This is a genomic window from Pararhizobium qamdonense (assembly GCF_029277445.1).
Lineage (GTDB): Bacteria > Pseudomonadota > Alphaproteobacteria > Rhizobiales > Rhizobiaceae > Pararhizobium > Pararhizobium qamdonense.
In genome coordinates this window covers 2,683,469-2,739,044 of record NZ_CP119566.1, presented here as the reverse complement: position 1 = coordinate 2,739,044, position 55,576 = coordinate 2,683,469, and the positions used below count along the sequence as shown (strand labels likewise).

At 54.2% G+C, this 55,576-nt stretch carries 64 protein-coding genes and 1 tRNA gene (2 of these 65 cut by a window edge); 44 read left to right on the top strand and 21 right to left on the bottom strand.

The window, feature by feature from the left end:
- Nucleotides 1-2,440 carry the 3' portion of a DNA gyrase subunit A gene (gene gyrA, locus PYR65_RS13260; protein WP_276118334.1) on the top strand. It extends 356 nt beyond the left edge of the window, so the window shows 2,440 of its 2,796 coding nt (coding positions 357-2,796); the start codon falls outside the window, past its left edge; the stop codon is at nt 2,438-2,440.
- 170 nt (nt 2,441-2,610) lie between these two features.
- Here the strand turns inward: gyrA and PYR65_RS13255 are convergent, their stop codons facing one another.
- Entirely contained in the window at nt 2,611-2,751 is a 141-nt protein-coding gene (locus PYR65_RS13255) for a hypothetical protein (protein ID WP_156383383.1), read from the bottom strand.
- A 356-nt stretch (nt 2,752-3,107) separates the two neighbouring features.
- Between PYR65_RS13255 and coaD the strand changes: the two genes are divergently transcribed.
- The 5 genes from coaD to tgt all read left to right on the top strand — a co-directional run bounded on the left by coaD (nt 3,108) and on the right by tgt (nt 7,072).
- Nucleotides 3,108-3,602, top strand: coding sequence for a pantetheine-phosphate adenylyltransferase (coaD, locus tag PYR65_RS13250; RefSeq protein WP_276118333.1), 495 nt, complete (start codon nt 3,108-3,110; stop codon nt 3,600-3,602).
- Nucleotides 3,603-3,633: 31 nt separating this feature from the next.
- The gene (locus tag PYR65_RS13245; protein WP_276118332.1) at nt 3,634-4,203 is read left to right on the top strand and encodes a peptidylprolyl isomerase; all 570 of its coding nucleotides are present in this window, start codon (nt 3,634-3,636) and stop codon (nt 4,201-4,203) included.
- 56 nt (nt 4,204-4,259) lie between these two features.
- Entirely contained in the window at nt 4,260-4,769 is a 510-nt protein-coding gene (locus PYR65_RS13240) for a peptidylprolyl isomerase (RefSeq protein WP_276118331.1), read from the top strand.
- Between the two features lie 75 nt (nt 4,770-4,844).
- The gene (gene queA, locus PYR65_RS13235) at nt 4,845-5,945 is read left to right on the top strand and encodes a tRNA preQ1(34) S-adenosylmethionine ribosyltransferase-isomerase QueA (protein WP_276118330.1); all 1,101 of its coding nucleotides are present in this window, start codon (nt 4,845-4,847) and stop codon (nt 5,943-5,945) included.
- Complete coding sequence (gene tgt / locus PYR65_RS13230) at nt 5,942-7,072, top strand: tRNA guanosine(34) transglycosylase Tgt (RefSeq protein WP_276118329.1); 1,131 nt, start codon at nt 5,942-5,944, stop codon at nt 7,070-7,072. Before queA ends, tgt begins: the two co-directional genes overlap by 4 nt.
- Nucleotides 7,073-7,083: 11 nt before the next feature.
- Here the strand turns inward: tgt and PYR65_RS13225 are convergent, their stop codons facing one another.
- Together PYR65_RS13225 and PYR65_RS13220 are read right to left on the bottom strand one after the other, a co-directional pair.
- On the bottom strand, nt 7,084-8,172 hold the full coding sequence (locus PYR65_RS13225; RefSeq protein WP_276118328.1) for a class I SAM-dependent methyltransferase: 1,089 nt from the start codon (nt 8,170-8,172) through the stop codon (nt 7,084-7,086).
- Between the two features lie 219 nt (nt 8,173-8,391).
- On the bottom strand, nt 8,392-8,766 hold the full coding sequence (locus PYR65_RS13220) for a DUF4864 domain-containing protein (RefSeq protein ID WP_276121057.1): 375 nt from the start codon (nt 8,764-8,766) through the stop codon (nt 8,392-8,394).
- A 338-nt stretch (nt 8,767-9,104) separates the two neighbouring features.
- Here PYR65_RS13220 and PYR65_RS13215 point away from each other — a divergent pair, with 338 nt between their 5' ends.
- Entirely contained in the window at nt 9,105-9,575 is a 471-nt protein-coding gene (locus PYR65_RS13215) for a hypothetical protein (RefSeq protein WP_276118327.1), read from the top strand.
- Between the two features lie 320 nt (nt 9,576-9,895).
- Here PYR65_RS13215 and PYR65_RS13210 read toward each other — a convergent pair whose 3' ends face one another.
- The gene (locus PYR65_RS13210; RefSeq protein WP_276118326.1) at nt 9,896-11,269 is read right to left on the bottom strand and encodes an ISNCY family transposase; all 1,374 of its coding nucleotides are present in this window, start codon (nt 11,267-11,269) and stop codon (nt 9,896-9,898) included.
- Between the two features lie 238 nt (nt 11,270-11,507).
- On the opposite strand from PYR65_RS13210, the gene PYR65_RS13205 reads away from it, so the two are divergent.
- Nucleotides 11,508-12,452 (top strand): phosphoribosylaminoimidazolesuccinocarboxamide synthase, encoded by a 945-nt coding sequence (locus PYR65_RS13205; RefSeq protein WP_276121056.1) that lies wholly within the window; start codon nt 11,508-11,510, stop codon nt 12,450-12,452.
- A 10-nt stretch (nt 12,453-12,462) separates the two neighbouring features.
- Here the strand turns inward: PYR65_RS13205 and PYR65_RS13200 are convergent, their stop codons facing one another.
- The 8 genes from PYR65_RS13200 to PYR65_RS13165 all read right to left on the bottom strand — a co-directional run bounded on the left by PYR65_RS13200 (nt 12,463) and on the right by PYR65_RS13165 (nt 20,459).
- Entirely contained in the window at nt 12,463-13,302 is an 840-nt protein-coding gene (locus PYR65_RS13200) for an MBL fold metallo-hydrolase (protein WP_276118325.1), read from the bottom strand.
- Between the two features lies 1 nt (nt 13,303).
- The gene (locus tag PYR65_RS13195; RefSeq protein ID WP_276118324.1) at nt 13,304-14,083 is read right to left on the bottom strand and encodes a TatD family hydrolase; all 780 of its coding nucleotides are present in this window, start codon (nt 14,081-14,083) and stop codon (nt 13,304-13,306) included.
- 12 nt (nt 14,084-14,095) lie between these two features.
- Nucleotides 14,096-15,646 carry a methionine--tRNA ligase gene (metG, locus tag PYR65_RS13190; protein ID WP_276118323.1) on the bottom strand — a complete coding sequence of 517 codons (1,551 nt, stop codon included), beginning with the start codon at nt 15,644-15,646 and terminating at the stop codon, nt 14,096-14,098.
- Between the two features lie 136 nt (nt 15,647-15,782).
- On the bottom strand, nt 15,783-16,826 hold the full coding sequence (locus PYR65_RS13185; protein ID WP_276118322.1) for a DNA polymerase III subunit delta': 1,044 nt from the start codon (nt 16,824-16,826) through the stop codon (nt 15,783-15,785).
- Nucleotides 16,823-17,524: a dTMP kinase gene (gene tmk, locus PYR65_RS13180; RefSeq protein WP_276118321.1), complete on the bottom strand. Its 702-nt coding sequence runs from the start codon at nt 17,522-17,524 to the stop codon at nt 16,823-16,825. The genes PYR65_RS13185 and tmk overlap by 4 nt, the downstream gene beginning before the upstream one ends.
- A gap of 153 nt (nt 17,525-17,677) precedes the next feature.
- Nucleotides 17,678-18,832, bottom strand: coding sequence for a D-alanyl-D-alanine carboxypeptidase family protein (locus PYR65_RS13175; RefSeq protein ID WP_276118320.1), 1,155 nt, complete (start codon nt 18,830-18,832; stop codon nt 17,678-17,680).
- A gap of 101 nt (nt 18,833-18,933) precedes the next feature.
- Complete coding sequence (locus tag PYR65_RS13170) at nt 18,934-19,968, bottom strand: septal ring lytic transglycosylase RlpA family protein (RefSeq protein ID WP_276118319.1); 1,035 nt, start codon at nt 19,966-19,968, stop codon at nt 18,934-18,936.
- A 257-nt stretch (nt 19,969-20,225) separates the two neighbouring features.
- Complete coding sequence (locus tag PYR65_RS13165) at nt 20,226-20,459, bottom strand: hypothetical protein (RefSeq protein WP_276118318.1); 234 nt, start codon at nt 20,457-20,459, stop codon at nt 20,226-20,228.
- Between the two features lie 222 nt (nt 20,460-20,681).
- On the opposite strand from PYR65_RS13165, the gene PYR65_RS13160 reads away from it, so the two are divergent.
- The 8 genes from PYR65_RS13160 (at nt 20,682) to PYR65_RS13125 (ending at nt 25,337) form a co-directional block, all read left to right on the top strand.
- A tRNA-Ser gene (locus PYR65_RS13160) sits at nt 20,682-20,771 on the top strand.
- A 384-nt stretch (nt 20,772-21,155) separates the two neighbouring features.
- Nucleotides 21,156-22,508, top strand: coding sequence for a site-specific integrase (locus PYR65_RS13155; RefSeq protein ID WP_276118317.1), 1,353 nt, complete (start codon nt 21,156-21,158; stop codon nt 22,506-22,508).
- Nucleotides 22,509-22,581: 73 nt separating this feature from the next.
- A complete protein-coding gene (locus PYR65_RS13150; RefSeq protein ID WP_276118316.1) occupies nt 22,582-23,001 on the top strand; it encodes a hypothetical protein in 420 nt (139 codons plus the stop codon).
- A gap of 81 nt (nt 23,002-23,082) precedes the next feature.
- On the top strand, nt 23,083-23,391 hold the full coding sequence (locus PYR65_RS13145) for a hypothetical protein (RefSeq protein WP_276118315.1): 309 nt from the start codon (nt 23,083-23,085) through the stop codon (nt 23,389-23,391).
- 79 nt (nt 23,392-23,470) lie between these two features.
- Nucleotides 23,471-23,617: a hypothetical protein gene (locus tag PYR65_RS13140; RefSeq protein WP_276118314.1), complete on the top strand. Its 147-nt coding sequence runs from the start codon at nt 23,471-23,473 to the stop codon at nt 23,615-23,617.
- 4 nt (nt 23,618-23,621) lie between these two features.
- Entirely contained in the window at nt 23,622-23,807 is a 186-nt protein-coding gene (locus PYR65_RS13135) for a hypothetical protein (protein WP_276118313.1), read from the top strand.
- Nucleotides 23,808-24,720: 913 nt separating this feature from the next.
- Nucleotides 24,721-24,954 carry a DUF6894 family protein gene (locus PYR65_RS13130; RefSeq protein WP_276118312.1) on the top strand — a complete coding sequence of 78 codons (234 nt, stop codon included), beginning with the start codon at nt 24,721-24,723 and terminating at the stop codon, nt 24,952-24,954.
- Nucleotides 24,955-25,025: 71 nt separating this feature from the next.
- Nucleotides 25,026-25,337 carry a hypothetical protein gene (locus PYR65_RS13125; RefSeq protein ID WP_276118311.1) on the top strand — a complete coding sequence of 104 codons (312 nt, stop codon included), beginning with the start codon at nt 25,026-25,028 and terminating at the stop codon, nt 25,335-25,337.
- Nucleotides 25,338-25,339: 2 nt separating this feature from the next.
- On the opposite strand, the gene PYR65_RS13120 is transcribed toward PYR65_RS13125, so the two are convergent.
- The 3 genes from PYR65_RS13120 to PYR65_RS13110 form a co-directional block, all read right to left on the bottom strand.
- The gene (locus PYR65_RS13120) at nt 25,340-25,525 is read right to left on the bottom strand and encodes a hypothetical protein (RefSeq protein WP_276118310.1); all 186 of its coding nucleotides are present in this window, start codon (nt 25,523-25,525) and stop codon (nt 25,340-25,342) included.
- A 114-nt stretch (nt 25,526-25,639) separates the two neighbouring features.
- A complete protein-coding gene (locus tag PYR65_RS13115) occupies nt 25,640-25,915 on the bottom strand; it encodes a hypothetical protein (RefSeq protein WP_276118309.1) in 276 nt (91 codons plus the stop codon).
- A 362-nt stretch (nt 25,916-26,277) separates the two neighbouring features.
- Complete coding sequence (locus PYR65_RS13110) at nt 26,278-26,523, bottom strand: hypothetical protein (protein ID WP_276118308.1); 246 nt, start codon at nt 26,521-26,523, stop codon at nt 26,278-26,280.
- 149 nt (nt 26,524-26,672) lie between these two features.
- On the opposite strand from PYR65_RS13110, the gene PYR65_RS13105 reads away from it, so the two are divergent.
- Nucleotides 26,673-26,912 carry a hypothetical protein gene (locus PYR65_RS13105; RefSeq protein ID WP_276118307.1) on the top strand — a complete coding sequence of 80 codons (240 nt, stop codon included), beginning with the start codon at nt 26,673-26,675 and terminating at the stop codon, nt 26,910-26,912.
- Nucleotides 26,913-26,935: 23 nt separating this feature from the next.
- On the opposite strand, the gene PYR65_RS13100 is transcribed toward PYR65_RS13105, so the two are convergent.
- Nucleotides 26,936-27,163 carry a hypothetical protein gene (locus PYR65_RS13100; protein WP_276118306.1) on the bottom strand — a complete coding sequence of 76 codons (228 nt, stop codon included), beginning with the start codon at nt 27,161-27,163 and terminating at the stop codon, nt 26,936-26,938.
- 309 nt (nt 27,164-27,472) lie between these two features.
- Between PYR65_RS13100 and PYR65_RS13095 the strand changes: the two genes are divergently transcribed.
- From PYR65_RS13095 to PYR65_RS13075, 5 genes are all read left to right on the top strand, one after another.
- Nucleotides 27,473-28,126: a recombinase family protein gene (locus PYR65_RS13095; protein WP_276118305.1), complete on the top strand. Its 654-nt coding sequence runs from the start codon at nt 27,473-27,475 to the stop codon at nt 28,124-28,126.
- Nucleotides 28,127-28,695: 569 nt separating this feature from the next.
- Nucleotides 28,696-28,875: a hypothetical protein gene (locus PYR65_RS13090; protein WP_276118304.1), complete on the top strand. Its 180-nt coding sequence runs from the start codon at nt 28,696-28,698 to the stop codon at nt 28,873-28,875.
- 873 nt (nt 28,876-29,748) lie between these two features.
- A complete protein-coding gene (locus tag PYR65_RS13085; RefSeq protein ID WP_276118303.1) occupies nt 29,749-31,212 on the top strand; it encodes a hypothetical protein in 1,464 nt (487 codons plus the stop codon).
- 32 nt (nt 31,213-31,244) lie between these two features.
- Entirely contained in the window at nt 31,245-31,592 is a 348-nt protein-coding gene (locus PYR65_RS13080; RefSeq protein ID WP_276118302.1) for a hypothetical protein, read from the top strand.
- A gap of 17 nt (nt 31,593-31,609) precedes the next feature.
- Nucleotides 31,610-32,278 (top strand): GIY-YIG nuclease family protein, encoded by a 669-nt coding sequence (locus tag PYR65_RS13075; protein WP_276118301.1) that lies wholly within the window; start codon nt 31,610-31,612, stop codon nt 32,276-32,278.
- A gap of 78 nt (nt 32,279-32,356) precedes the next feature.
- Here PYR65_RS13075 and PYR65_RS13070 read toward each other — a convergent pair whose 3' ends face one another.
- Both PYR65_RS13070 and PYR65_RS13065 read right to left on the bottom strand, forming a co-directional pair.
- Nucleotides 32,357-32,566 carry a hypothetical protein gene (locus PYR65_RS13070; RefSeq protein ID WP_276118300.1) on the bottom strand — a complete coding sequence of 70 codons (210 nt, stop codon included), beginning with the start codon at nt 32,564-32,566 and terminating at the stop codon, nt 32,357-32,359.
- A 118-nt stretch (nt 32,567-32,684) separates the two neighbouring features.
- Nucleotides 32,685-33,041: a hypothetical protein gene (locus PYR65_RS13065; RefSeq protein ID WP_276118299.1), complete on the bottom strand. Its 357-nt coding sequence runs from the start codon at nt 33,039-33,041 to the stop codon at nt 32,685-32,687.
- Nucleotides 33,042-33,120: 79 nt separating this feature from the next.
- On the opposite strand from PYR65_RS13065, the gene PYR65_RS13060 reads away from it, so the two are divergent.
- From PYR65_RS13060 to PYR65_RS12970, 19 genes are all read left to right on the top strand, one after another.
- On the top strand, nt 33,121-33,351 hold the full coding sequence (locus tag PYR65_RS13060; RefSeq protein ID WP_276118298.1) for a hypothetical protein: 231 nt from the start codon (nt 33,121-33,123) through the stop codon (nt 33,349-33,351).
- The gene (locus PYR65_RS13055; protein WP_276118297.1) at nt 33,344-33,775 is read left to right on the top strand and encodes a hypothetical protein; all 432 of its coding nucleotides are present in this window, start codon (nt 33,344-33,346) and stop codon (nt 33,773-33,775) included. The genes PYR65_RS13060 and PYR65_RS13055 overlap by 8 nt, the downstream gene beginning before the upstream one ends.
- A complete protein-coding gene (locus PYR65_RS13050) occupies nt 33,768-34,151 on the top strand; it encodes a hypothetical protein (RefSeq protein ID WP_276118296.1) in 384 nt (127 codons plus the stop codon). Before PYR65_RS13055 ends, PYR65_RS13050 begins: the two co-directional genes overlap by 8 nt.
- 40 nt (nt 34,152-34,191) lie before the next feature.
- Nucleotides 34,192-35,622, top strand: a complete 1,431-nt coding sequence (locus PYR65_RS13045; protein ID WP_276118295.1) for a hypothetical protein — start codon at nt 34,192-34,194, stop codon at nt 35,620-35,622.
- Nucleotides 35,623-35,651: 29 nt separating this feature from the next.
- The gene (locus tag PYR65_RS13040; RefSeq protein WP_276118294.1) at nt 35,652-37,775 is read left to right on the top strand and encodes a portal protein; all 2,124 of its coding nucleotides are present in this window, start codon (nt 35,652-35,654) and stop codon (nt 37,773-37,775) included.
- Nucleotides 37,762-38,001 carry a hypothetical protein gene (locus PYR65_RS13035; protein ID WP_276118293.1) on the top strand — a complete coding sequence of 80 codons (240 nt, stop codon included), beginning with the start codon at nt 37,762-37,764 and terminating at the stop codon, nt 37,999-38,001. Before PYR65_RS13040 ends, PYR65_RS13035 begins: the two co-directional genes overlap by 14 nt.
- 38 nt (nt 38,002-38,039) lie before the next feature.
- Nucleotides 38,040-38,936, top strand: coding sequence for a hypothetical protein (locus PYR65_RS13030; RefSeq protein ID WP_276118292.1), 897 nt, complete (start codon nt 38,040-38,042; stop codon nt 38,934-38,936).
- A 13-nt stretch (nt 38,937-38,949) separates the two neighbouring features.
- On the top strand, nt 38,950-39,876 hold the full coding sequence (locus PYR65_RS13025; RefSeq protein WP_276118291.1) for a DUF5309 domain-containing protein: 927 nt from the start codon (nt 38,950-38,952) through the stop codon (nt 39,874-39,876).
- Between the two features lie 98 nt (nt 39,877-39,974).
- Entirely contained in the window at nt 39,975-40,313 is a 339-nt protein-coding gene (locus PYR65_RS13020; protein ID WP_276118290.1) for a hypothetical protein, read from the top strand.
- Between the two features lies 1 nt (nt 40,314).
- A complete protein-coding gene (locus PYR65_RS13015; protein ID WP_276118289.1) occupies nt 40,315-40,878 on the top strand; it encodes a phage adaptor protein in 564 nt (187 codons plus the stop codon).
- Nucleotides 40,872-42,383: a hypothetical protein gene (locus PYR65_RS13010; protein ID WP_276118288.1), complete on the top strand. Its 1,512-nt coding sequence runs from the start codon at nt 40,872-40,874 to the stop codon at nt 42,381-42,383. The genes PYR65_RS13015 and PYR65_RS13010 overlap by 7 nt, the downstream gene beginning before the upstream one ends.
- A gap of 31 nt (nt 42,384-42,414) precedes the next feature.
- Nucleotides 42,415-42,702, top strand: a complete 288-nt coding sequence (locus PYR65_RS13005; RefSeq protein ID WP_276118287.1) for a hypothetical protein — start codon at nt 42,415-42,417, stop codon at nt 42,700-42,702.
- Nucleotides 42,703-42,773: 71 nt separating this feature from the next.
- Entirely contained in the window at nt 42,774-43,094 is a 321-nt protein-coding gene (locus PYR65_RS13000) for a hypothetical protein (RefSeq protein WP_276118286.1), read from the top strand.
- On the top strand, nt 43,094-45,106 hold the full coding sequence (locus PYR65_RS12995) for a hypothetical protein (protein ID WP_276118285.1): 2,013 nt from the start codon (nt 43,094-43,096) through the stop codon (nt 45,104-45,106). Before PYR65_RS13000 ends, PYR65_RS12995 begins: the two co-directional genes overlap by 1 nt.
- Nucleotides 45,106-46,506 (top strand): hypothetical protein, encoded by a 1,401-nt coding sequence (locus PYR65_RS12990; RefSeq protein WP_276118284.1) that lies wholly within the window; start codon nt 45,106-45,108, stop codon nt 46,504-46,506. The genes PYR65_RS12995 and PYR65_RS12990 overlap by 1 nt, the downstream gene beginning before the upstream one ends.
- Nucleotides 46,506-47,381 (top strand): hypothetical protein, encoded by an 876-nt coding sequence (locus PYR65_RS12985; protein WP_276118283.1) that lies wholly within the window; start codon nt 46,506-46,508, stop codon nt 47,379-47,381. The genes PYR65_RS12990 and PYR65_RS12985 overlap by 1 nt, the downstream gene beginning before the upstream one ends.
- Nucleotides 47,382-47,395: 14 nt before the next feature.
- A complete protein-coding gene (locus tag PYR65_RS12980; RefSeq protein WP_276118282.1) occupies nt 47,396-49,609 on the top strand; it encodes a hypothetical protein in 2,214 nt (737 codons plus the stop codon).
- A 55-nt stretch (nt 49,610-49,664) separates the two neighbouring features.
- Nucleotides 49,665-51,773 carry a hypothetical protein gene (locus tag PYR65_RS12975; protein WP_276118281.1) on the top strand — a complete coding sequence of 703 codons (2,109 nt, stop codon included), beginning with the start codon at nt 49,665-49,667 and terminating at the stop codon, nt 51,771-51,773.
- Entirely contained in the window at nt 51,773-52,309 is a 537-nt protein-coding gene (locus PYR65_RS12970; protein ID WP_276118280.1) for a hypothetical protein, read from the top strand. Before PYR65_RS12975 ends, PYR65_RS12970 begins: the two co-directional genes overlap by 1 nt.
- On the opposite strand, the gene PYR65_RS12965 is transcribed toward PYR65_RS12970, so the two are convergent.
- The 3 genes from PYR65_RS12965 to PYR65_RS12955 all read right to left on the bottom strand — a co-directional run bounded on the left by PYR65_RS12965 (nt 52,306) and on the right by PYR65_RS12955 (nt 54,198).
- A complete protein-coding gene (locus PYR65_RS12965; protein ID WP_276118279.1) occupies nt 52,306-52,470 on the bottom strand; it encodes a hypothetical protein in 165 nt (54 codons plus the stop codon). The two genes, PYR65_RS12970 and PYR65_RS12965, sit on opposite strands and share 4 nt — an antisense overlap.
- 417 nt (nt 52,471-52,887) lie before the next feature.
- Nucleotides 52,888-53,364: a lysozyme gene (locus PYR65_RS12960; RefSeq protein ID WP_276118278.1), complete on the bottom strand. Its 477-nt coding sequence runs from the start codon at nt 53,362-53,364 to the stop codon at nt 52,888-52,890.
- A 54-nt stretch (nt 53,365-53,418) separates the two neighbouring features.
- A complete protein-coding gene (locus PYR65_RS12955; protein ID WP_276118277.1) occupies nt 53,419-54,198 on the bottom strand; it encodes a GIY-YIG nuclease family protein in 780 nt (259 codons plus the stop codon).
- Nucleotides 54,199-54,378: 180 nt separating this feature from the next.
- On the opposite strand from PYR65_RS12955, the gene PYR65_RS12950 reads away from it, so the two are divergent.
- The 3 genes from PYR65_RS12950 to PYR65_RS12940 all read left to right on the top strand — a co-directional run.
- Entirely contained in the window at nt 54,379-54,573 is a 195-nt protein-coding gene (locus PYR65_RS12950) for a hypothetical protein (protein ID WP_276118276.1), read from the top strand.
- Nucleotides 54,570-54,899 carry a hypothetical protein gene (locus PYR65_RS12945; protein WP_276118275.1) on the top strand — a complete coding sequence of 110 codons (330 nt, stop codon included), beginning with the start codon at nt 54,570-54,572 and terminating at the stop codon, nt 54,897-54,899. The genes PYR65_RS12950 and PYR65_RS12945 overlap by 4 nt, the downstream gene beginning before the upstream one ends.
- Before the next feature lie 87 nt (nt 54,900-54,986).
- Nucleotides 54,987-55,576: the 5' portion of a hypothetical protein gene (locus PYR65_RS12940; protein ID WP_276118274.1), read on the top strand. Its footprint extends 220 nt past the window's final position; the window shows 590 of its 810 coding nt (coding positions 1-590); it begins with the start codon at nt 54,987-54,989; its stop codon lies off the right edge, out of view.

The window sequence follows — 55,576 nt, the reverse complement described above, 5'->3', positions numbered from 1 at the left end:
CATCGACGGCGACCCGCCGGCGGCCGAACGCTATACCGAGTGCCGCCTGCAGAAGGCAGCCCATGCGCTGCTCGACGACCTCGACAAGGAAACGGTCGATTTTCGCGACAACTATGACGGCACGCTGAGCGAACCGTCGGTTGTTCCGGCGAAATTCCCGAACCTTCTGGTCAATGGCGCCGGCGGCATCGCCGTCGGCATGGCGACCAATATCCCGCCGCACAACCTGATCGAAGTCATCAATGGCTGTATCGCCCTGATCGACGAGCCGGGACTGGAACTGCCGCAGCTGATGGAGATCATCCCGGGTCCGGACTTCCCGACCGGCGCGTTCATCCTCGGCCGGTCCGGCATCCGCTCCGCCTACGAGACAGGCCGCGGCTCGGTCATCATGCGCGGACGCGCCACCATCGAGCCGATGCGTGGCGACCGCGAGCAGATCATCATCACCGAAGTTCCCTTCCAGGTGAATAAGGCGACGATGATCGAGAAGATGGCCGAACTGGTCAAGGACAAGCGCATCGAGGGTATTTCGGACCTTCGCGACGAATCCGACCGCCAGGGTTACCGCGTCGTTGTCGAGCTCAAGCGCGACGCCAATGCCGAGGTCATCCTCAACCAGCTCTATCGCTACACGCCGCTGCAGACCTCGTTTGGCTGCAACATGGTGGCGCTGAACGGCGGCAAGCCGGAGCAGATGACGCTGCTCGACATGCTGCGTGCGTTCGTGTCCTTCCGCGAGGAAGTCATCAGCCGCCGCACCAAATATCTGCTGCGCAAGGCACGCGACCGCGCGCATGTCTTGGTCGGCCTGGCGATCGCTGTCGCCAATATCGACGAGATCATCAAGCTGATCCGCAACGCGCCAGATCCAGCCACCGCGCGCGAACAGTTGATGACGCGCCGCTGGCCTGCATCGGATGTCGAAAGCCTGATCCGTCTCATCGACGATCCGCGCCACCGCATCAACGAGGACCTCACCTACAACCTGTCGGAAGAGCAGGCGCGCGCCATCCTCGAACTGCGCCTTGCCCGCCTGACGGCCCTTGGCCGCGATGAAATTGGCGACGAACTGAACAAGATCGGCGCCGAGATCAGCGACTATCTCGATATTCTGTCGTCGCGCATCCGCATCATGACGATCGTCAAGGACGAACTCATCGCCGTGCGGGAAGAGTTTGGCACGCCGCGCCGCACTGTGATCGTCGAAGGCGGTCCGGACATGGACGACGAGGACTTGATTGCCCAGGAAGACATGGTCATCACCGTGTCCCATCTCGGCTATATCAAGCGCGTGCCGCTGGCGACTTACCGCGCACAGCGCCGCGGCGGCAAGGGCCGCTCCGGCATGGCGACGCGCGACGAGGATTTCGTCACGCGCCTGTTCGTGGCCAATACCCATACGCCGATGCTGTTCTTCTCCTCGCGCGGCATCGTCTACAAGGAAAAGGTCTGGCGCCTGCCGGTCGGCACGCCGCAATCGCGCGGCAAGGCCCTGATCAACATGCTGCCGCTGGAACCCGGTGAACGCATCACCACGATCATGCCGCTGCCCGAAGACGAGACGACGTGGGAAAATCTCGACGTGATGTTCTCGACGACGCGCGGAACCGTGCGCCGCAACAAGCTGTCGGATTTCGTCCAGGTCAACCGCAACGGCAAGATCGCCATGAAACTCGACGAAGAGGGCGATGAAATCCTCTCGGTCGAAACCTGCACGGAGAATGATGACGTTCTTCTGACGACGGCGCTTGGCCAGTGCATCCGCTTCTGTGTCGATGATGTCCGCGTCTTTGCCGGCCGCAATTCGATCGGCGTTCGCGGCATCACGCTTGGCGACGGCGACCGGATCATCTCGATGACCATCGTCGGCCATGTCGATGCCGAGCCCTGGGAGCGGGCTGCCTATCTCAAGCGTGCTGCCGCCGAGCGGCGTGCGGCAACCGGCGAGGACGAGGAAATCGCGCTGGTTGGCGAAGAGGTCGCCGAGGAGGGTCAGCTCGAGGATGCCCGGTACGAGGAACTCAAGGCACGCGAACAATTCGTGCTGACGGTCTCGGTCAAGGGCTTTGGCAAGCGCTCCTCCACCTATGACTTCCGCACCTCCGGGCGTGGCGGCAAGGGTATTCGCGCAACGGATACGTCGAAAACAGGCGAAATCGGCGAACTGGTCGCGGCCTTCCCGGTCGAGGACACCGACCAGATCATGCTGGTCTCTGATGGCGGCCAGTTGATCCGCGTGCCCGTCGGCGGTATCCGGCTTGCCAGCCGCGCCACAAAGGGTGTGACGATCTTCTCGACCGCCAAGGACGAAAAGGTCGTGTCCGTCGAGCGCATCAGCGAGCCGGAACCCGAAGAGGACGAGGATGGCACCGGCCAAACGGATGCATTGGATGACGATGCACCGGCCACCGAGCCGCCGGCTGCAACGGAAGAATAAAACCTGCCGTTACCTTATCGAAAGGCCGGGCGATCTCATCGCCCGGCCTTTTTTGCTTCAAAAACTGTCTTCGGACATGCAATAGGCAAAGAAAAACCGGACTGGCAGGGGAACCGTCCGGTTTTTTATGTCAGCGGGACTGGAGGTTACCGCTGGAAGAAATTTTAAAATCAGACGCTGAACCCACCGGCGTCGCGGCTCATAGCTTTCATCGCAGTTCTGTCGCGCTGAAGCTCGAAAATGGTTTTGGCGAAATCGACCAGGAACACGATACTAATCACTGCCGACATGAGCATCATTGTGATGGCCATTGCAGATCGTCCTCTAGTTAAACAGGTGAGTGTTGTTTGGACCAGACCGGTCCATGCGCGCTTCTTTTCTGATTGCGTTTGCCGTTGCAAAAAGCATGACAAAGAACATGGTCATCGACAGAAGAATAAGTGCCATAGCGGTGATCCTTTCAGCCAATAAACGGCCGTGATGGAAAAAGGTTCCGTTCTTTACTTGCCGGATGAGCAACGTGCCCAGGAACAACTTCGAACGGCTTATTCAGTAACGGTCCTATCGTCGTGGTGATGTTCCTGCGGGAACACGGGGAGCGGCGAGCGAGTTCCCTTGCGAATGGCCGCAGACCATGACAAAAGGCTTCGAAACGGAAACAGGCGCGATGATCACTGCTTTTTATCCCGGCTCCTTCGACCCGATGACGAACGGTCACCTCGACGTGCTGGTGCAGGCGCTGAACGTGGCGCCGGCCGTCATCGTCGCGATCGGTGTCCATCCCGGCAAGACGCCTCTCTTCTCCTTTGACGAACGCGCAGCGCTGATTGCCCAGTCGCTCCAGGAGTTTCTTCCGGAAAGGGCCGCCGATATTTCCGTCGTTTCGTTTGATAATCTGGTTGTCGATGCTGCGCGAAAACACGGAGCATCGCTTCTGGTGCGTGGTCTGCGCGACGGCACGGACCTCGATTATGAGATGCAGATGGCGGGCATGAACCGGCAGATGGCGCCGGATATACAGACCCTGTTTCTTCCGGCCGGCACAGCATCGCGGCCCATTACCGCCACATTGGTTCGCCAGATCGCTGCCATGGGCGGTGATGTCAGCGCCTTCGTACCCAAGGCCGTCTATCAGGCCCTGAACGCAAAACGCAAATCCTGACGTTTTCCTTTTTATTTCCACGGGAGTTCATATGAAAATTCTCCAACTCGCTTTCGCAGGCGCCGTTGTCCTTGCATCCCTGACCAGCACCGCTTTTGCGCAGGCCAAGGAGTACATCACCATCACCCTGAAGGACGGCCCGGTCGTTATCGAACTGATGCCGGATGTGGCGCCCAAGCACGTAGCGCGCATCAAGGAACTGGCAGCTGCCGGCGATTACAACAATGTCGCATTCCACCGCGTCATTCCCGGCTTCATGGCCCAGACCGGCGACGTTCAGTACGGCAATATGGAAAAGGACTTCAAGGCCGACATGGCCGGCATGGGCGGTTCCTCCAAGCCGAATGTCGAGGCTGAATTTTCCAAGGTTCCGTTTGAGCGCGGCACGGTCGGCATGGCCCGCAGCCAGGACCCGAACTCCGCCAATTCCCAGTTCTTCATCATGTTCGCCCCCGGTGATTTCCTCAACGGCCAGTATACGGTCGTCGGCAAGGTCGTCGAAGGCATGGACAATGTCGACAAGATCAAGAAGGGCGACGAAGCCAATAACGGCTCCGTCAGCGATCCCGACCGCATGATCAGCGTCAAGGTCGGCAAGTAACACCGGCTTCAATTCAGCCATTTTAAGCAGACGAAAATAACACAAAGGAGAAGACCATGACCGAGATCAAGGATCCGGAAAACACCATCATCATGGAAACCACCAAGGGGCAGGTGATCATCCAGCTTCTGCCGGACCTGGCGCCGGGCCACGTTGCCCGCATCAAGGAACTGTGCGCCGAAGGTGCCTATGATGGCGTCGTGTTCCACCGCGTCATCGACGACTTCATGGCGCAGACTGGCGACGTGCAGTACGGCAAGACCGGCGGCAAGGATTTCAATCCGGCCCGCGCCGGCATGGGCGGCTCGTCCAAGCCGGACCTCAAGGCTGAATTCTCCAACATGAGCCACGTCCGCGGCACCTGCTCGATGGCCCGCAGCCAGATGCCGAACTCGGCCAACTCGCAGTTCTTCATCTGCTTTACTGACAGCCCATGGCTGAACAAGCAGTACTCGGTCTGGGGTCAGGTCATTTCCGGCATGGACAATGTCGACAAGATCAAGAAGGGCGAGCCGGTCAAGGATCCCGACAGCATCGTTTCGATGAAACTTGCCGCCAACGCCTAATTCAGGCTATTGCCAAAACCCGTCCCGTTGCCTTGAAGGGCGCCGGGGCGGGTTTGCCGTTTAAAGAGAGTTTTGATGCGCGTCGATCTGTTCGATTTCGATCTTCCCGAAGACAATATTGCGCTGCGGCCCGCAAGTCCGCGCGACAGCGCGCGCCTGCTCGTCGTTCAGCCGCAAGACGATTCCGGGCTGAGCGATCGCAGCGTGATGGACCTGCCGAAGTTCCTGCGTCCCGGCGATGCCCTCGTTTTCAATGATACCAAAGTCATTCCCGCGCAGCTGGAAGGGGTCAGGCGGCGTGGCGCGGATGTGGTGACTGAGGTCTCCCTGACGCTGCACATGCGCGTCGCAGCCGACCGCTGGAAGGCGTTTGCCCGCCCGGCCAAGCGCCTGAAGCCCGGCGACCGTATCGAATTCGGCCACGGGTCCAATACCTGCCTGATGGGTGCGCTGGACGCGACCGTCGCGGAGAAGGGCGAGGCCGGCGAAGTGACCCTTCAGTTTGACCTGTCCGGCCCGGCGCTCGACGACGCCATTCTTGCCGTCGGCCATATTCCATTGCCGCCCTATATCGCCTCCAAGCGCGCCGAGGACGAGCAGGACCGCACAGATTACCAGACGGTCTATGCCCGAGAACAAGGCGCAGTAGCGGCCCCAACCGCCGGTCTTCATTTCACCGATAGGCTGTTCAACGCCCTGGATGCGCTTGGCGTCGAGCGCCATTTCGTGACCTTGCACGTGGGCGCCGGAACCTTCCTGCCGATGAAGGTGGACGATACCGACGATCACGTCATGCACCAGGAGATCGGCCATGTCAGTGCCGAGGTTGCCGAACGCCTGAATGCTGTCCGGGCGAGGGGCGGGCGCATCGTCTGCGTCGGTACCACGTCGCTGCGGCTGATCGAGAGTGCGGCCGAAGAGAATGGCGATATCCGCCCCTGGTCCGGCCCGACCGGCATCTTCATCACGCCCGGCTATCGCTTTCGCGCGGTGGATATGCTGATGACCAATTTTCACCTGCCGAAATCGACTTTGTTCATGCTGGTTTCGGCGTTCAGTGGCCTGGAAACCATGCGGCGGGCCTATGCCCATGCAATCAAAACCGGCTACCGCTTTTATTCCTACGGCGATTCCAGCCTGCTTTTCCGGGATAATCCCAGGATCGAGACACCATGACCGAGACATTCCAGTTCAACATTCAGGCAACTGACGGCAAGGCCCGGCGCGGCATGGTATCGATGCCGCGCGGCGAGATCCGCACGCCGGCTTTCATGCCGGTTGGAACCGTCGGCACGGTCAAGGCGATGTATCTCGATCAGGTGCGCGATCTCGGCGCCGACATCATTTTGGGCAACACCTATCACCTGATGCTGCGCCCCGGTCCTGAGCGCGTGGCGCGTCTTGGCGGCCTGCATGAGCTGATCCGCTGGCCCTATCCGATCCTGACCGACAGCGGCGGCTTCCAGGTCATGTCGCTCGCCGGCCTGCGCAAGCTCGATGAAAAGGGCGTGACCTTCAAGAGTCATGTCGATGGCGCGCTCCATCATATGTCGCCGGAACGTTCGATCGAGATCCAGGGGATGCTCGATAGCGATATCCAGATGCAGCTCGACGAATGTGTGAGACTTCCGGCCGAAGCACTTGATATTGAACGAGCAATGGAAATGTCTCTGCGCTGGGCAGATCGCTGCAAGACTGCTTTCGGCGACCAGCCTGGCAAGGCGATGTTCGGCATCGTCCAGGGTGGCGATGTGCCTGCACTGCGCGTCCGCTCGGCAAAGGCACTATCAGGGCTCGATCTGAAGGGCTACGCGATCGGCGGCCTTGCCGTCGGCGAACCGCAGGCGGTGATGCTGGATATGCTCGACATTACCTGCCCGGAACTGCCCGCCGAAAAGCCACGCTATCTGATGGGGGTCGGCACACCCGACGATATCCTGAAATCCGTGGCGCGCGGTATCGACATGTTCGACTGCGTCATGCCGACCCGCGCCGGCCGTCACGGCCTGGCCTTCACCCGGCGCGGCCGCGTCAACCTGCGCAATGCCCGCCATGCGGAAGATATCAGGCCGCTCGACGATCAGTCCTCATGCCCAGCAGCACGCGACTATTCGCGCGCCTACCTGCATCATCTCGTGCGCGCCGACGAAAGCCTGGGCGGCATGCTGCTCACCTGGAACAACCTTGCCTATTACCAGGACCTGATGGCCGGTATCCGCAAGGCAATCGAGGAAGGCCGCTATGCCGCCTTCATGGAGGAAACACAGGAAGAATGGCGCCAAGGCGACTTGGCGCCCTTGTGAAATGGTAGCACTCAGACGACTTTCGCCTTGACGACGACGCGGCTCAGATCTTTGGCCGCGCCCGACATTTTGGCGGACAAAGGGATTGACAGCTTGACGGAATAAAGACGGTCGCGCTTGGTCTCGAAGCGAAAGCTGCTATCGAGGGCTGTCAGCTTGCCTGATTGCAACGGCTCCCAGGTAATGCTCCCGGAAATCGGCCGGGGCTTGACGGTCCATTTCAGTGTCTCAGGGCCACCATGCGGAATGATGACGTCGATTACCGCCGTGCCGTCGCCGAAGACCTGCGGCTGGATGGTCAGGCTGCCTTTCTCCACTTCTGGCTGAAGATACTGGAAGTCGGACCAAAGCGCGCTCAGATGGCCATCTGCCTGGATCGTCAACCGCTTGCGTGATTCCTCAAGTCCACACACCTGCGGCCGCACTTTGGTGCGTCCGGAATCCTTTGTCAGCACCATCACGTTGGCCGCCAGAATGATGCCGCGGCGAAACGAGACGATCGGCTTGGAAAATTTGCGGGCGGCATCGCACCCGTAATCCTGCAGCCGTTCCGGGTGAGGGCGGTTGAAAATATGATCGCGCACGAAGCAATCGAATTCCGGCTCGGCATGCAGCGGCGAGGCATGGATCAGGTCGATCAGATGGTTGGGATCGAAATAGTAGTTGTGCGGAATCGGCTCGGTGGCGCCGCCGAACGTAATGGCCGTGGTAAAGGCATAGACGCCGCCGGGCTTCAGGACGCGTTCGACCTCTTTGAAGTGCTGCAGGAAATCCGTGTCGCGCCCGATATGCTCGAATGATCCTGTCGACCAGCAGAAGTCGAAGCTCTCATCGGGAAAATCGAGTTTGCGCATGTCCATCGCCATCGCATCGACCTTGTTCGCGTCGATCGGCCAGGGCGCCTTTTGCAGGATGAGATCACGGGGATTGTCGGTACGCACCCCGACCCAGCCGCTATTGGGCAAATAAAGATCGGTGACCATCGTCTTTGCGACGCGCGGTACGACCGCATAGATGAGCTTTTCAGTACCGGCGCCCATGGCAAGACCCTGGGCTGCAGGGTGAAGCTTTCCCTTGATCGAAAGCGCCCGGAAGATCATGGCGAATTCCCAGGCACGCCGGGATCCGAAAGGAATAGATCTCAAATCGTCTCTAAGAATATTGTCGATCTCTGGATGGAAGAGATCATGGATGTCACAAACTTTCTGCAGCGGCAAATTCACGATGAACGCTCCCGGGCTTAATTAGCACGTCATGTCTAAGGGAGCGCGTGTCTCAACGTCAATGCGTTGTCCCGCAGAGGGTGTACTTTCCGCTCTTTAAATCTCAGGCCCCGGCGCCTGTTGCAGCATCTGCACGCCGTTGATCCTGTAGCTGCCGTCGGGTTGCTTGACGAGGAAGTACAGTGCCGTCCAGTCCTTGCCGCCTGGCCCTGAAATCAGAACCTCCTGCACGATGGTATCGCCATCGATCTTGCTGCGTCCAAAGGCGAAGTTGCCGGGGCGGTAGACCGGCGTATAGCCGCGCTTGACCATCTCGAAAAAGATGCTTTTGTCCGGAAATTTCTGCCGGATCTGCGGCGAGGCAAAGGAATAAGCCGTTTCGGCGTCATCGTTGAGAAAGGCCTGGATCTGGTTTTGAATGATCGATTGGGCGGTATCGACAGGCTCCGCCGCAAGCGCCAGCGGCTGCATGGCGAAGAGGACGGCAATACATGCGCAGGCTCTGAACGTCCGGATCATTCCCCGTCTCCTTGCTGGCTATCAGAAGAATTAGATACGTGTGCCGGTCGCAAATGGTTTCGGAAAGAAAAATCGGTGGATAGAATTTTAAATTTATATAACAAAAACAAATAAATGCATTAATTTATTCGTGTAGAAATCAGGATATAAGACTGTAGAAACTTATTGCGTCGTGGTTCTGGATGCCCAAATGCCCCACCGGTCCTTCATTCTGCCCTATATCATGGCAGAATGCACGCCGATCGGCCAGAGCGCATGTTGGCACCAATAGGCCGAGCGGAGTGTGGCCCATGAACTCAAAACCGATTGAAATCTATCATCCACGCACAGTGTCACATTTGGGCCTTTGGGATATGGCCAGTCTGCAGTTTAAAATCTATGGCCTCGTTGCGGATAATCGCCGCATCGACCAAGCCATGCTCAGCCTCGCACAATCTTTCGTCCAAGCCGAGGTTCTGCCGCGTGTGGCAGACGAGGGCGATGACAATGGCATGGGCTTCGTAATCATTCACCCCGGAGAATCGGGCGTGACGGTTTCAGCGCACTGGTGGATACTGGGATCGGTTCTGTGTCAGCACAACTATCGAAAACCCTATGCTGCCGCCCAACCCCTGGATACGTTGAAAAGACCGGTGATCGGCTGCGTTTGGGAACTGGCTTTGATCCATGCGGAGCAAGAGGCTTGGCGGCGGACGATGATGAAGGCCGAGCCCAATCCATCCGGCTACATGACGAGCCGCGCTGATTTCGACGCTGCGTAGTGGCAGACGCTCACAATCCCAGCGGCGGGCATATGTTCGGTAAACGCGGGGAGTGTGACACTCTAACTTTGCAGAAACAGGACACTTCAACTTTGCGGCTACAGACATTGTGGCGGCAGGATTGAAATGTCCGTTTGTGTGCAAAGTTAAAATGTCACTTTGGGCGCATCTGCATCCGTTTAGAAATGCGACGCTCGGTATGTCCAGGTGTGCTGAGGCAAGCCCCCGACCGGACCGGCTGGGCCGGGTTGCAAGGGAAGGGCGGGGGCGGGTGAGACGCTGCCCTTCGGCTTTAGCTTTAAGACGATCCGATCGGTCATTCACTCGGCAGCTTGCTGCCGCAACAGGGCCTTCTCACGTCGCGCAATGACTGCCGGATCGTTCATGGAATCCGTGCGTCTTCCGGGTTTGCGACCTGTCGGCTTGTAGCCGTTCTTGTCGCTATTTGTCTTCACGGCCGGCGTTACCTTCTGGTCCTGGCGCTCTTTGACATAGGCCAGCACTTCGCCGAGCCGCTTGTTCTCGGTAATTGCCGCATGCGTTACCCGTTGGTCCTTGTCGAACACCGTATAGGGTAGGGAATGTCCCTTCCAGCGCACATCGAGCCGCCCATCCGCATAGGCATAGGTCTCGACGTAGCGGCCCACCAGCCCACACGTCATCTCGGTCTCCTCCAGCATGATCCGCTTGCGTTCAAACGAAAACGTCAGCTGCGATCCGACATAACGCTGCTCGCGCTTGCACAGGATCTTGGCCAATCGATCCGGCACCAGATTCAGCGGCCGGTGCAAATCATCGGGTCGGGCAGGGACGATTGCAAAACGCGCGTTGTAGTTCTCCATGAAGCCCGGCAAGAACGCATTGCCAGCCTCCATGCTGTCGATGCCGGAAAGCCGCAACTCCTTGACCAGACGGTCCTGCAGCGTCCGGTTCATGCGCTCGACACGACCCTTGGCCTGGCTGGAATTTGCGCAGAGAATCTCGATGTTTAGCTCACACAGCGCACGCCCGAACTGGGTCATGCCCTGGCCGCCCTTGGCATCCTTCTTCGCCACCCGGAATACCGAATGCTTGTCGGAATAAAAAGCAATCGGCGCACCGTGATCCTGCAGATAGAGCTCCAGTGCCTCGAAATAGGTAAAGGCACTTTCCGAGCGCACAAAGCGCAACTGCATCAACCTGCCGGTCGCATCATCGACGAACACCAGCAGCGAGCACGGCGGTCCGCGATCCTCAAACCAGCGATGCGCCGACCCGTCGATCTGCACCAGCTCGCCATAGGCTTCACGCCGCCGCCGCGGCTGATGGAACGTCCGCCGCTGCTTGCGCGACAGCCACAGTCCGGCCTCAGACATCCAACCGCGCAGCGTCTCGCGCGACACACGCAGACCATCCCGCTCGGCAAGCTTCTCCGCCGCCAAGGTCGGTCCGAAATCCGCATAGCGTTCGCGAACCAGCGTCATCGCATAATCCCGGACACCGTCGCTGATCCGGTTGTTCGACGGCCGGCCGATCGCCTTGTGCCGGATCGACGCCGCACCACCAGTGCGCATACGCTCCAGCAGCCGGCGGATCTGGCGCTCGCTCAGATCAAGCACATGTGCCGCCGATACCAACGTCATCCGGCCGGCAACAACCTTCGACAAAACCTCGATCCGCTGCAGATCGCGCTCGCTCATCGCTATCAATCCCATCTGCTCGTCTCCGCGTTATCAAACGCGGGGAGTGTGACACTCTAACTTTGCAGAAACAGGACACTTCAACTTTGCGGCTACATATATCTATCACATAAGATAGATTATGGAACTAAGCCACATCAGAAACCACGCCACCAGCTGCATTCCAGCTTGCCCCGTCTTGACCTTGCCACGCTCCAAGGCTTAAGCGATACCGGTCTCCACCGTCAGCGAAAGACCGGACCCGATGAGCGATTTGCGCATTCTTTCAGATGCTTTCATTCCCGAATTGCCAGGACGCTACAATGGCAAGGTGCGCGAGAATTATGATCTGCCGGATGGCAACCGCATCATTATCGCGACGGACCGGCTGAGTGCCTTCGATGTCATCCTGACGGCCATCCCGTTCAAGGGCCAGGTTCTGACCCAAACGGCGCGGTACTGGTTTGAGGAAACCGCTGATATCTGCCCGAACCATGTCGTATCCTATCCGGATCCGAACGTCGTCATCGGCACCAGGCTGGATATCCTGCCGGTCGAGATCGTCGTGCGCGGTTATCTTGCCGGCACCACCAGCACGTCGATCCTGACCAAATACCGCAATGGCGAGCGCGACATGTACGGCATCCACTTGCCGGACGGTCTGAAGGACAATGAGAAGCTGCCGCAACCGATCATCACGCCAACCAGCAAGGCGTTCGACGGCGGCCATGACGAGCCGCTTTCAGCCGATGAAATCCTGTCGCAGAAGCTTTTGACCGCCGAACAATGGGACACCGTTTCGCGCTATGCCTTGGCGCTGTTTGCGCGCGGTCAGCAGCGCGCCGCCGAGCGCGGCCTCATTCTTGTCGATACCAAATACGAATTCGGCACCGACAAGGACGGCCGCATCGTGCTCGCCGACGAAATCCACACGCCCGACAGCAGCCGCTACTGGATCGCCGAAAGCTATGCGCAGAGTTTTGAAGCCGGCGCACGGCCGAAGAGCTTCGACAAGGATTTTGTGCGCGCCTGGGTGACCGAACGCTGCGATCCCTACAAGGATCCGATCCCGGAAATTCCGGCCGATCTCGTCGAACAGACGTCAAAAGTCTATATCGAAGCCTATGAGACGATCACCGGCCAGCGTTTCGCGCCAGACCTTTCCGGCACCACTGTTCTCGATCGCATCAGAGGAAATCTTCAGCCATATTTCAGCTGATGCCGTCAATTCACCGGACGTCATCGGCGGCTTCGCCGCTGACGTCGAACTCCAGCCGCATGCCGTCATAGGCCGGCTCGATATGATCGGCCGTTTCGCGCATCACCGTCGCGTAATCCAGCGGCGTATGCATATGGGTGAGCACGGCGCGCCTCGGCGAAAACCGTTCGATCCAGCCGAGTGTCTGTTCCAGCGACAGATGGCTCGGGTGGAATTTGTACTGCAGCGTGTCGATCACCAGCATGTCCAGCCCCGTGAGCTTGCCGATCGTGTCCGGCGGGAAATCGTTGACATCGCTGCAATAGGCAAAACCGCCGATGCGAAAGCCCATCGACATGATGCTGCCGTGGTGTTGAAGCACCGGCTGCAGCCGGATCGTGCCCCCGGCCCCGGTAATCGCCACGGGTGCCAGCGACGGATCGATAATGTTCGGCTCGACGATCGGCGGATAGTTGCTGCCCGCCGGCGTCTCCATGCAATAGCCGAACCCCTCGCGGATGCGCTCCATGGTCGGCGCATCGGCCCAGATCGGCATGCGTCTGCCGGTGGATTGCACATAACCGCGCAGATCGTCGATGCCGTGAATATGATCGGCATGCGGGTGCGAATAGAAGACCGCGTCGATAGTCTTGACGTTCGCTGCAATCATCTGCTCGCGAAAATCCGGTCCGGTATCGATCACGACGGTGGTCGTGCCGCCGTCGGCGCCGGTCTGTTCGATCAGCAAGGCAGCGCGGCTGCGGCGGTTTTTCGGGTTGGCGGGGTCGCACGCGCCCCAGTCGCCGTTGATGCGCGGCACGCCGGGAGACGAGCCGCAGCCAAGGATGGTGAAGACCCGCCTCACCGCCATGTCAGAGTCTCGGCATTTTAGAAAAGACGCGGAAAGCATTCTCTGTCGTGATCGCAGCAATCTCGTCGGTGGAAACGCCGATGGTTTCGGCCAGAACCTTCGCGGTGTGCGCCACATAGGCCGGCTCGTTGCGCTTTCCCCGGAACGGCTTGGGCGCCAGATACGGAGCGTCGGTTTCGACGATCATCCGGTCATGCGGAACGGTCTTGGCGATCGCGCGCAGTTCCTCCGATTTCGGAAAGGTCAGGATGCCGGAAAACGAGATATAGCCGCCGAGATCGACGCCAACCTTGGCGAGATCCGGGCCGGAGGAGAAACAATGGAGCAGGAAAGGGAAGGCCCCCTTCCCTGTTTCCTCGGTCAGGATTGCGGCCATGTCGTCGTCGGCAGAGCGGCTGTGAATGACCAGCGGCAGCTGGGTTTGCCGGGCAGCGGCAATATGGCGGCGCAGACCGGTCGCCTGCGCGTCGCGCGGCGCGTTGTCATAAAAATAATCAAGCCCGGCTTCGCCGATCGCAACCACTTTCGGATGTGCCGACAGGCGCACCAGATCGTCCGCCTCGATATCCAGTTCCTCATCGGCATTGTGCGGATGCGTGCCGACCGAACAGAAGACGTTGGCATAGGTCTCTGCAATCGCAAGGATCGTGTCGAACTTCTTCACGCGCGTCGAAATCGTGATCATCTGGCCGACGCCGGCAGCGCGCGCGCGCGCGATGATCGCATCGCGCTCAGCGTCGAAATCCGGAAAATCCAGATGGCAATGGGTGTCGATCAGCATGACGGGCCGTCCTTAAGCTTCCGGCGGCACATAGCGTGGGAAAACCGGCTTGGGGGCTTCCAGCGCCGTTCCGGCCACCAGCCGGCCTGCTTCACCAAGGGACGCGAAGCTGCGCTGATCTGCGGGGATCGCCACGAGATCGAGCAGCCTTCCCGATGATTCCGGCATGAAAGGCTGCAGCAGAATGGCGATCTGGCGCACGACATCGGCGGTGACATAAAGAACGGTCGCCATGCGCGCCGGGTCGGTCTTCTTCAACGCCCAGGGTTCCTGGCCTGCAAAATACCGGTCGGCTTCCGAGACGACGGCGATGATCGAGGCCAGTGCCCGGTGGATCATCAGCGCATTCATGTCGTCGCGGGTCGAGGCATGCAACGCGTCGGCGGCAGCCAGCATCGCTTTGTCTTCGTCGCTCAGGGCGCCGCATTCAGGGATCTGGCCCTCGCAGTTCTTGACGATCATCGACAGCGAACGGCTGGCCAGATTGCCGATGCCATTGGCCAGATCGGAATTGATGCGGGTGGCGATCCCCTCCTCGCTGTAGCTGCCGTCCTGGCCGAAAGAGACTTCGCGCAGGAAGAAATAGCGGATCGGGTCAAGCCCGAAATGCTCCACCAGATTGACGGGATCGACGACATTGCCGAGCGACTTCGACATCTTCTCGCCCTTGTTGAGCAGGAAGCCGTGGGCAAACACCTTCTTCGGCAAGGGCAGGCCGGCGGACATCAGGAAGGCTGGCCAGTAGACGGCGTGGAAGCGGATGATATCCTTGCCGATCATGTGGATATTGGCCGGCCAGAATTTGGCGCGCGGGCCTTCCGGATCGGTGAGGTAGCCGGTCGCGGTGATATAGTTGGTCAGCGCATCGACCCAGACATACATGACATGGCTGGGATCATTGGGAACGGGAATGCCCCAGTCGAAGGTCGTGCGCGACATCGAGAGATCACGCAGGCCGGATTTCACGAAGGACATCACCTCGTTGCGGCGCTCAGCCGGGCCGATAAAGTCCGGATTGTCTTCGTAATGCTGCAGCAGCCTGTCTTGATAGGCCGACAGCTTGAAGAAATAGCTGGCTTCCTCCACCCATTCGACGGGTGAGCCCTGCGGCCCGTAGCGCACGCCGTCCGCGCGCACTTCCGTTTCGCCTTCCTGGTAGTATGCCTCGTCGCGCACCGAGTACCAGCCGGAATAGCTGTCCTTGTAGAGGTCGCCGGCATCGGCCATACGGTTCCAGATATTTTGGACGGCCTCATGATGGCGCGGTTCGGTCGTGCGGATGAAGTCGTCGTTGGACGCGTTCAGCAGAGCGCCCATGCTCTTGAATTCGGCCGAGTTGCGGTCTGCCAGTTCCTGCGGGCTGATGCCTTCCTTGCGCGCCGTCTGCTGCATTTTCTGGCCGTGCTCGTCGGTTCCCGTCAGAAACAGGACGTCGCGCCCCTCCAGCCGCTGGTAGCGCGCCATAGCATCGGTCGCGATCAGCTCGTAGGCATGGCCAATATGCGGCTTGCCGTTCGGATAGGAGATCGCGGTGGTGATGTAGAAGGGAGACGTATCGGTCATGATCGGGTTTCGGCCTGTGTCTGATCTTTTGGTGTCTGGCTATTAGCGCATCCAACGGCGGGATGAAACAGTGCGCGCCTAGAAAAGCTGCCCGGTTCTACCGCACTGGCCCTGCGCATACTGGCAGAGTGAACGTCTAGGCCATGGCGCGGGACGCTGCCCTGAGATCGTCCAGAATCGAGAGAACAGTCTGCTTTCGATCCAGATTATAGGCCTGCGCCACGGTGATCCGCTCTGTCACGCTGCTCGATAGGCGCGCAAACCGGTCTGCCCTTCCAATATCGCCGGAATGCGCAGCCTGGCGCGCTTCGCTCATCATATGGCCAGTGACCAGCGCCATGAAGAACGCAAAGATCGTTTCGCTGTCCTTGCCCGCCAGAACGTCGGCCAGCTTGTGCATATCCTTGCGGATACCAGGCTCCTGACCGGCCAGAATGGCCTCGAACGTCGCCATGATGTCAAGGCCGCCATAATTGATCAGCTTCAACGCCTCCGACACGCTGCCATGCGCCGATGCCAGAACCTTTTGCCCATCCGGTCCGGAAAGGTCAAAGCCGAGATGGCTCATGGCAGCGCGCATCGCATCCGGCGCCAGTGGTTTCAGTTGCAGCGGCAGGCAGCGCGAACGGATGGTCGGCAAAAGCTTGCCCGGCGCATGCGTCAGGACCAGGAATAGCGAACGCTTCGGCGGCTCCTCGAGAATTTTCAAGATCGCATTGGCAGCGTTGCGGTTGAGGTCATCGGCGGGATCGACGATGACGATCCGCCAGTTTCCAGTGCCGGATGTCTGCGAAAAAAACTTGCCGGCCCGGCGCACTTCATCAACGGTAATGGCGCTTTTCACCTTGCCGGTCTTTTCATCGACAGGCCGTGTGAGGTGCAAAAGATTGTGCGAGGCACCCGAAGCCATCTGGCGGCTGACGATCGAATTTAAATCGGGATCGCCAAGTTCCGCCGGTGCGGATGCCGGATCGGGATGGGTCAGCACATGGTTGGCAAAGCGGAAGGCGAGCGTCGCCTTGCCGATGCCTTCCGGCCCTTCGATGAGGATGGCATGATGCCCCTTGCCCGATCGGTAGCTTTGCGCCAGAAAATGCTCCGGCTCCTCATGGCCGAACAGGCGCATGTTTTCGGCCGGAGAAATGGCGCCGTCCAGAACGTCAAACCTGTCCGTGCTCATTGTGCCGCTTCCGTATCCGGCCCATTGCCCGATCCGGGCAGCAAGGGCTCGATGATGACAAGCACGGCAGCGGCGATGTCGCTGGCGGAGGCGGCCGCATCGACCACATGGCACCGCGCCGGGTCGGCGCTGGCGATATCAAGGAAGGCCTCGCGGCGCTTTTCATGGGTTTCGAGCTCTTCCTTCTCGAAGCGGTCGAGCTCGACTTCCTGACCTGTCAGGACTTCCGCCGCCCCTGCCCTTTTTCTGACGCGCTCAAGGCCAAGTGCTGCGGGAAGATCGAAAATGATCGTGCAATCGGGCGCAACGCCGTTGATCGCAACGCGCTCCAGCGCCTCGATAAAGCTGGGTTCAAGATTGCCGGTCACGCCCTGGTAGACACGCGAGGAATCCATGAAACGGTCGCAGAGGACGACAGTCCCCTTCAAAAGCGCCGGCCGGATGATTTCCTCGACATGGTCGCTGCGGGCGGCCGCAAACAGGATTGCCTCCATACGCACGCCGAATTCCTGGGCGGCACCCGATAACAGCACGTGCCGCACGGCTTCCGCGCCGGGAGAGCCACCGGGCTCGCGCGTCGTCAAAACAGCATAGCCGCGCTCGCGCAACGCATCGGCCAGCAGCCGGATCTGGGTGGATTTGCCAGCCCCCTCGCCGCCTTCGAATGTAACAAACACACCTGTTCCGACAGACACCATGAATTCCCGTAGGTCATTTTTCCATTGAACATCCAAGGGATGTCCGCGCCGCAGCTTGCCTCAGCCACCAGAGCCGATGGCGAATGCAAAGCGGGCACCGGGTTTGTGTAGCTGATTGTGTCCAGCGGCGAAACCGCTGGCCGCGTCATTTCATCAGAGCCAGAAGAACAGCAATTCCTGCAGCGCATCCAGCGCCCGGCCCGAAAGGGTGCCCTGGCCAATGGCCGCACTGGTTTCGACCGGCACTTCGCGCAGCAACCGCTCGCCGCTCCAGATTTTGAGCATGCCTGCCTCCCTGCCCGCCTCCACCGGCATGGCAAGCGGCCAGCGATAGATCACCTTGGCCGAAAGCCGCTCCGGATTGTTGACCGGCACAAGTACGTCCACAGCACGGGCCGTGACCAGCTGGACATGCGAAACCGCGCCACCATAGACACTCGCCTCCCCGACGCTATCGCCGGCTTCAAACAGCCGCTTTCGTTCAAAGGCCGTCATCGACCAGTCGAGGATCTTGCGCGTTTCCTCGACGCGTTCCTTATCCGTGGCAAGACCACCAAGCGCCAGAAACACGCGTCTAGCGTCCTTCTGCATGGTGGCGACCATGCCAAAGCCGAACCCTTCGGCAAACCCGGTGGCAAATCCATCGACGCCGATATTGGCCGAGATCAGCGGCGTGCGGTTTCGCTGGAGGATCCTGTTCCATTCGAATTCGCTCTGGGAATAGTATTTGAACAGGTCGGGATAAGTGCTCTGGATATGTTGGGCGAGCAGCGCCATGTCGCGCATGGTGGTTTTGTTTTCCGGATCAGGCAGGCCGGTGGCATTGTGGAACACCGAGCGGCTCAAGCCCAGTTCACGGGCGCGCTCGGTCATGCGCTTGGCGAACGCCTCCTCGCTGCCCATCATCCCTTCTGCAAGAATGATGCAGGCATCATTGGCCAACTGGACGGTCACGCCCTGAATGAGATCGGCAACGCGGACGCGCGATTTCAGCGCTGCAAACATCGTCGATGTGCCCGATGGTGCGCCACCGGTTCGCCAGGCATGCTCGGAAACGGGAAATTCGGTATCGAGCGTCAGTTCGTTCTTGCCGATCGCATCGAAGACGACTTCCATCGTCATCAACTTGGCCAGAGACGCCGGTGGAACAACGGCGTTTTCATCCCTGGCAAACAGGACCGTGCCGGTCTCGGCATCGATCAGATAGACCTGCTTCGCCTTGGTCTCAAAGGCCTGCGCCAGAGCCGCCATGGGCGCGCTGACAATCAGCACGAGAGCAATGAAAACCGAAACCAGCCGTATATGCATTCCAAACTCCGGTGCCTTTCCCGGCAATAGCAGCCGGGCCACCGGTGATCAATCGCGAAGGATCGGGATGAGACGTTAGAGCCTCATTGATCGTACGAGTTCTAACGCAGGACGGTCTTGCGCTTGGCGTATTCGACGATCGAATTCGGCGTCAAAGGGTTTTGATCAACGAGAATGGCATCGAAGGCGGTGTCGGAATCGCTGACACGCGCTTCGACATAGGCGGCCGCGTAGGCCATATTGCCATTCGGCATCGGGATATAGTCCGGCCGTTCGCGCGGGATCGGACCGATCTCCGGCAGCATTGCGAAGGCATCAAGCCCTGCCGATGACGCACGCGGCGTTGCAGCTTCGGCGAGCGCCGTAACCGGCACGCCCATCTCCATGTTGGATTTCGACGGTATGGTCAGCGTGCCGAGATTGCCAGCCTGTTTGCGCAGCGGCTCGTTCGACGCGACCATGACACCGGAGGCGATCTGGCCTTCTGGGAATGCGTTCGGGCTGCGGTCACCCTTCTTCACATAGGATGCCATTAGATAGGGCATGTCATTGCCCTCGAGCGGCGCCTTGCCGATATACTGGACGCGAACCTGGGCACTGCCCTTGCGCTTCATATCGAGAAAGTCGGCTGTCTTCGACGAGACGTCGATGATCCGCCCGTATTCATAGGGACCGCGATCATTGACCCGGACCACGACGGAAGTGCCGTTTTCAAGATTGGTGACGCGGGCATAGCTTGGCAGCGGGAAAGTCGGATGGGCAGCCGACAGATGATATTTGTCGTAGACTTCGCCATTCGCCGTCAGGCGGCCATGGAACGCGGAGCCATACCAGGACGACATGCCGGTCTTGTTATAGCCGAAATCCTCTTTCGGCTGGTACCACTTGCCCTTGACCTGATAGGCCTTGCCGACCTGATAGCGGCCGCCGCCCTTGGGAACGCTCTTCCCCTCGGCGACAACGCGCGGACTGGCCTTCACGCCGTAGATCGATTCAGCAAAATATTCCTTGCTGCGCGGCTTGCCCTTAGCGACGCTGGTCGTCGATCCGCAAGCCGTCAGCCCGACGCAAAGCATCGGGATGGCTGCAACGCGCAATCCCTTGAAGAAAAAAGCCGCCGTCAGATTGGAAGTCATGTGCCCCACATCGCCATTCGCATAAGCCGTACGCAGTCTCTTCGCGCGTTTGCCTCCGCGAAAGGTCCGGCGTCCCGAAATGTAACAGTCGATTAATCATGACAACAACGTGGCGAAAATGCGAATGGTTAACCGTGCTGGAATGAAACAATTGGGATTATGGTTAGCGAATAGTTAATGCACGATCCTGCAGGTCCGATCAAATGAAGCTTGAAAGCGCATGTAATGGCTGAATTAAAAACGAAGAATACGCTGTCCTAGCAGACATAATCGATGATGTCATAGCGGATACCGACAATGGTACCATCCATGTCGCGAATGAATGTGGATAAATACTGCGGCTCGGGTGGTATGCAGACCGGACCGCTCACCTGCTGGTGGTCTGCAACTGCGACCGCTGCCATGTCCACCATGTTATCGCCATCGGCCTCAAGCGCCGCATAACTCGGTGCAACCAGCATCGTAGCAGAAACCAAAATCGACAGGCTCACAGTCTGAAATGTCCTCACCATCGCCATCGCCTTTCTTTGAAACATCAGTCAAAAAGCGGCGAGCGAAGAATTGTTCCCGGTCTGCGACCGCGCTGGCGCCCCTAGACCGGTTGACGTCCGCAATCGGCAAGCTATAAAGCGAGCCGTGACAGGCTGATGTCCAAAAATTTGCCCGGGAAACCACGACCCGCCAAACCGGCATCACACTATAAGCCTTCATCAGGAAGAGTGTCCGAGTGGTTTAAGGAACCGGTCTTGAAAACCGGCGTGCGGGAGACCGTACCGTGGGTTCGAATCCCACCTCTTCCGCCAAAAAATGCCCCCCAATTTCGTAAAAATAGCAAGCAATAACAATGGCTTAAAAATTTTAAGTCTGCAGAATTGTTGCATTCCTGATGCATCAACTATGACATTTTGCGCCCGGTTTTCCCTCATCCCATCGCCCATCTCTGCGTTCGCCCCAGTGTGGTGCGGCGATTCTGTGTGTCCGAGTTGAAATGATTACAAAGTGTATAGTTCAAGTATTAGGGAATTTGATTTAATTACAAAACGCGCTATCTCCTTTTGTAATTAAATCAAATCAATAGAAATTCAGAAAAAGTAAGTGAGTCTGAAAATATTTGTTGACAACATCGAAAGGCATGAAATATGAACCCGATAGTTGTTAAAAGAAAACCCAAAAAACGGAGAAGCCGATTGGAAATGAAGCATGTTGAGATTCGTGGCGACACGTACTACTTCAGGATTGCAGTACCAAGGCACCTTTCTGAGAGTAATACGTTCGGAAAACGAAAACATTTCTGTGAGTCGTTAGGTGTGAAAATCACCGATGAGAATGCTGAAGCGAAAGTGCTTGGTAAGGTGCTTTTGCTTCGCAAGAAATATGACGCGATGTTCGGTAGGAATGAACCAAGCGCTGAAGATTTCAACCTTGCCGCTTTTACCGCTTTTGCGAAGTCATTCCTTGGCGGCAATTACACTGCCGCCACAAAAGCGGCATCCGCCCAAGAATTCGTCGAGTTGGTGGCAGACCGTGTCGAGAAATTCGAGAAGATCGACAAACCTTCCGAAACCATCGTTGCTGTCGTGTCTGGTGGACTCGCCCTACCCGCGCTCACCATGTCTCAGGCATTGGAACGATACCGGGAATTGAGTTCCGAGAAGTTCGGATTGAACACCGACAAGCGGGCGAGTTACAAGAAGTGGCGTCCATTCGTTCAGGCTGTCGACGAATGGAATAGCGCAATGGGCAAGAACCATGATGTCACAAAGCTAAAGGATGCCGACACTTGGGGATATAAGGAAAAGCTTGTTGAGCTAATTGCCGCTAAGAAATTCGACCTTGCCAGTGGTCGCAAGAAGATCATGTGGCTTCGCCTGATCACCGCCAAGGTCTTGAAAGTCGATTACGGAATTAAGACCAGCCCCTTCGACAGCGTAGAGTTTGAGGGCACAGCCAAGAAGGGTAAGCGTCCGGGCTTCACCAATGAGGAGTGCAAGGCGGTTCTTGATCGGATCATCAGCGGCAAATCGAGCGACGATCTAAAGGCACTCAACGTCATCTCATCAATGACCGGCGCTACCTGTAAAGAGCTTTGCCTTCTTACGAAATCTGACATCCACTTGAATGAGGCGATCCCCTATATTTCCATCCGCCCCAACGAGTTGCGAGATACGGTCAAATCAAATGGCGACAGAATCCGAGACATCCCGGTGTTCGGTGCTGCCTTGGAATGGCTAAAGAAGTTCCCCGATGGTTTCGAGCGCTACCGACGCCACAACGGAAGCGAAGCCCTCAGTGCGGCGTCGAACAAGATCATCGATACGGTCGCTGAAGGCAAAACATTCTATTCATACCGGCATCGTCTTGCCACGGCTCTGCGCGGGTCCAAATGCGGTGACAATCTTAAGAACAGCATTATGGGTCACAGCAGCCGTGGATTCGAAATGCACTATGGTGAGACCTTCCCGCTCGAAAACAAGCTTGAAGCACTCATGAAAGCACTGGCTGAAACCCCTGAACAGGAAGTTCAGAAACAAGCCGCTTAACATCAACCAAATGCCTTGGACGCGAAGAATTTACATTATGAAAGAAAAGGCATTCCCATAAAGGAAAACGGGAATGCAAAAGTACACATTTAGCGAAGTCATGACGAACCCAAAGAAGCAACGGGAATTTCTCAAACAGATTGACCGGATCATCGCATATGCACGGAAGTACGGTTACGTCGAAGCTGTGATTGCCTACTCCGAAAACCGCAAGATGCTTGTTGAGGCAATTGAACTTTTCTCACCAGCCAAAGAAGAAACCATTGCGATCATCCACGCGGATTACGAAGAGTACCAACCGGAGACGTTTCGCGGATACACGGTCAACAGGAATGGGCGCTTCCAGACCTTGGATGAGGCTGTTGAATACGCCGCATCGATTGCCGACCGGGTCATGACATCGTCAACGGTCGATAATTACGAATACGACTTGGACGACCAGAGGAAGAAAGCGCACCGCTCGCGCAACTCGACCAGTGCCGTAATTCATTGATATTGTTATATAATACAGATTGATTCATTGGATCGATACAATTTTGAACCGACGATAATGACAATGAGGAAGGACTACCAAATGAATGTCATTGACCACATCATTAAAGACGCCGAAGCTGGCATTGAACTCGCTGATCGGCACGAACAAACCGGTCATGGTTATAACCGTGACGCGACGGACCAAGACAATATCTTTGCGCACGAAGCCTCAATTGAAGCCATAGACGCCGCAAGTTCGGCGCGTGCCTCATGCCAAGATGCGATCACAGAGGGGAAGGACGAAGCCCGGATTGCGGCATTGAAAAAAGGCTCGGAACAACTTCGCCTATGTGAACTCGCGCTGGAAAAAGCAGCGGGTTTCCTGAAAAAGAGCGAGGGCGACCAATGACCATTTCAGTCGGATCAATCATCGTCATTCTGTTGGTCCTTTACCATGTCGGCTACGAAGCCGGTCAGGTGCGATAACCATGGAAACCGCATTTATGATTTGGGGTTTCATCAGCACCATCTGGTCATCCGTGATGGGCTACACATTCCACTTCGACATGGGCACCATTGTAATGGTCGGTGCATTTGTCGTCCTCTTTGCCTTCAAGCGTGGCGCATATCCATAGGTGTTTGACGGATGCAGCTGTTGCAAGCTCCCAAGCAATGTGGCGGCGCGACGGTTTTGATGAGGAACACAATGCGAGAGAAGAGCGCAAGCTGAAGGCAGAGAAAGAGCGCTGGCGAGAATGGACCGTGGAACGGGAACGACAGAAAGAAGAGCAAGCTGAACTGCAAAAGGAACTGGCTGGCTGGTGATGTCGTGCTTTAGCGCGGCAACGTTCCGATCAATACGCGATTGCCTTCGCGGTTGCCACACTGGCATTTCAGCATGCCGCGAAGGTTTCGCAAATACCGATCCCCACATTGCCGCAACACCGCTGTCTTATCCAGCCAAGCCACGCGCCCACACTTCCCGCATCTCGCCCCAAGCACTTCCCATTCACGCATGCCTCTCAATGTCTGATATTGCTTACCGTCATGCTCCCCAAACACGCTTGGCGAGAACGGGGCGCAAAGGTCAATGCCACGAGCGTGTTTCACGATAGTCTCCGAAAATAAGGATTTAATTCCTTAGATCAGCCCGATTCTGCCGCGCTGTAAAGGTATATTTTCCTTAATTCGTCAAACTGTCGATGTTTGGTTGACCGGCTGCAGTGATCCCTCGCATCTATCGGTGATGAAATGCTGCCGCCTCACCTTCCCGTTTTCACGCCATGCCCTATCTCAATGCCCTGCCCTGACTATGAACTCAACTTGATGTGGTCCGTGCAGACCGGATGGGCTATTGTCGTCGTTTTCGATTATGGACTTGCATGATGTTTACATTCGCAATCGTTTGTCTCGTTATGATCGCCTTCTTCGTTGGGATATCGGTTGGGTATCTGGCAAGCGCTGGTGATCAAAAAAAGCTGCGAGACGCTCAACTCGAATTGTCTGCCCTTCGGATCGACCTGAACGTAAGTCAGACACAATCAGCCGAACGTTCACGCCGCTATGAGAAGCGCTTATCAGCAGCCCAAGAGGCTATTGGCGAGTACGAGGGAATTTTCGACGACATCACAAATCAACATCAGCAGACCCTATCAGCCGTAATTCTACCATTCAGAAAATAGCTTGGAACCACAATAACTTGCCCGCGTTCACGTCCTCAAGATGACGGGAGCGACAAATGGCATTGTACTATTTTCATCTGCGGAATGGCGATGATTACGAGGAAGACACGACCGGGGTTGAATTGCCTGATGTGGACAGCGCCCGAACAGAAGCCATCGTAGCGGCGCGGGAGATATTGTCCGAACAGATTGCCCTTGGCATTCCGATTGGCAATCAAGTCTTCGAAGTCTGTGAGGAAGACCAGTTCATGGTTTTCAAGCTGGCTTTCAAGGACATCCTCCACAGCTGATGCTGCAAATGCAACTACCCTACCCTTGACCAACCACCCAATGCCTATAGCTTTCTGAGGAAAGCAGGACGGTGGTTGCTATGACAATGGTTCGGATTAGCGCTCAAGTCGAAGATGCAATTCTCCTTGCGCGCCTTCACCGAGCGACCGCGCTGGACCTAATTCACGACGCCGAAGACGTTGAACACCAAGCAGCCATCACATCAGCATCGAACGCGCTCACCTATGCCGACGAAGCCCTTGTCCTATTCCGGCGCGTGAACAAGCTACTCCCCGACCTCAAGGCAGCAAGGCAAGCGAAACTGACCGGCGATTTGGTCTTACTGGAGAGTGGAGCGGCGCTGCTGAAGGCTCGCCAAATGCTCGGCAAAGAAGTGTCGTAACCTTACACCGTTCTGCGCTTGGTATTCGGCGGGTCGGTTGCTTCCGGTGCGTTGTCTTCAACCGCTTGCCAGTTAGCCATCATCAGCGAAAGAATTGCCGTGGTTTCTGCCGCAGGCGTTCCCTTTTTAAGTTCGGTAACAATACGGGCCTGCCACAGCCGCTGGACGGCTGGCGTCGGTTCTTTCATGCTTACAAAAATCCATATCTAAAAATAATGATCTGCAATTCCGCTATGCGTATACAATAGAATGTTAATATACTATAGAAACTTTAGATGAACGACGGGTGAACAGGACAAGATTTAACTATCCGCAACTAACGCAATCAACTTTTTTTCCACCAAACATGCTGTGAGTAAATCAATCTCACCATTCAACAATTGTTTTAACGTCATTTCATCTGGCAGACGCATCCAACATTTGAATATACCCATCACCGGTACCGCTTCAAAGTCCAGCTCTCTTAGTTCTCGACGAAGTTCCAAAGCCGAATGGTGACATTGTTCAACGGTGTCAGCAAAAATCATTGAGGCGCTGTCACCGCTTGGCAGTTCATAGGCAAATAACGTGAAAACCATGACTGCAGCGATCCTGATACGGCGGGATATACTATGTGTATATCAGCTAACCGTGAATAACGGCTTATCAGCAATGGCTAACAGTTAGACAGTAAGAGTTCCATTTCTACTGCGTGTCTTCAAGCTGAGTTCCGCGTCGTAGCCTTCTACGGCTTCCCAAGATCGAACCATTTCGTTGAAGGTATCGGCAGTTTGTTTGGTTGACACACCTTTCGCGTAATCGGCATTGACACGCGCCATTCATAACCGAAGCTGCGCCGGTGAAGGTTTCTTATTCATCTGAACCATCCAACGTTTCACTTAATGCGAGTGGTCGAACGACATTACACCAAGTCAAGCAGTGGGTACATTAGTGATTGCGGTTATCCACCTTCACTCGCCTTGAGCGGCAGCGCTCGCAACAGCCTCAACCGGTTGCCTCCCATCAATTTGATCAGGCCTTCGGACTGCAACCACGTCAGGGCGTTCAAAGTCTCATCTTGAGTAAAGCGGCGCTCGACAATCATTGGAATGCCAACCTCGTACATCACAACCGGATGATCAACCGGTGGATTGATCGACCGCAGAACATCAATGAGAGCGTCTACAGGGCTGATCTCGTGTTTCATGCCGACCAGATTGCAGCGAAGAATGTCGGGATTGTGGTAAGATCGCCTTCCGCCGCAAATTGTGGATAGCAAAAAAGCTTCGGAACACAGTCTTCTTAAAATGCGTTGGACCTGTCATCGTCTGATCCACGTAGCGGAGTTTTTGCGAAATGGCTTATGAAGCGGGTATGTTGATCATGTTCGACGTTGTGACGAAGGGCGTCTTTGTCGAATTCCGGAACACATTCGAGAGCTTGCCCGGTCCATATGAGGATCGTGCAGCGGGCATAGCGGCTGGCGAAGAGTATTGCCGCGAACATGGATGGGATGGCAGCGACACGCGCCCAAGCTCAAATGACAACGACTGGGAAGCTGGCGAGGATCAGGCGACGGAAGATAAACGGGGCTGATGAAGCAACCGGTGTCGCACCGTTCAGGCAGTTTGCTCATCGGGTAGCGCCTTGACCAATCGCAACCTATTGCCACCGACAAAATCGAACAGCCCTTCCCCCTGTAGCCTAAGCAACCCGTTCAACACTTCCATTTCGGTGAAGCCTTTCGCAACGAGCGGCACACCAATGTCGAAACAACTTACCGGCTTGGCAGTCGTTGCTCCGATCTCGTGCAACAGTTCGATGATGGCTTCATTAATAGATGGCATGACCGATGATCACCTAATGGGTTTGTCAGCACATGGCGCGTTATGAGCACGAAACTGCTATCGACGGAAATGTTTTCTTTGCGTCACCACGTTTCCCGCCCCGGCTGCTGACATCGCCAGAACTCTCGCCGCAATGATGTAATACTATTACATTCGAACAAATCGGCAATAATAGGATGGTCCCTCACTACTTTCGTTCGGTCGCTGAAAGTTCACTTTGCCTAAATATATCACTCACAACGACTGTGGTTATTTGACATAGCCTGTTGTGATTGATATATTTTCGTCCAATAGAGAGTGACCAATTCAATGAAGCAATACATCACATACATCCGCGTATCGACCGCCGAACAGGGCAAGAGCGGACTCGGACTCGAAGCGCAGAAGCGCGACATCGCCATCTACCTCGACAACTTCTCCGATGTTCCCTTCGAAGTCATCGCCGAATTCACGGAAGTCCAGTCGGGTGCCGACGATGATCGCCCAGAACTTACCAAGGCTCTTGCCCTTGCACGAAAGACCGGCGCTGAACTGCTGGTGTCGAAGCTGGACCGCCTGTCTCGTAAGGTGTCGTTCATCGCAATCGTAATGGATGATCCGAAGGTAAAGCTTCGCGTGGCTTCAATGCCCCATGGCGACAAGTTCTCGCTCCACATTTACGCCGCACTGGCAGAACAGGAGCGCGATTTCATCAGCATCCGAACCAAGTCAGCGCTTCAGGCAGCCAAGGCGCGTGGAGTGAAGCTTGGTGGATTGAGAGACAAGACCAATGAACGCAACAAGGCAGCAAGCGCTAAGGCGGATCGCTTCGCATCGTCGGTGCTGCCTATCATCGCTCGGCTTCGCGATGCTGGCGATACCCTTCAGACGATAGCAGACGCGTTGAACACTCTTGGTCAGCAGACACCAAGAGGCGGCAAGTGGACATCGACAGCAGTTAAGCGGGTTATCGATAGAAGCTGATGCAAGGCGATTGCCCGCAAACCCCTACGCCATAAGGGTTCCTGCGCATTTCCCTGAGATAAACTCACACTTCGATTGAGCGGCACTCACCATTGTACCATCCTGCACGTAAACGCATTATAGCGGTGCGTAACATACTGAAAACAAACAGCTATTTTCAGCAAAAATCAAGGAAATTTGCACCCTACCACCCCCGCTGGACTTTCGCAGAATATGAATATGGTCGTCCGCAATTTTTACAGCGAAATTGAACTCCGAAATCATGAGAAGCTAAAGCGCGTCGCATTTTGTAATCAAATCAAATTTTTGCAGGGTAAAAACGCCTAAAGACAGCGCCAATTTCAAGAACGATCAGGAATAATCTTGCTCGCTGAACTTTGTTTCGAAGTTTAATATTTTTAGTTTTCGGATGGGCAAAATCGCTATTGCGTTAAACTCATTGTTTGCCTTAGAAAACCGTTCAGACGAAGAACGAAATAGCAAAAATATGCCGATAAAAATCGGGCAAACGTTTGCTGACTCGAACAGCTTCGTTCCGTTAAGTCTCAACCTAATTGATAAGGGAAAACATGACCAAAAACGATCCATCACTTGATGAAGTAATTGACTTGCTCATCGAGCGTTTCCGGCTTGAACAGTATCCAGATGTCGAACAGTCGTTCGATTGTGACACCTACACCGCCGTGGTCAAAAGGACCGAAGACACCGACAAGACGGCGATATTCACAGTAAGAGTGACGTATAAATGATTCAGTGCCACATTAGGCGATGCCGGGAACCACTCATGGAAGCTGATGCCCATTCGTCGATGTTGGTAAGACTTGCTAACGGTACGTGATTCAATCTCATGGATGTTGGATTGATCGCTCACCAAATCCAGTTGAAAATCCATGAAAACCGATGGGCGCGAGCTTGTCTCGCGACCGTCCTGCGAAGCAGCTCGTTTGGTGGTGTTAGATGGGATTTCCATAAGATTGATATTGGATAACCGTTATCGATTTCATGAGGGTAATGGATTGTTCTTGGCGATTGGTAACGTTTCAAATCCATACCGTTTACGTTTCCATGACGATTGGTTCGCGTTCATAAAATCTCATGAAAATTTGATCGATACCAGTGACCGTTAACTTATACCTTCCCAAACAAGTTGCTTCGCAAGATCGTCGCGAGACAAGCTCGCGCCAATCGGATTCAATGATATGGAAATGACGATTGGTAGTTTACCAGATGGTTTGGATAGCCTATAATATGAACCTTCCCAAACATCATTGTGTCCCTTAGATAACCCCATAGGAATCCTAAGGCTTTATCGTGGGGACAAAAGATATCTTGAGAGCTGCCCGCGACGGGACGGCGCGAAAATTAGCAAATCCATTTTGCGTTTTGATACATTTTCGAAACATTATTCTACCGAAAATGCCCGAATTTCCACATCCGGGTACTAAATAAGACAGGAACAGAGAACCGCTTGGAAATTGGCTCTTCTATTCCGAAGGTCATCAAGCTGTTTGAGTTCCCAAACCTGTAAGAAGCAAAAGAAAAAGTTTCAGAAGGTCCGTGGCGCAATTCCAAGCGGTCGCCATGGACCTTTTTCTTTGCACACTATTTACAGGAAAGGACAGTTGAAACAGACCATCTACTATGCGGATTGCCCCGCTGGATCAGGCAAAACACACTCACTTCACCGCCACATAAAGAAGCTGGACGGTCATGCAACCATCGCCACGCAGACGAATGCTCTTTCACATCAGCAGAGTTTAGACCTTGCTAAGATCGGCGTTGACGCTCGCGTAATCAGCGGTGAAACCGTTTCCGACTATTGCACCAAGCAATACGTGCGCCACTGCACGGACGAACGAGATAGTGTCGCACTCATAAATCAGAACCTCATCAAACAGCTTCTTGAAGCCGCAGCGTACCGGCATTTGTTCGTTGATGAAATCTTTTCGCCTGTTGAAAAGATTGAACTCCAAGAAGAAATCTCGGCATCGTGGGCATTCGTCTCCAATCTGGTTTCTAATGCGGTTGAGACGGAATTCGAAGGTATTCTGGAAATACTCAGCACCGACGACACGAAAGAGATTGCCGAATTTGGTGCATCTCGAAAATCATCCTTGAAGGCACTTCCTCATGTACGTGAGTTCTGTAAGTGGGTTGAAGATGACCATCGCCGGGTATTTGTTATTGGTCGATCCCATAAAAATTTCCAATCGAATATCCAACCGAAATCGGTTGCGAAGAAGCGGGCTAACCGCAAGCTGACCCTGTATGCATTTCTTCAGCCAACCGTGTTCGGACCATTGGAACATGCTCCCACGTTGATGGGTGCCAACTTTTCACAGAGCAAGCTTTATCTGTATTGGAACGGCATGGTGGATTTCGTTCCGCATCCGGAAATCAAGGGTATTCAGTATGACGACTTCGCTCACAAGGCGTCGCAAATTATTGCACGCCCTTGCTCTGAAACGCCACTCTCTGGGCGGTATCTGCATGAGAAAATTGGTTACAAGAACTTCTGCGACAGCGTTGCCGAGTCATTCTCTGCTGAATATGGCAGCGTTCCTCACCTTGTCGCTTTGAACGCTGATCAAAGCTTCGATTGGAAGCTGGAAAACGGCAAACAACTTTCTGCAAACCCCATGGGTTTGAACGGCTTCATGGACCGATACCACGCCATTCACCTCGCCACACTTTATCCGTCTCAGGAGGACTGTGAGATGTGGGAAGCTGTAGCCAATGTGTCCAAGGAACAACTGATAATCGCTCAAGCCTATGAGATGATGTATCAGTTTCTCACCAGATCAGCCGTTCGCGATGGCGACTTAGAATGCAAGAAGTCGCTGGTCTTTATCGTCCTCGACCGACAAGCAGCGGACTACCTTTGCGACGTGTTCGGTGCTGAGAAAGGCGCTGAGGTTTTGCCCGTCCCTGCCCTCACAAATTACACCAAGCCCACTCGTAAAGTCCGCTCCGATAAGAAGCCGCCGCTCTCCATTGATGAAATCAGAGCAAAGGCAGCTGCAAAGAAGCGCGATCAACGCGCAGCCGCGAAAATGGCAAAAACGCAGATCGCTGCGTCAGCCTGATAAAACAACTCACATAAAAGGAAACAAAACCAATGATACTGAATATACCTCCATTCACCATCGATCCGGACGATCTTCACATGTACACAACCGTCATGGGTGTGAACTACGAGCAACTGGAAATAGCGCATTACTCTGAAGTGTTAAACAGGCTTCTCTCAACCGTTCCAGAGGGTGAACCAATTCAAGTTGTAACTATTGATAGGCGTGTTGGTGACATTTGCCAGCGGCTTTTGGGGCTCAACAAAAAGCCGAAGCTTATCGATACGGGGCGCGATCCTCTCGAATATTTCGGTGTCGAATACAGGTTGAAAGATGGAAAGCGCATCCCGGCACCAATCAACAGACGTGAACGACGGAAATCTAAGTCTAAGCGCTAACCAAAGAGAAAGGACCATTGACACCATCATCGACTATCAACGCCAAGAGCGGCGTTTATCAGCTTCGTAACACCATCACCGGCAACAAATACGTTGGTCGAAGCGCGAGCTTACACACTCGCCGCAATGCCCACTTTTCGACCATGCGCCGCCGCGATCATCGAAATTCCCGCGTACAGGCTGACTTTGAAGCACACGGCATAGAGTCTTTCGTCTTTGAGGTGCTGGAGTATGCCGACAAAGGCTCACTGAAGACCGCTGAACAACGTCTCCTCGATCAGGGCGGCTTTGCCTACAATTTCGCTAAGAGTGCGACGGGCGGGCACGGCGGCTTCACTCACAGCAGTGAATCCCGCGAAAAGATCAGACAATCGCGGATCGGCACAAAGCAAACCGACGAATCCCGCCGCCGTCAAAGCCAGACCCGCCGCGCTATGAAAATGACGGGTTCCGATAGTTGCCGGTTCGGCGGCTATTTCCATACTCCGTGGGGAAAGTTCGGCAGTTCATATCAGGCATCTGAAAACGGGCTGGTAACGCAACCGTCAATCATTAAGTGGTGTAAGAACGCCGACAATACTATTTCCAGCAAATCGTTTGGGAAGTCGCCTTATCTCCAATCCATCGGGAAAAGCGTGATCGGCAAGACACCAAGACAATTGGGCTTCTCGTTCCAACCGGTTTGACGAAATGCCAGGCTCTCCATCATAAAACGAAAAAGGCGACCATCAGCGGTCGCCTTTTGTCATTTCCAGTATATCATCTCAGTGCTGAGACTGCACCAAAGCGTCCAAAAGCTCGATCTGGCTGCGTTTTCCCTTGCGGTAGGTATCCATGAGAATCTTGGCTTGCGGATAGGCATTTGACCTGTCGATATCATGCTGATTGCACCAAACGGTCAAAGTCTGTGCCATCATTTCCAGATCGTTGCTGGGTATCATCTGCATGTCGCTGCCGTCTTCGTAGGGTGTCATGGACCGCCCTCCTTGCATCCTTGTGATTTCCCGACAAGATATCGATCAAGCCGAAAGATTCAAGTGAAGGTTTTGAGTCTGAGCGGAATTTACCGTAAGTTGTTATTTTTCAAACCTATTACGATTTCGCCTTCGGTGTACGGGCCTTGCGTGGCTTTTTGACAGCCGGTTCTTCGCCAAGTGGCGTGCCATAGGCGGCTTCGACCAGTGCCTTGAAATCTTCATCGGATCGGGCCTCGGATGCGATAAAGTGGAAGAACTCAGTGGCCTCCTGCTTGCTTGGCAACGAATATTCGCCATCGAGCTTGCCCAACGTAATGCGATAGCCTTTCCCATCCGGCTTTGCCCACGAACGTCTTGTCAACTTATCGTCGGCAAGCGCATCTCTCTGTCTTTCCAATGCCGTCATAAACGTGTCTACGGCAGCGTTTCCCTTGATTTCGTAGCCTTTCAAAAAGTCCAACAACACAGCCATATTAGAATCCTTTCAAACGCGTTCTGTTTCCTAAATAAGCAAAACGGCAAAGCGTTCCAAAAGGCAAGCAAAAATACTCATGAAACTATTTTATTCGTTTCCGCGTGGCTATTCATCGGAAATCACAAAGGCCCGCGAAGACAACGAATTCGATGCATGGGTTGACGGAAAGTTTGGGAAATTCATTCGGGAAACCATCTCGGATGACTTCATCATGGAAATCGGTGATGCCGGTTTCAGTGTCGATTTCGTTTATGAAACGGATGGCGATGTCTTCTTGAAAACATTGGGAGGTCGCATCGATGCCTAAACCAACTTCACCTGATGACAAGCGTCTTTCGCCCGAATTCAAAGAGAACCTGAAGAAGCGCGGTTTTCAAAAGGGGCGCAAACGTACGGGGGGTGTTATCCCGATCCCGCCCGATGTCAAAGAAGCCCTGAAGGCCCGCACCATGGATGCCGTCGAAACGCTCTTCGACGTTATGCAGAATTCCAGCAACGATAACGCTCGCGTGAAAGCCGCTGCATATTTCCTTGATCCGTTCGTATCGAAAGCGGCTCAAACCGTCGATGTGAACCACAAACATACTATTGCCGATCTGCTGACCCAAGCTAATCAGATGCGCTTGAAGGATGACACCAAGACCATCGACATCACGCCGATTGCGGTTGTTGAACCCGATGCATCGCCCAAACTTCGTGTTGTCAGCCAGCGAGTGAAAGGCAATGATTGATTGGCTGTTTTCTATCGTGGCTGCAATCATTCTCTGGCTTTCCGTCAACGGCTTTCAACCGTCGCACATCATCGCCGGGTTCTTCGGCAGCATTGCTCGCGCCGTTGTCGCCAAGTCTGGGACCATCGGTGAACGGCTTGTCGGTGGTTTCACCGGCTCATTGTTCGCGGTCTATTTCACCCCGCTCGTTTGCATGTTGCTTGGCATTCCCGATGTTCAAATCCAGAACGCCATCGCGTTTTCCATCGGTCTAATCGGCATGTACATCGCTGAAGCCATCATCATCTTGGCAAAGGAATACCGCAACAATCCCGGCAAACTGAAGGAAGACATGCGCGACTTCCTGTTGAGACTGATTACACCGAAGGACAAGTGACCTAACCGGCTCACGAACACTGCTCTTTCCTAAATATTGGATGAGCAATAATGATCAAGAAATTCAGTCCCTTAGAAACCTCATTGACCTGTATCACGGCGACATTGCTGTGTTTGCGGAGCAGGTCTTCGGTTCGATCCTCACCCCAAAGCAAATTGAGTTTTGCGAAGCCTTCAGGACTAAGCGCACCATCGCCTTTCGCGGCGGCGTTGGGTTCGGGAAGACGCACGCCGAAGCCATCGTTACATGGTGGTCACTCATCACTCATGACCAAGTTCAAATATCGATATTTGGACCGAGCGAACCGCAACTTAAGGGCGGCATATACAAAGAGTTGCAACTTCTGTACGGAAGGATGCACCCGTCGTTTAAGGATGCTTTTGACGTAGCAGCAACCCGTATCAGCCGGAAAACCAATCCGTCATCCTGCTTTGCCGAATACCGTCTCGCATCTGGCGATAGGCCTGACAATGCACGCGGTATTCACGCCACGAACAATTTCGTTCTGGTGGACGAAGCCAGCGGTATCGATGACGAGGTCTTTACCGGCGCGTTGCTGAACGTCCTAACCGACCCGAATGCCAAGCTGGTGCTGGTGAGCAACCCGTCAAAGGCATCCGGCTTCTTTTGGCGGTGCTTCAATGATCCGGACATCTCTGATCAGTGGACCCATGTCCATGGGCAGATGAATGACAGTCCGCACTTCAATCCGAAAACGTTCGAACAGCTTTCCAAAAACTACGGTGGCGTTACGTCTCGGCAGTACCGGGTCATGGTACTTGGCGAATTCCCGCTCTCCGATGTGGACGGCTTGATTGCTCGCGAATTCATCGATGCCGCTGTTGCCAATTATGACGAAGTCGAACCATCCCCGACCGTTCCTGTGGTTTGGGGATTGGACCCGGCTGGCGCTGGCAAAGACGCTTCAGTGCTTTGTGTGCGGCACGACAACAAGCTGCTTGAATTTCATGAGTGGCGCGGTCTTGAGCCCACTGCCCTATCATACAAGGTTCGCGACCTATTCGAGAAGACGCCGAAAGCCCTTCGACCGGCGATCATTAGCGTCGATGCGACCGGACTTGGTAATGGTGTCGCATCGAACCTGAAGGATTTCGGTCTCCCTGTTCATTCCGCCATTTTCGCGGGCACCCCAACACGCAATCCTGAAAGGTACTCGCGTGTCCGTGACCAGCTGTGGTGGGAGATGCGGGAATGGATACACTCCGAGAATGTCGGCATCCCCAACCATCAAAAACTTATCGAAGAGCTTGCAGTTCCGACCTATGACGACAATTCCGGCAAGATCAAACTGGAAGACAAAAAGAGCATCAAGAAGCGCCTGACAGGTGGACGATCACCGGACTATGCCGACGCTTTAGCGATCACGTTCGCCGTGTCCAAGACGCGATATGCATCGAAATATGGCTGGTCGAAGCCCATACGTTACGACCATCTACAAAGCTTCGAATGAACCTAAATACCGTAAATTGGTAAGGGTTTATGGCTGAAGAAGACATTATTCTAAAGAGCATTTCAGGTCCATTGAAGGATGCGGTGAAGTGGTCAAATTCAAACATCGCGGCAAAGCAGGAACAAGCGCTCAAATATTACAAGCGCTCCTATCTTCCCGGTGACGACAAGCTTAAAGGGCGCTCGAAATGGGTCAGCCCCGAAATCGCGAAAAATTGTGACTGGATGACCGCGAGTCTCGTAAGGATATTTGACGCTCCGGAAAACGTCTGCGAATTCGTGCCCTTTGGTCCGGAGGATGAGGCGGTTGCCACACAGCAGACCAAAGTCGTCAACTGGATCATTAAGACCAAAAATTCGCATCTGTCGTTCCTTAAGCCATGGCTTCAAAACGGCTTGATTTGCGGCTTGGGCATCGTCACCGTTGAATTCGATATTCAAAGCCAGGAATCTCTTGCTCGCGTCCTGAAGAACATCCCGAACGACCAGCTTGCAGCCTTCATGCAACAGGAAGAAGCCGGTCAGATCATCATCGAGTCCGCTTCGAAGCCCAAGCTCAACGAACAAGGCATCGAAACCCGCGATCTGAAAATTCGGTCCATCAAGCGTGTTCCAACCTTCAACATTTTGAGCGTTTCACCAGAAGATTTCGTAGTTTCCGCCGATGCAAAGTTCTCGAATGAGACTGGTGGCATTCAGGCGAAGCTTCAGGGTCACCGCAAGGTCATGGGAAAGCAAGACCTGATCGACCTTGGCTTCGATGCCGAAAAGGTGCGATCGATCCCCCTCGCCAGCGACAAGAGTGACGGCATTGCCCTTGAACGGTCGAAGGACACAGACGGCAAACAGGGCATTTCCGGCGATGATGTCTCCGTCTATCAGATTTACACCAAACTGAAGCTGGACAAGAAGAACCGCCATTACCGGCTTACGCTGGCTGGCGATCTCGATGCGCCGGTTTTGCTCGACTACGAAGAAACCACGAAATATTACCCTTATTCGGCTTTCACCCCCTACGATATTCCCGACACGCTGTTCGGTCTCGGCATTCCCGACAAGATCGGCGATGACCATCTGATCATCACCCGCATGAACCGCGCGGTTCTCGACAGCCTGCATATGGCTGTTCACCCGATCAAGGTCGTCAATCCGGATGTGACCAATCTTGATGACTTGCTGAACGTATCGCCGGGTTCCGTGATCCGCTCAACCGACCCGAACGGCGGCATTTCGTACAACACCCCGCCTTTTGCCGGTGGTCAGGCGATCCCGGTAATCCAGAACCTCACACAATCGTTGGACTATTCGACCGGTGTCGGACCTTCCATGGTCAGCATCTCGGCGAAAGACATGCAGAATGTGACCGCCACGGCGGCAAACCAGCAGTCGAACTCTGGTCAGCTGATCGTTGAGTCCATTTCTCGCTACTTCGCAGACACCGGCTATCGCTATCTGGTGAAGATGATTGTGGATGCGCTGATCCAAAAGCCAGACGAAGCGCAGGAATTCGTTTCACGCCTCACCAATGGTTTCGTGCCGATTGACGAATTCACCCCTGACTTCGACGTGACGACTTCGGTCGCCTTTGGTGTCATGAGCCGTGACCAGTCAACACAGACGCTCATGAACCTGTTGGGTCAGCAGATGCAAGCAATGCAGGCAGGTTTGCCGGTTGCCAATGCACAGAACATCTACGCCACACTGTCAAAGCTCGCGGAAACAGCTGGTTTCAAGAATGCATCGCTGTTCTTCACCGACCCGTCATCGATACCTCCTGCCCCGAACCCGCCGACTCCCGTCGATCCCAACGCCGGTCTGATCGAAATCGAGAAGGTCAAGGCACAGCTGAAGGCACAAGACGCGGAAGCACAGCGCCAGTTCGATTTGCAAAAGTTTATCGCCGAAACCGACCTGAAGCGCGATCAAATGGCGCAAGATTTTGCCCTGCAAAACGCCGAAATCACAGCAAAGTACAATGCACAGATCGACATCGCTCGGCTGAAGCTTGAACAGTCCATGCCGCGTGATCCATTGGGCAACATCGTCATGCAGCCGCAGCCTATGTCGCAGCAACAGCCCGATCAGATGGCACCACCGCCTGAACAGATGCCGCAACAGCCTAATCCGATGGGTATCCGCAATGAAAGCCATTGATAAAGCGAACGCGGCAATCCGGCTCAAAGACAACGAAGATTACAAGCTGATCTTGAGCGCGGTGGAAGCCGACATCTTCGAAGCATTCAAGAACGTCACCATTGGCGATGCTGAAGCTCTGAAGACAGTTCACGAACTCGCTCACGGCTTCAAGCTGCTGAAATTGCGTGTCGATAAATATGTCGAGCTTGCGGTCTTCGAAGCGTCAAAGAATGAAGATCGCTAAATAAACCAAATTCATACAAACGGAATTCACAGAAAGTAATGGAAGATGAAGCAACAATCCCAGAATCGGGAACTGCATTAGACGTTAATGAAGCGGCAAATCTAATTGCCAAAATGAACGACTTGCCTGAAGACTCGGTAGAGCAAACGGAAGAGCATGTTGAAAACGAACCGACGACCGAAGACGTTGTCGAAACACCAGAAGAGCAATTTGTCGATATCGACGGGAACCAGATTTCCCTAACTGAAATCCGCAATAGCTATCTGCGACAGCAGGATTATACGCGAAAGACGCAAGAGATTGCAGAACAGCGTAAACACTATCAGGAAAACCAGCGCGATATCAATCAGCTTCGCACTCAGGCACTCGAAAACCTCGAAACCCTGAAACAGCAAGTCTCCATTGAATTTCGTATGGCTGAAGTTCCGGATTTTGATTTCCTTGCTGAAAACGATCCCGGTGAATACGTCCGTCAAAAGGCGATTTGGGAGAAACGTGAAAATGCAGTTCGCCAGCTTTACGAAACGGAAATGCATCTTAAACAGAAGGCATCCGAATACGAAGCCGAGCAGCATAAAGCCGCACTTCAGGAATCCAGCGCACGTTTTTACGAGAAGTATCCAGAACTGAAGGATGCTGCCAAATCAAATGAAGTGTTTGGCGATATCACTCAATATCTGATCGATACCGGTTTTTCGGAAAATGAAATTCGCGGCATCAGCGATCATCGAATTATCGACATCCTTTATCAGAATGTTCAGGCACAGAAAGCCCAAAAGAGCATTCCGGCAGTTGTCGAGAAGATCAGCAAGAAGCCAATTCTTTCGCAGAAGGAAACTTCACGGAAGACCGATCATGATCGGGCGACTTTCGAAAAGTTCAACAACTCACGTTCCGTTGCAGATGCGGCGGCTCTAATCAAGAATCTACTTTAAGGAGAAGGCAAAAATGCCCACACTTATTACTACTGCAGTCTCACACGTCAAAGAAGACCTCGCATCTATCGTGTCCATGATCTCGCCTGAGGAAACCCCGTTCGTTTCCGCCATCGGCAAGACCAAGGCAACCGCTACGAAGCATGAATGGCTTCAGGACACGCTTGCCGCTCCGAACAAGGACAATGCCGCAGTCGAAGGTGCTGATGCATCCGACGCAACGCTTGCTGGTCCGGTTCGTCTCGCCAATCAGGCACAGATTTTTTCAAAGGTTGGGGTAGTCAGCGGCACCCTTCAGGCTGTTTCGACGGCTGGCACCAGTGACGAACTCGCTCGCCAGATCGCGAAGGCGGGCAAAGAATTGAAACGTGACCTTGAAGCCGCTCTTGTGTCTGCCAATCCTTCAGTCGCGACCGGCGCTCGCAAGCTCGGTGGTGCAGAAGCTTGGATTAAGACCAACTCCAATCACGGCGCAACCGGCGCGACGGCTGGTTATACTGGCGGCGCTGTCGGCGCGGTAACCGCTGGCACGGCACGCCCTCTTACCGAAGCTATGTTTATCAACATGCTTCAGGGCATCTGGAATGCCGGTGGTGATCCGAAGAAGGTCATCGCACCGGGCACGCTGAAGTCGAAGATTTCCACCTTTGTTGGTGGCGGTCAGAAGCAACAGCAGGCAAAGGACAAGACCGTTCACCAGAGCGTCGATGTCTACGTTTCGGACTTCGGCACCGTCGATATCCTCCCGCACCGCTTCATGTCGGCAACGACCGTCATCGGCTTTGATCCTTCGCTTTGGAATCAGGCTGTTGTTCGTTCGATGGAGAAGGTCAATCTCGCCAAGACTGGTGACTCTGACAAGTTCCAGCTGATCACCGAATTGACGCTTGAATGCCTCAATGAAGCTGGCAACGGCAAGGTAGCTGACCTGAACGGCTGATAACACCAACTTCAGGGAATAACTCAAGGGCGCTCGAAAGGGCGCTCTTTTTTTGTCGGTTCGCTAAATACACGAACGAGACAAAATGGATGAAAGGAATGGACGAATTTAACGCTGGCTGTTTGGTGCCGGATGGACAGACTGTTTCATGGACGGAAGAGTCCGGAATTACGTTTTACATGCACCGTGAAGGCGACAAGCTGCACATGCGTTGGTCATCGCCCGACCTGCAAACGCTGTTTGATGCAAACGCTGCTGAAGCCGCCGATTTCAACGCGACCGGCTCGCACGGAAACTTGGTCAAGCAAGCCAGCATTCCAAGCCAACTGTATTGGCAATGGCAACGTGAAGGCATCATTGACGACAAGCAAGCGCTGCGCAGACGCCTGAACGACAGCGACTATTCGAAGCTCCGCACATCGACGTGGAGTCTCTAATATGACCTACGACGAATTCATTGAGCAAATCGACTCATACACCATCCGCACAGACGCGCCGATTGCAGCCTTCATCACACGCGCCGAGTCTTCTCTCCGGACAATCGTGAAGCATTACCTTGCTGAAAAGACCGTGACCCTTAATGTCGCCGCGAACAGGGCAACGCTGCCTTCGGATTTCCGCGAAATCCGCACCATCACCGGCAGCGCTGGCATCACGTATCGCCCCATTGCGCCGATGAACGCGGTATTGCAGGAAAACGAGGTTGGATATTATCGCGACGGCAACAGCATTGTCTTTGTTGGATCGCCTGATAGCTCCATCGGCTTTCAATATTCATCCGCATTTCCGGATTTGACCGCGACCCAATCGAACTGGCTGTTTGAACGGTTCCCCAATGTCTATATCGCCGCCGTGCTGAAGTCCTTCTATGAATGGACCAAAGACCCGGAAGGCGTGCAGATCGAACAGGCGGCGCTCAATGAGGCTTTGAGCATCGTTGCAGAAGACGACCGTCGCGGGCGCGTCACCGGCACCATTATCATGGGTGCTTCTTCATGGTGATCGATGTTCCCTTCACCAGCTTCACGCCCGATCTACCGGCGCTGAACAATCCCGGTCTCGTTCGGGCGCATAACTGTTCGCCCGGTCTTGGCGCTGGTCCAGGTCAGGTCACGTTCTTCCCCCTGAAGTCAGCAAGCCTTTATTCAAATACGTCAATGACTTCCATGCCATTGGGTAGCGCAGTCGGTCAGGATAAGCTTGGCAACGCGAAAGTGTATGCTGGAAACGCAACCAAGCTGATGAAGCTCAACCCGGCAAACCGCCAGTGGTTGGATATCAGCAAAACAGGCGGCTATCTCACGACTGGCACAGAGACATGGAAAACCGTTGAATACGGTTCGCTTTCCGTCTGGACCAACTACAGCGACAATCCGCAACTCATAGACATGAATACAGACGTGAAGTTTGCCGATCTGACCACACTGGTTAAAGGCAGGCATATCAACACTCACAAAGGCTTTGTCATCCTCGGCAACACCTATGATGCCTTGGACGGTGCTGTGCCCTACCGCGTCCGATGGTCCGGAATCGAGAGTCCAAGTGACTTTTCGCCCTCACCCGCTACACAGTCAGATTTTCAGGACATCCAAGGTTTCGGCGCTGTGCAAGGCATTGTTGCTGATGACAGCTGCTACGTCATCCTTCAGCGCGGCATTGTGCAAATGCAGTATATTGGCGCACCGTACGTTTTTTCCTTCACGGACAGGGTGACGGGCCTTGGCTGTTCAGTGCCACAAAGCATTGTCACGGTTGAATCGAAGCACTTCTTTCTATCGGATTCGGGCTTCTACATGCTTCAGGGCGGTCAGCTTCAGCCTATCGGCAACGGCAAAATCGATAAGTGGTTTTTGGAGACTTTTGACAGCACCCAATCCAGCTTGATGACCGTCGCAGTCGATCCGCGTGAAACCCTCGTAACGTGGCAGTATCTGTCAAAGAATGCTGTTTCTGGCAAACCCGACGTGATGCTGATTTTCAATTATACGACAGGCGAATGGACGACAGCCGACGCAACCACTCACTTCATTTTCAATAGCATGAGCCTGCCTTGGACAATCGACCAGCTGGATGAATTTGTTTCGTTCGACGGTGTCCCGGCTTCATTCGATGACCCAATCTGGTCTGGAGGCAAAGCCATGCTTTGGGGTATGGATAGCACCGGCAGGATTTATTCGTTCTCTGGACCGCCGCTTGAATTGAGCGTTGAAACGCCGGAATTTCAACTATCGCGCATGTTCCCGAATGAGACGAACGCAGACATTGCTATTGTAAGTGCAGCCAGACCGCTATTCGAAGGCGACGGCACAGCGCGTATTTCTGTTGGCACAAAGTCACTACAAAATTCAGACATTGCATGGTCCGAATTGGAAGAATGTAACGCCGAAACGGGGTTCGCGTACTTCCGGTCAAGCAGCCGGTACCAGCGGTTTAAAATGACTATCGGCGGCAACTGGACACGCGCATTCTCGCTTCAGGTAGACGGTAAAACAGCCGGTAGACGGTAACCGCAAAACGATTGCTGACACTAAATAAGTCATGCAATTCGTACACGATCACACCAATTCGCGCCTTGTCGCAGACGTACTAAATCAAGTCGTTTCCACCTTTGATAACGTGGGTTCGGCAACGCTTTCGACTGGCACGACCACCACGGTTAACAATCCGAAAGTCAATTCGCGAAGCGCTGTCATTCTACAGCCACGCAATGCCAATGCGGCGGCATCCGTTTATTTTATCAGTTCAATTGCCAATGGTTCTTTCGTCATCGGTCATATTGCCGGTGCGGCGGGCAGGACGTTTGATTACGCCCTGTTCGGTGTCTGACTATGAACTTGGGGTTTTCTGAGAACGAATATCAGCGTGTTCGCGACTGGCTTATGTCAGCAATCGCATACATGCCAGACGTATTCAACGAAGCTGAATTGCTACTCAATCTTCAAACAAACGAATGGCATTTGTTGACCACTGAAAACGCCGCTTGTGTTTTGCAATTGGGCGAATTCGACGACGAACGTTTCGCCAATGTATTGCTTTTGGGAGGCAAGAAGAACGGTAGCCTACGCGAAATTATGCGCGCTCATTTGGTGTTCTGCGATTTCTGCAAGACGCTTGGTATCACCAAAATCACCGGTCAGCCACGAAAGGAATTTCACCGTTTCCTACTGCGAAATGGCTTCAAACAAAAACAAGAAGACTTCGAAAAGGAGCTTAATTAATGCCAAGTACACCGAAGGAAACCACATCAAAAGTTGAGCCGTGGGATGGTGCCAAGCCATATTTGCTTGAACAGTATAAAAAAGCGAACGACCTGTTCAATGCGGGCGCTCCAAAGCCATATGGCGGAAAGACTATCGCCGACCAGTCGCAGGCAACGCTCGATGCCCAGAAACAGGCTGAAGCCCTCGCCCGCAACGGTACCGGTACAGCAGTCCTGAACAATGCCAGCAACGCCCTGAATGGTGTCCTGACACAGAACGGCAATACGCAGGCTAACCAGACCCTTTCACAGCTTCAGAACGGAACGTCGCTCGGCACCAACCCGACGAACGCCATGGCGGCGCAAATCGCCAGTGGGAACACCCCTTCGGCACCGGGTCAGTACAATCAGAATTTCCAGAACCCCGCCCTCGCCCAAGCGGCTGGCAATGCCAACTATACCAATGGTGCTGCGCAGGCTGCACAAGGTTTGGGGAATTACACCAACTCGGCAATCGGCAATATCCAGTCGATGTTGGGTTATACGAACCCGGCTGCACAACAGGCACAAAACCTTGGCAATTTCCAGAACTCGGCTGTTGGTCAGGCGCAAAACTATAACCAGTTTGTAAACGCCGGGTCTGGTTTTCAGCAGTTGCAGGCACAACAGCTTCAAAACAGCAACAATCCCGCGATGGATTACCTACGCGATACTGCCAGTGGCGCGAACATGGGCAAGAACACAGCGCTTGATGCCATGGTGTCTAACCAAACCGACGCAATTGCCAACAAGCTGAAGAACGTCACAAACCCCGGCATCGATAGTCAGGCTGCCTCTATGGGCAGGATGGGTTCAAACGCTTTTGCTAATGCCCGGAACTCGGCAGAGCAAACCGCCGCCAACGAAATGGGCAAAGTCTCGACTGAAATGTACGCCAACCAGTTCAATGTGGACCGGCAGAACCAAATGTCAGCCGCAAACCAATATGGGCAGTTCGCCAACCAAGACACGCAAAACGCGATGAATGCCAATGCAAACCTTTCGCAGACCAGTCAGGCACAGCAACAGTCACGACAGGCTGGCACCGCTCTGTATGGCGATCTTCAGAACTCGCAAAACCAACAGCGGTTGCAGGGCACCCAGCTGTACGGATCGATGGCGCAGGACCAACAGAATAGCCGCTTGAACGCTGCCAGCCAGTTGGGTGCAATGAACGATAGCCAACAGGCTGCACGCCTCGCCGGAAATTCGAACTACGCCAACATCCTCGACAGCCAGCAAAGCCAGCGCCTTGCCGGTCAGGGTCTCTATGGTGACCTCGCGAACAGCCAGCAGACACAGAACTACAATGCTGCCAACGCGATGAACAGCCAGTTCAACGCCAACCGCGATTATCAACTTCAGGGTTTGAACCTTCAGAATTCATCGTACCAATCCAACATCGCCAACATGCTCGGCATGAATGATCAGCGCATGAATGCTGCCAATTCGCAGTTGAGCAATCAGAACACCGTGAATGGGCAAAAGCTCGATGCGGCTGGTCAGGCGGGTTCGATCTACCAAAACAACTTCTTGCCGTCGCAAATGCTGGCTGGTGTTGGCGGTCAAAAGGATCAGCGCTCCGACCTCGAATTGCAGTCAGCCATCAACGCATGGGATCGCAAGGAACAGCAGCCAATCCAGAATATCCAGAACATGATCAACATGTTGAACGGTGGCGGCTACAGCAACACCACGACGCCGGTTTATTCGAACACGGCGGGTCAGGTTCTTGGCGGTCTATCGTCGCTGGCTGGTCTGTTCGCTCTCTGCGATGCGACCACGAAGGTTCTACATAGGATTGTCGGCGAAATGCCGCTCACCAGTGGCGACACCCTGTCCATCTACGAATTCTCATATTGCGCCGATCCTGACCAGAAAATTTGGGTTGGTCCCGTTGCGCAGGAAGTCGAGACGAAGACCGGCGCTGTCATCGAATTCGTAGGCAAGAAGCACATCAAAATTGATGAACTGATCAGGAGTGCAGCATAATGGGCGTCTTTGACTTCCTGAATCCGAAAAAGAAGAAGCCCACAGACGGCAACGACCTCGAAGCGGTGGTTAATCCCGCCGCCAAGGAAAAGCAGAATTTTCTTTCGCAGTTCCTTCCAGAAGACGACACGAAAAAGCAGGCGCTTGCCCAAGCTCTGCTTTTGGGTGGGGCTGGTTTAATGAGCGCCGCAGGACCAAGCGTACAGCCAAGCAATTTTCTTTCGTCGCTTGGTCAGGGCATCGGTTCTGGCGTTGTCGGTTACAATAAGTCTCTTGAGAATTCATCAGACACCATGAACGCCCGAACGGCTTCGAACGCCAACAATGCTAAGATGCAACAGGCGCAAACGGCGGTACAATTCGCCAGTTCCATCGGGTCTCCTAATGGACAAAACGGATATTCCATCGAACAGCTACAGAAAATCTTCGAGTATCAGGTTCAGTCTGGTGATGATGCTGGTGCCCGCGACACGCTCGGTATGATCCAGAAATTGTCTCAGACGGCAGCTGCTGAAGGCATGGTTATTGGAGAAGACGGCTCATATCGTCTGGCGGATGGGTATGCAGGCGGCCTCTTCGATACTAAACGGGCAGAATCGCTCGGCACCGCTGTGGGCGCAAATTCTCAAAAGACGGCGTCGCAAAAAGACTTTGAGTACAGCAACGCCAACCCGGCTTTCCGTGAAAACGAACTTCTCTTGAAACAAGCTGGTGTCGCTCAACCGGACAACAAGTTCTTCGGCAAATCCGCTGAAAAAGCCGCCGAGCGGTTTGCTGGCTATCAAGAGCAGGGTTTGAAGTCATCAGAACTGACCAACAACGTCGGTCGCATGGCTGAATTGAGCAAAAATATCGGCACCGGCAAATGGGCTGAAATCAAAAAGACCGTTGGTCCTTGGGCACAAGCTGTCGGCGTCGATGTCGTCGGAATGGACGAAATTCAGGCGTTTGAAGCCATGGTTTCAGCCGTCGCACCGCAAATGCGCGTTCCCGGTTCCGGTGCCACATCCGACTTCGATGCCAACCAGTTCTTGAAAGCGCTGCCGTCTATGGCGAACACGCCTGAAGGCAACGCCCTCATTGCCCGCACCACGACCGCAATCGAGCAAAACAAGGTCAAAGCCGCTGAAATCGCCAACCGCGTCTATGACTCGGAAGACCCGCTGTTCGGTAGGTGGCAGGATGCCGAAAAAGAAATCAACGCCCTCCCCGATCCGTTTACGGAATTCCGTGAGGCTCGCGGTGGCGGCAATACATCGCCAGATACCACTGGCAGCGTTCAGCCTTCCGCAGATAATGCTGTCGTTGTCGGCTCTGAAGCGGAATACAACAAACTTCCGGCTGGTGCGACCTATCGTTTCGCTGGCGATCCTGTCGGGACCATGCGGACGAAGCGCTGATGGTCAATTACATCCGCTACGCCAATCAGGGCGCGACCAGAAATCAGCAGCTTTCCGAAGACCTTTTGAAACGGCTTGGCTATCTCGAAAAAATGGGCATCACCGCTGAAGTGTTTAGCGGTGGTCAACCCGGCAAAGACGAAGGCGGCGCTCGCGTTGGTTCCACCCGTCACGATCATGGCGGCGCGGCAGACGTTCATTTTTTTCGGGGTGACCGAAAGCTCGATTGGTCCAACCCGGATGACGTGCCAATTTTCGAAGAGATTGTCCGCAACGGTAAGGCGAACGGGATCACCGGTTTCGGTGCTGGCGATGGCTACATGTCGAAAGGCAGTATGCACATCGGCATGGGTAATCCCGGCGTATGGGGCAAAAACGGCTCCGGAGACAATGCAGCGCCATGGCTTCGCAATGCCTATAATGGCGCTCCATCGGGCAAACCCGATGTGATCGCCGAAGTTCTCGCTGCTGGTGGAAATCCCGCCGTCTCGGCACCGGCATCACCACCGTCTGAATTCCAGTCAGTCGCCCTCGCCGCGAACACCAAGACAGAGCCGAAATCAAACAACGGCATTCTGGTCGATGCTTGGAATCGCATCACAAAAAGCAATGTGCAGATTCCGCAGCCGCCGAAGGAAATTCTCGGCATCGAGTCCGGCAAGTTTGGCAATGCCGCTTCCGGTATCGGTGACTTTGCTAAAGCCCTGATGGAAAGCGACCAGCAGCTAAATACCCAAATACAGGCTTCAGCTGGTCGCGGGCGACAAAACACGCCTGTAGAATTTACCCTGATGCCCACGACAATGATGCCTTCGGCGCTACCGCTCAAGAAAAAGAAAGGCAGTCTTGGCGGGCTTGGCGGATACTTTGCATAGGAATATTTGACTACATGGAAGAATGGCAGCGCAGAGCAATCGAGCGAGATAAGGCTACCCAACAGGTTCCCGATTGGATGAAGAAGGCGATGGAGCGCGATGCCGTTGCCGCCGATATCTTCAGTGACGCTGGTCCTCGCGTAGCTGACATTGATGCCAGCGACGATGCGCCGGCTATGATCCGCATGCAGGTTGGCTCTTTGGATAAACAGTCCGATAGGTTGAATGCCCTTCGCAAGCACTATCCTGATGCAATCGCCGATCCGGAAGACCCGGAAAATAACTTCATCTATACCGACGAAAAGGGCAAAACACGCCGTTATAACCAGCCAAATTGGTTGCCGTTTTCCGGCGGTGATTGGGCATCAGCAGCGCCCGAAATCGCAGAAACTGCATTTGGCGCTGGTGGCGGTCTCCTTGGCGCATTTCTTGGTGCTGGCACTGGTGCCGGTACTGGTGCGGTTGCAGGTTCAGTCGTTCCCGGTCCAGGCACGGCAGCGGGCGCAATTGGAGGCGCTGGCTATGGAACCGTTGTCGGTGCAATGACGGGCGCGGGCATTGGTTCGGCAGCTGGTCGCGAAGTCACACAGCGCGGTCTCAATTACCTTTTTGGCAACGAAGACACCCGCACCGGCAAAGAACAGCTGGTCGATGCCGCTCAAACCGCCGCCCTTGGTGCAGCTGGTGAAGGCGCGGGCATGCTGATTGGCAAAGGCTTGCAAGCAGGCAAACGATTTATCCCAGGCACCGACGCATACAAAGCCAGCGTTGTCGGTCTTCCCGACGATCCGGCAAAGGTCGCACGTCGCGTTGAGGACTGGCAAAAGATCGGCGTCGAACCCACGGCAGGCCTCGTTTCCGGCAATCAGCGCACAGCTTTGCTTGAAAATGCCCTCATCCCAACACGCACCGGGCACGAAATTCAGGCTCGCATCGAAGACGCGTCCAGAGCGCAGGCAAACGAGTTTTCTCGCGTTGTTGATGGTATTTCCAGCCGACCGTTGACGGTAGCCGAAGCTGGCGAAGCTCTGAAGAAGCAAGCGCAGATGGCGAAAGACGCTGCAACCGCTCGCTCTAACCAACTTTACGATCAGATCGGCGAGAAGATCACCAGCCCCGCCGTTGCCGACAACACAGCCTCATTCTTGAAGAGCCTTGCCGACGAACGCGCCGGTTTTGGCGAATTCGACAAGCTGACACGCGGCAGTCAAACCGATTCCGTTATCAGTCAGGCACAAGCCATTGTCGAAGATGCGGGCAAAGGCATGCCATTTGAGAAGCTGAAACAGATGCGGACCCATATCGCACAGCTGGCAGAAGGCACCGATGACAGGGTGCTTCAAGGTCAGCTTAACGGTCTCCGTGCCGCGCTCACAGCCGACATGGAGAAGACCGCGTCCGTGAATGGTCCCGATGCACTTCAGGCGTTTAGGAAGGCAAACGCGAATTACCGCCGCATGGTCTCCGAAGATCGTTTTGGGAAGGGTTCGGTTGCCGACACCATCTTGAAGAAGAATGGCGACGACATCTATGGTTGGGCAATGGCAAGCCAGAAGAATGGCGGCAATCGAATCGCACAGACCCGGCGCATTGTTGAGCGCTCGGAAGGCGGAAAGGAAGCGTGGGATCAAGTTGTATCCGGCTTTACCGAACGTCTCGGCACCACCAAAGTTGACGGCGAAGACGTTTTCAATCCGACGCTTTTCCTCAATCAGTGGTCAAAGAGCGTGTCGCCGGAAGCCAAGGACGCCCTGTTCAAGGGCACCAAGAATGCTGGCTACCGCAAAGACCTCGACACCTTGAGCCGTCTCGCCAAGGATTTCCAGACCTACAAGAAGAGCGCCAACCATTCGAACACCCAAAACCATAAGTCCGTTTTAGAAAGCATGGACCCGTTTAGTCGCAACAACATCATGGCAACCGCCCTTGGTGTTGGAAGCTCATTGGCGACTGGTGGTGCGGCTGCGACCGGTATGCTTGCCGGTGCAGCCAAAGGCGCTATCGGCGGCACGTCTCGAATGATGCGCCAAGGAAGCCGCGTGAAGCTGTTGCAGAACCCGGAAACCGTGAACTGGCTGGCGAATGTCGGCAAGGCAGAGATGCAAAAAGGTGGTTTGAAAGCTCATGTTGGTAAGCTGAAATCGCTCGCTGTAAATACGCCAGACAACGCGCTTGCGGCGGCAATCAACGAATATCTTCGCGATGCCAGACTTACCGATGACCAATAATCCAAACGGGGTGAAAGGCCCGATGAACCAATAATAAGAGGGCGACAAAGCCACAATGACAGACATTATTTCCAGCGATTGGGCTGAACTTGACGCCAGCAACAGCAATCCTTCACCGAACGGCGTGCAAGGCGGATATGCGCCCTCTACGATTGCCCCTACAATTCGCGCTATCCGTGGTGCCGTAAAGCGCGCCTACGTCCAAGGCAACGCTTTGGTGACCACGACCGGCAACGGATCGGCATATCTGCTCACATACGGCGCAGCGCCAGAATCGTACGCGAAAGGCGTCGTCATCAGGTTCTACGCCCACACGGACAATACCGGCGCATGTAGCTTGAATATCAATAGCCTTGGACCGAAGAGCATCCTTTCACAGCACGGCGTGGCATTGACGGCTGGTCAGATCAAAGCCGGTCAGCTGATCGAAGTGGCTTACAACGGGACAAGCTTTCAGATCATCAGCAACGAAATTCATGATGCCAAATTCACTGGCAACACCACTTTTGCCGCGTTGTCCGGAAACGGTTCCAGCATCACTGGTTTAAACGGATCGAATATTTCAACCGGTACGGTTCCGGACGTTCGATTGCCAACTTTCATGGGCGGTAAGACGTTCACATCACCCGTCACGGTTCGAGGTGGTAGCGACGGTTATTCGGTAGTCGCGACCGGCGAAGCAAACAGATCAGGCTATCTTGCTTTCCACTTGGCGAACGCCAATCGCGTTGGCTACATTGGCTATGCCGACGCGAATACAAAGGTCATTTTGCTTTCCACGGAATCGGGTGCCACATTTAACTTTTCAGGCCTCGGCAACGATCCGACAGTGAACAACAATAAGATTTGGCACGCTGGCAACGGCGGTGCGGGTTCTGGTCTGGCTGCTGATACGACCGATGGCTATCATGCGAGTGAAGCCAAATCCAACTCCACTCTTGTAGCACGTAGTTCAACCGGTCAAATTTCGGCACAAGATGCAAACCTGTCGCGTGATGCGACGACTGGCTATTTGTTCTTCGGTTCCAATGGGACTAACAATATCGGCTCGGACGGCACGTATATACGCACAGTCGGTCTCCCATTTCGTGTCAATGGCAACGCTTCGGCAACTGGTCAGCTTGATGTCACCGGGAATATCACCGGATATTCTGGCGGCATTCATAACCAAGCTGCCAACGCATCTTCGAACTCGGTCTATTGGTGGAAAAACTCTTCAGGAACACCGCGTGCTGCCCATTATTTTGGTCCAGAAGAGCGCCTGATCACCAACCTGTATGACTCATCTGGCACATTGGTTCGATCGGCTGGCTATCGTGTTTCTGATGGCGAGTTCTGGGTACAGGGTTTCATCAAGACCGATGGTAACGTTCTGGGCAACGGTATCTTCTCGACTGGTGCAGTTGGTGCTGGTGACGCACGTATGCAAGTCGATGGCAATGTCACATTCAAACTTGGCATGGAAGCTGCCCACGGCGCCTCGCTATATGATGCTCTGAACGCTCGCGTGAAAAACGATGGCGGAACATGGAACATCAACATCACTGGCAACTCACAAGCGCTGAATAACCAGAACGCAGCTTATTACACAAACATCCCGGCACGTCTCGGTTACACCCCGTTCAATCGTGCTGGTGACCAGTTCCAAGGGAGTATTTCTTGGAACACGTCCACTGGTGAAAAGACCTTCACGACTACAGGTGGTGTCTATTTGTATGGGAACACAGATAGCACCGGTTGGTATGATGGAAACAGCGGTGGCGGCACAGTTTGGAATTACAATAAGACCACCAAAATTCTCAACCTCGCTTCACAAGTCACGTCAAACGGCTCTGCCCTCGTCACAAACAATGGTGGCACATGGTCGCTTAACATCACCGGATCGGCTGGTAACTCGAACGCTCTTGGCGGTGATGGTCCAAGCTCGTTTGCAAAAATTCATACGGGCAACACGACCACCGAAACGAACTATCCGCTCGGTCACATCATCTTTGTGAGTATGGTGAATAGGCCCGACCTCAACACGTTCAACACCATTCGTATCAGCGGAACGACTGCATACACCAACGATTCGTCTGGAACAGCATTGGCTGGAACGTGGCGTCATCGTGGCGGCTATACCGTATCCGGTGACCGTTTCGGCATCTTTCAAAGGGTAAGTTAATGACAGAAGAAATCATATTGCCGGATGTTCCGGCACCTATCAAACCAGCAACCAATTCACTAAACGAAGTGTATTCGATTGAAGCGATTGACGCGCATGGGGAAACCTATTCATGCGAAGTCAATCTGACCGACCGTGATGGCGAGACGTATGACGCCACTCACATTTACCGGGCATCCGATCCTTATGGTTTGTCTCCAATCCTTAAGGAATGGGTGCTTGCTCATCCAGACTTTCCGATTGCCAATTACGTTGAGCCGCCTGCCCCGACTGCTGAAGAGCTTCGCGCTCGGATGCCTTCAATTACGCCTCGGCAGCTTCGCTTAACGCTGGTGCGCAATGGTTTCTCGCTTGCCAGCGTAACAACAGCAATCGCCGCATTGCCAGAAGGCCCGGTGAAAGACGAAGTTCAGATCGAATGGGAATACAGCACCAGTTTTGACAGACTGTCGCCAACGCTTCTGGCAATCGCGGATTCGCTTAATTTGCGCGCAGAGAGCGTTGACGAGTTATGGTCTATGGCGGCGGCTGCTTAAGCGGCTTTTGACGTAGCAGCCGGTTTGCGGGTTTCCGCAAGGTTCTGCGCATTCTGCAGAACAGCCATCTCGATCAGGTAAGCCAATACGGTTTCGCCTTCGGCGACCGCGAGAATCTTTGCTGCTTTGAGTAGTTCGTCAACGTGCTGTTTGGATCGCATTGTAATTTTCCCCGTTCTAAAAAAAGTCGCCTCTGAATTGTAACAGCGATAACACCCCTGTACCGCAACACAATCCTTGCGGGTGACCGTTAATAAAGGGTTAAGCAAAATATCTAAATCGGGCAATGTTACACTTCGGCAGCTGACAAATGTCCTTCGTGACATCTCCAAGTTCACAACACGATGAGCCCGCGCTCATTTGGAGATGCGGGCCTATTCGCGTGTGATAATCAAGACAGAAATTGCCAGAAGATTATTATTTTTCAGCCACTTACGACTGATTTCACTTGACTGAATTGACAGAGCTGATATAATCAGGGTAACCGCTTGAAAATATAAAGATGAACGAGTTGCAAGCTGTCGCCGGTGGAATCGTCAAACCAAATCAGCACCATAGCTCAAGTATCCACCAGCCATTCAAGTTTTGGCGACCCCATTTTGAAATAGATCGAATTCGGCTTGGCGACGAATGGTCAGTCCTTTAAGCGGCTTTAGCACCCCGTTTACTCGCGCCTTGTTCCATTGCATCCAAGAGGCACGAATCAACGCCACGGCGTCTTTGTTGTTGATTCTTTTCAACAGCGTCGAGGATGCCAACGCGCCCTCACCCAAGTTATACGCAAACGACACCAGTGCCCCGAACTGGTCGTCGGTGACCGGCACCTTCACCAGTTTACGCACAGCGGCTTCAAAGCCAGCCAGATCGACCAACAGAAGCCGTTCAGCTTCGGCGGCGGTGATCCGCTTACCGGCTTTGACATCCGCTTTAGTGACGGTCTTGGTATGCCCGTAACCGATTGTCGGAACATTGGCAGGGCAGAGATACGCTTTGAGAATGCAGCCTTCAGAACGCTTGATAAGGTCCAAGGCTTTCGGAGATGTTTTGTTTTTCATCTCCATATTTATCGAAATCTGAAAACCGCGACGGTCAGACAGCGGTAGACGGCATCAATGAAGATGCCGCTTGCTCGCTTCGATCAGGGACTTCAGCTTTGATGCGGACTGTTTCATCTCATCAAGGCCTTCCGCCATTTCGAGTTTCAGCCGCTCGATTAGATCGGCGCGTTCGCTATCCGAAAGAGCGTCGTATTTTGAGGTAACAGGCCCCTCACCGATTACTTTTATACCGGTGTCGTCTTCCGCCTTAGCTACGAATGCGAACCCAAGTTCAGCCCATGACATGCCAACCACATGTTGACCAAGGGTTTGGAGGTATCGCGACTTTGCGAAGGCAAGACGTGTTATTACCGTTTCAGATTGCTTGCAGGCCTTCCACACTGCGAATTGACTGAAGGCTACTTCGGAAGCTTTTGCCGCCGCCATGGATGATGTGAATAGGCCCCATGGTGTAATGAAGTCGCCGATGTAGCGCATTTGGCGACCCGTAAGACGCTTGCGCGAATTCTCGCGGGCATCATCAGTGATAAGCCGAATACCACCACCAGCAGCCTTGGAATTGCAAACGTGCTGGTTCGTCTTGATGTGGAAATCTTCGCGAGCATGAAGCTGTTCGAGATTGCAGTATTCAAGGACGGAAAATGATACCGCCGAATTGCCTGTCGCAACCGTATTGAAAGCCTCTTGAATAGCTGGTGCATGATGCCGGTTGAGATGCAAATTGCGCTTATGATGGTAAAAACGCGATTTCAGATTATGGCTTGCGCCGATATAGGTTGTACCGTTTACGGTTAGAGCGTAAATGCCGGAATTGTTAGCGGTCTGTGTCATGTGAGTTGTCTCCAATAATTTCTTGTTCACATAATTATGTAGTAAATAACGGTTTTCCAGAGACACAGATTCAGACTGAATTAGAGGAAAATTACGTAATATTTGGGTTTTTTTTGGAGATTCGAAATCGCATGTTTTGCCTACATATTGGAAACACATGATATGGAGCGAAACAATTCGATGGCAATCAACATCACATCCGCAAAGCCTATTGGCGATCACATTCGCATAGTCGCAAACGGCGAATTCGATCTGAAAATTCCGCTCGGCTTAGATTCCGCATACGTCTTTTTTGGTGAAGCAACAGTCATTCTTTCTCAAGACGACACGCGTGCAATTCAACATGTCATCGATGCGTTACCGACTGATCGATGATCGATTTCGCGATATTGCCAGACGAACGCGATCAAACCGGCTGGATTGAAATCGTGCGGGTCCAAGTCTCGTTCGACCTCAAATCATGCCACTACAGCCCGACGACCCGCGAAGTAACGGCTGCTGAATTGGAAGGCCTCATCAAGAAAGCAATTCGGATGAGGTGCCCCGACAGCGGCGATGCCTATCTGCTGGCGATCACTGGCTTCAGCGATAAGTGCCGGGAAAATCCCGATGCCATGCAGAAGCATTTGAAAGGGTATCTGAACCACCCCATCAGGTATGTCATCATGAAAGAGATTGAACGAAGAAACGCCTCCAATTAGGGCTGAAGTTGTGTATCGCCGACTCTACCCGTTGAACGGCAGCCGCCTTGCTCTACAGTTCCCATGAAACCATCGGGAGTATTTCACATGGCGGATGCTAAAGAAGGCGAGCTTTTCAGGCTCAATTATTTGAGGTCGCCAGTCAAGATGGGAGACAGCCCACGGGCAAGGCGGCGTTTCTCGCAGCTTTTTGAAGACTCTATGGCAAATGGAGCTGACTTTGCGAACGGCGTTCGTCGTCAACTTGGCATCCATTATCCAATGACTGCCTATAGCTACGATCATGAACGGTTTTGGGTTCATAGCGAAGTGGGTGACTTCCTAAGCGGCATCACGCTTTGGTCTCGCGTTGTACGACATCATAAACCAGCCCTTGACGCAGCCAGACGAATTTTTGATGAAGAAGACCTGCACTACCGCATCGATGACAAGGGCGGGGTGCACTACTTTATTGATGAACCTTTTGCCTATACGGTCGAAAGCACGCTCGCTGGACTTGGTGATGCCCGCTTCACTGCCGCACGCCACGCTCTTGAGGGCGGACTAAAAAGCCTTGGTCCAACGTACCAAAGCGGCAAAGGGCTCATCCGTGGGGTCTTTGAGGCTGTAGAGACAACGTTTCTTGTAATCGTTGGATCACAAGCAGGTAATCGCCTTAATGGGCTCGCTGTTGAAAA

Excerpts from the sequence above, each read along its gene's own strand:
- PYR65_RS13140 (WP_276118314.1), top strand. The coding sequence starts at position 23,471 with ATGGAAACCGCATTTATGATTTGGGGTTTCATCAGCACCATCTGGTCA.
- PYR65_RS13115 (WP_276118309.1), bottom strand. The coding sequence starts at position 25,915 with ATGGTTTTCACGTTATTTGCCTATGAACTGCCAAGCGGTGACAGCGCC.
- PYR65_RS12970 (WP_276118280.1), top strand. The coding sequence starts at position 51,773 with ATGACAGAAGAAATCATATTGCCGGATGTTCCGGCACCTATCAAACCA.
- PYR65_RS13065 (WP_276118299.1), bottom strand. The coding sequence starts at position 33,041 with ATGGCTGTGTTGTTGGACTTTTTGAAAGGCTACGAAATCAAGGGAAAC.
- PYR65_RS12945 (WP_276118275.1), top strand. The coding sequence starts at position 54,570 with ATGATCGATTTCGCGATATTGCCAGACGAACGCGATCAAACCGGCTGG.
- PYR65_RS13035 (WP_276118293.1), top strand. The coding sequence starts at position 37,762 with ATGAAAGCCATTGATAAAGCGAACGCGGCAATCCGGCTCAAAGACAAC.
- PYR65_RS13200 (WP_276118325.1), bottom strand. The coding sequence starts at position 13,302 with ATGGCGGTGAGGCGGGTCTTCACCATCCTTGGCTGCGGCTCGTCTCCC.
- PYR65_RS13030 (WP_276118292.1), top strand. The coding sequence starts at position 38,040 with ATGGAAGATGAAGCAACAATCCCAGAATCGGGAACTGCATTAGACGTT.
- PYR65_RS12975 (WP_276118281.1), top strand. The coding sequence starts at position 49,665 with ATGACAGACATTATTTCCAGCGATTGGGCTGAACTTGACGCCAGCAAC.
- PYR65_RS12995 (WP_276118285.1), top strand. The coding sequence starts at position 43,094 with ATGCCAAGTACACCGAAGGAAACCACATCAAAAGTTGAGCCGTGGGAT.
- metG (WP_276118323.1), bottom strand. The coding sequence starts at position 15,646 with ATGACCGATACGTCTCCCTTCTACATCACCACCGCGATCTCCTATCCG.
- PYR65_RS13050 (WP_276118296.1), top strand. The coding sequence starts at position 33,768 with ATGATTGATTGGCTGTTTTCTATCGTGGCTGCAATCATTCTCTGGCTT.
- PYR65_RS13010 (WP_276118288.1), top strand. The coding sequence starts at position 40,872 with ATGGTGATCGATGTTCCCTTCACCAGCTTCACGCCCGATCTACCGGCG.
- tgt (WP_276118329.1), top strand. The coding sequence starts at position 5,942 with ATGACCGAGACATTCCAGTTCAACATTCAGGCAACTGACGGCAAGGCC.
- PYR65_RS13210 (WP_276118326.1), bottom strand. The coding sequence starts at position 11,269 with ATGGGATTGATAGCGATGAGCGAGCGCGATCTGCAGCGGATCGAGGTT.
- PYR65_RS13060 (WP_276118298.1), top strand. The coding sequence starts at position 33,121 with ATGAAACTATTTTATTCGTTTCCGCGTGGCTATTCATCGGAAATCACA.
- coaD (WP_276118333.1), top strand. The coding sequence starts at position 3,108 with ATGATCACTGCTTTTTATCCCGGCTCCTTCGACCCGATGACGAACGGT.
- PYR65_RS13040 (WP_276118294.1), top strand. The coding sequence starts at position 35,652 with ATGGCTGAAGAAGACATTATTCTAAAGAGCATTTCAGGTCCATTGAAG.
- PYR65_RS13175 (WP_276118320.1), bottom strand. The coding sequence starts at position 18,832 with ATGCATATACGGCTGGTTTCGGTTTTCATTGCTCTCGTGCTGATTGTC.
- PYR65_RS12965 (WP_276118279.1), bottom strand. The coding sequence starts at position 52,470 with ATGCGATCCAAACAGCACGTTGACGAACTACTCAAAGCAGCAAAGATT.
- PYR65_RS12955 (WP_276118277.1), bottom strand. The coding sequence starts at position 54,198 with ATGACACAGACCGCTAACAATTCCGGCATTTACGCTCTAACCGTAAAC.
- PYR65_RS13080 (WP_276118302.1), top strand. The coding sequence starts at position 31,245 with ATGATACTGAATATACCTCCATTCACCATCGATCCGGACGATCTTCAC.
- PYR65_RS13025 (WP_276118291.1), top strand. The coding sequence starts at position 38,950 with ATGCCCACACTTATTACTACTGCAGTCTCACACGTCAAAGAAGACCTC.
- PYR65_RS12960 (WP_276118278.1), bottom strand. The coding sequence starts at position 53,364 with ATGAAAAACAAAACATCTCCGAAAGCCTTGGACCTTATCAAGCGTTCT.
- PYR65_RS13150 (WP_276118316.1), top strand. The coding sequence starts at position 22,582 with ATGCAAAAGTACACATTTAGCGAAGTCATGACGAACCCAAAGAAGCAA.
- PYR65_RS13245 (WP_276118332.1), top strand. The coding sequence starts at position 3,634 with ATGAAAATTCTCCAACTCGCTTTCGCAGGCGCCGTTGTCCTTGCATCC.
- PYR65_RS13225 (WP_276118328.1), bottom strand. The coding sequence starts at position 8,172 with ATGATCTTCCGGGCGCTTTCGATCAAGGGAAAGCTTCACCCTGCAGCC.
- PYR65_RS12980 (WP_276118282.1), top strand. The coding sequence starts at position 47,396 with ATGGAAGAATGGCAGCGCAGAGCAATCGAGCGAGATAAGGCTACCCAA.
- PYR65_RS13105 (WP_276118307.1), top strand. The coding sequence starts at position 26,673 with ATGGCTTATGAAGCGGGTATGTTGATCATGTTCGACGTTGTGACGAAG.
- PYR65_RS13185 (WP_276118322.1), bottom strand. The coding sequence starts at position 16,826 with ATGAGCACGGACAGGTTTGACGTTCTGGACGGCGCCATTTCTCCGGCC.
- PYR65_RS13110 (WP_276118308.1), bottom strand. The coding sequence starts at position 26,523 with ATGAAACACGAGATCAGCCCTGTAGACGCTCTCATTGATGTTCTGCGG.
- PYR65_RS13130 (WP_276118312.1), top strand. The coding sequence starts at position 24,721 with ATGGCATTGTACTATTTTCATCTGCGGAATGGCGATGATTACGAGGAA.
- PYR65_RS13170 (WP_276118319.1), bottom strand. The coding sequence starts at position 19,968 with ATGACTTCCAATCTGACGGCGGCTTTTTTCTTCAAGGGATTGCGCGTT.
- PYR65_RS13005 (WP_276118287.1), top strand. The coding sequence starts at position 42,415 with ATGCAATTCGTACACGATCACACCAATTCGCGCCTTGTCGCAGACGTA.
- PYR65_RS13015 (WP_276118289.1), top strand. The coding sequence starts at position 40,315 with ATGACCTACGACGAATTCATTGAGCAAATCGACTCATACACCATCCGC.
- PYR65_RS13255 (WP_156383383.1), bottom strand. The coding sequence starts at position 2,751 with ATGGCCATCACAATGATGCTCATGTCGGCAGTGATTAGTATCGTGTTC.
- PYR65_RS13095 (WP_276118305.1), top strand. The coding sequence starts at position 27,473 with ATGAAGCAATACATCACATACATCCGCGTATCGACCGCCGAACAGGGC.
- PYR65_RS13195 (WP_276118324.1), bottom strand. The coding sequence starts at position 14,083 with ATGCTGATCGACACCCATTGCCATCTGGATTTTCCGGATTTCGACGCT.
- PYR65_RS13055 (WP_276118297.1), top strand. The coding sequence starts at position 33,344 with ATGCCTAAACCAACTTCACCTGATGACAAGCGTCTTTCGCCCGAATTC.
- PYR65_RS13215 (WP_276118327.1), top strand. The coding sequence starts at position 9,105 with ATGAACTCAAAACCGATTGAAATCTATCATCCACGCACAGTGTCACAT.
- PYR65_RS13090 (WP_276118304.1), top strand. The coding sequence starts at position 28,696 with ATGACCAAAAACGATCCATCACTTGATGAAGTAATTGACTTGCTCATC.
- PYR65_RS12950 (WP_276118276.1), top strand. The coding sequence starts at position 54,379 with ATGGCAATCAACATCACATCCGCAAAGCCTATTGGCGATCACATTCGC.
- PYR65_RS13100 (WP_276118306.1), bottom strand. The coding sequence starts at position 27,163 with ATGCCATCTATTAATGAAGCCATCATCGAACTGTTGCACGAGATCGGA.
- PYR65_RS13020 (WP_276118290.1), top strand. The coding sequence starts at position 39,975 with ATGGACGAATTTAACGCTGGCTGTTTGGTGCCGGATGGACAGACTGTT.
- PYR65_RS13240 (WP_276118331.1), top strand. The coding sequence starts at position 4,260 with ATGACCGAGATCAAGGATCCGGAAAACACCATCATCATGGAAACCACC.
- PYR65_RS13070 (WP_276118300.1), bottom strand. The coding sequence starts at position 32,566 with ATGACACCCTACGAAGACGGCAGCGACATGCAGATGATACCCAGCAAC.
- PYR65_RS12985 (WP_276118283.1), top strand. The coding sequence starts at position 46,506 with ATGGTCAATTACATCCGCTACGCCAATCAGGGCGCGACCAGAAATCAG.
- tmk (WP_276118321.1), bottom strand. The coding sequence starts at position 17,524 with ATGGTGTCTGTCGGAACAGGTGTGTTTGTTACATTCGAAGGCGGCGAG.
- PYR65_RS12990 (WP_276118284.1), top strand. The coding sequence starts at position 45,106 with ATGGGCGTCTTTGACTTCCTGAATCCGAAAAAGAAGAAGCCCACAGAC.
- PYR65_RS13000 (WP_276118286.1), top strand. The coding sequence starts at position 42,774 with ATGCCAGACGTATTCAACGAAGCTGAATTGCTACTCAATCTTCAAACA.
- PYR65_RS13045 (WP_276118295.1), top strand. The coding sequence starts at position 34,192 with ATGAGCAATAATGATCAAGAAATTCAGTCCCTTAGAAACCTCATTGAC.
- PYR65_RS13120 (WP_276118310.1), bottom strand. The coding sequence starts at position 25,525 with ATGAAAGAACCGACGCCAGCCGTCCAGCGGCTGTGGCAGGCCCGTATT.
- queA (WP_276118330.1), top strand. The coding sequence starts at position 4,845 with ATGCGCGTCGATCTGTTCGATTTCGATCTTCCCGAAGACAATATTGCG.
- PYR65_RS13220 (WP_276121057.1), bottom strand. The coding sequence starts at position 8,766 with ATGCAGCCGCTGGCGCTTGCGGCGGAGCCTGTCGATACCGCCCAATCG.
- PYR65_RS13145 (WP_276118315.1), top strand. The coding sequence starts at position 23,083 with ATGAATGTCATTGACCACATCATTAAAGACGCCGAAGCTGGCATTGAA.